The following is a 57,101-nucleotide window of genomic DNA, read 5'->3' as shown; positions in this document are numbered from 1 at the left end:
CTCCGACGGCGACGAGCGTGCCGAGCACGCCGGTGTAGACGACGCCCACGAGGAGGCTCGTGCCCAGCGCGATCCAGGCGCCCCTGCCGAGCGGGCGGTGGGAGGGGACGGAGCCCTGCGTCGGGCCCGGGGCGGGCGCGGGCGGCGGGCTCATCGGCATCTGGCTCATCGCACTCCTCCGGACTCCAACGGCAGCCTCGTCAGTCTGGCACCTCGGCGGGCGCTCGGAGGAGGGACCCCGGGGGCTTGCGCGCGCGTCGCCGACCTCCTGCGCCCGGGTGGCCGCCGCGTCGCCCCGGCCGGTGGACAATGGCCGGATGGACGACGTCGTGCCCGCCTCCCCGCTCCCCTCCCTCGGCGAGATCGACGCGGGACTCCGCGTCGTCGCTCTGCCGCTGCGCACCCGCTTCCGCGGTGTGGACCACCGCGAGATCGCGCTCGTGCGCGGCCCCGAGGGCTGGACCGAGTTCTCGCCCTTCCTCGAGTACGGCGCAGAGGAGTCGGCGGCGTGGCTCCGGGCGGCGATCGACTACGGCTGGAGCGAGCAGCCGGCACCGCTGCGCGACCGCATCCCGGTGAACGCGACCATCCCGGCCGTCGCACCGCACGAGGTCGCCGCCGTGCTCGCGAGCTACCACGGCTGCCGCACGGCGAAGGTGAAGGTCGCCGAGCGCGGCCAGACGCTGGCCGACGACGTGGCCCGGGTCGTCGAGGTCCGCCGCCTGCTCGGTCCGGAGGGCCGGATCCGCGTGGACGCTAACGGCGGCTGGAACCTCGACGAGGCCGAGCACGCCGTCCACGCCCTCGCGGAGTCCGACCTCGAGTACGTCGAGCAGCCGTGCGCGAGCGTCGACGAGCTGGCGGAGCTACGCTACCGGGTGAAGTACATGGGCATCCCGATCGCCGCCGACGAGAGCGTTCGCAAGGCCGCCGATCCGCTCGCCGTCGCCCGGGCCGGAGCCGCGGACCTGCTGGTCGTGAAGGCCCAGCCGCTCGGGGGGACGCGCCGGGCGCTGGCCCTCGTCGCCGAGGCGGGGCTGCCGGCGGTGGTCTCGAGCGCGATCGACAGCTCGGTCGGACTCGCCATGGGCGCCGCCCTGGCCGCGGCGCTCCCCGAGCTGCCCTTCGACTGCGGACTCGGCACCGCGTCCCTCCTCGCCGCGGACGTCACGGAGCGGCCGCTGCGGCCGGTCGACGGCAGCATCCCCGTCGGCCGCGTGGAGGTCTCGGAGGAGCTCCTCTCCCGTCACGCCGTGTCGCCGGAGCGGCTCGCCTGGTGGCGGGCGCGGCTCCGCGACTCCTACGCGCTGCTCTGATCGTCGGCGGCGGGCGCCGCGTCCGAGGAGCGGCAGAATGGGAGCGTCGGCCGTCGGTGCCCGACGCATCCCCCACCCTCGAGCATCGGAGCACCGTGAGCGCATCGACCGTCCCCGTCCCCGTCTTCCTCGACTGCGACACCGGCATCGACGACTCGCTCGCCCTGGCGTACCTCCTCCGCTCGCCCCGGGCCCGCCTCGTCGGGATCAGCACGGTCAGCGGCAACACCGACGCCCGCCGGGCCGCGGTCAACAGCCTCGGCCTGCTCGCGCTGGCCGGCCGCGACGATGTGCCGGTCGCCGTGGGGGCGCACCACTTCCTCGAGGAGGACTACGCCGGCGGATCTCCGCACGTGCACGGCGACGACGGCATCGGCGGGGTCGCGCTGCCCGACGGCGGCGAGCCGGTCGACGAGGATCCGGCCGACCTCCTCCTCCGTCTCGCCCGTGAGCACGAGGGCGAGCTGCGGCTGGTCGCGATCGGCCCGCTGACGAATCTCGCGATCGCCCTCCGTGCGCACCCGGAGATCGCGTCCCTCGTCCACTCGGTGACCGTGATGGGTGGAGCCGCGCTGGTCCCCGGCAACGTGACCGCCGTGGCGGAGGCCAACATCTGGCACGACCCTGCGGCCGCCGCCGAGGTCGTCGCGGCCGACTGGGATCTCACGCTCGTGCCCCTGGACGTGACCATGCGGCACCTGCTGACGGAGGAGGACCGCGCCGTCCTGCTCGCGTCGCCCGATCCCCTCGCGCAGGCCATCGGGCAGGCGCTCGACTTCTACTTCGACTTCTATGTCGGCCACTTCGGCGAGCGCACCGCTGCCATGCACGACCCGATGGCCGCCGCGATCGCCGTCGACGCCGTCGCCCTCACCTCCGCCCCGCGCGTCCACGTCACTGTCGACGCCACCCACGGCCCCGGCCGCGGCCAGACCGTCGCCGACCTCCGCGGCATCTACCGCGGCGTCCATCCCTCCGACGCCCGCACCCGCATCGTCCTCGCCCTCGACGCCCCTTTCGCCCCCCACCTCATCGACGTCGTCACCGCCGTCTGACCCGCGCGGGGCCACCCGAAGCCCGTCCGTGCCCCCGGCCCCGACACGCCCGTTCCTCGATCAGCACGCACCGACCCGGCGCTTCCGTACGCGGGAACTCGACAGGCTCGCTCCGAGCGTTCGTGTCAGGGGATCTCGATACTCGCGCTGCTCACTACTCGATCAGCATGTCCCGTCGACCGCCGTCCCCCCGCCCTCCCGCGAAGCGCAGCTCCCCAGAACCCGACCGCGCAGCGGAGCGCTCCCCCACGGCGATCGCGAAGCGGAGCCCACCCACCTCGGCGACCGCGAAGCGGAGCCCACCCAGACCCGACCGCGAAGCGGAGCCCATCCACCACCGCGACCGCGAAGCGGAGCACTCCCCCACGGCGACCGCGAAGCGGAGCCCACCCAGACCCGACCGCGAAGCGGAGGCCCTCCCGCGGCGAACGCGAAGCGGAGCCGTCCCCAGTGCGCGTCCTGGTGGGCGGTCGGCGGGGCCTGGTGGGGTCGATCGCAAGGCGGAGGCGTCGGGCGTAGCGGCGCTACGTTCGTCGCCGACAACGCCGCGAGGGACCCCGCCAGGCCCCGCCGATCACATGCCGGTGTCGAGGCCGGAGTAGGCGTGGAGTCCCTTGAAGAACACGTTGACGACGCCGAAGTTGAACATGACGGCGGCGAAGCCGACGATGGCGAGCCAGGCGGAGGGGGTGCCGCGCCAGCCGCGGGTGGCGCGGGCGTGGATGTAGCCGGCGTAGATGGTCCAGATGATGAAGGTCCAGACCTCCTTGGTGTCCCAGCCCCAGTAGCGGCCCCAGGCCTTCTCTGCCCAGACGGCGCCGGCGATGAGCGTGAAGGTCCAGAGGATGAAGCCGAGGATCGTGACGCGGTAGGCGAGGTTCTCGAGGGTGAGGGAGCTGGGCAGGGTGCGCAGGAAGCGGAGGACCGAGCGGGGGCTGTCGCCGGAGGATTCGCGGCGGGCCTGGAGGAGCTGGGTGACCGAGAGCGCGAAGCCGAGGGCGAAGAACGCGGTGCCGAGGATCGCGACGAGCACGTGGATGACCAGCCAGTAGGACTGGAGTGCCGGCGGGAGCGGGACGACGGCGACGTAGTAGTTGACGGTCGCGATGCCGAGGAGCACCAGGACGAGACCGGTGATGAACGCTCCGAGGAAGCGGAGGTCCCAGCGCAGCTGGACGGCGAGGAAGACGCCGATGATGATGAGCGTCCCGGTCATCGAGAACTCGTACATGTTCGCCCAGGGGACGCGGCCGGCGGCGACGCCGCGGAGGACGGTCGCGCCGAGGTGCAGCACGAAGCCGAGGAGCGTGAGCGAGAACCCGATGCGCATGGTCTTCGAGCGGGCGGGGGCGCGGTAGACCTCGTCCTCGACGCGGCTGCCGATGCGGGAGAGAGTCGCTGTGCGTCCGGAGCCTGCGGCGGCGACGGTGGCCTTGCCGCTGGCCGCGCGGTCGGCGGCGGCCGCGGAGGCGACGCGCTCCGCCTCCTGCACGACCTCGATCGACTCGCCGTCGGCCAGGGAGGCGCGGCGGGCGAGGTCGATCGCGAAGAAGACGAACGCCATGGCGTAGATGCCCATGGCGGAGGAGAGGCACAGCACCGAGTACTGCGAGAGGGTCGCGATCACCTCCTCAGGGTAATCGCTCGCCGCCCCGCCCGCCCCTTCGCGCTTGCACAGACTCGGCCCCTGCCCAGCCGGGCGACGGCTGTGGAGGGGCGTCCGGGAGGCGGGTCAGTCGAGCGGGGCGTGCCGGTCGGCGATCGTCCGCACGGCGCGCACCAGCTGGGGGTCCTCGCCGCGGGCGAGTCCCGCGTACTCGAGGAGGAGGCCGCCGTCGTCCTGGGCGGTCGCCTTCACCCACACGCGGCGCCGCGGGACGAACAGCGAGGTGAGGAGTCCGGCGAGCACGAGGATCGCGAAGAGCAGCACCCAGCCCTGGGTCGCGTCGTGGTGGATGTCGAACGAGGCGAAGCGCTTGACGCTGTCGGTGCCGATCCGCGTCGGGTCGGCGCCCGTGTTGTCGAAGGTCACGCTGCCGAGCCCGTTCGGGAGCTCGGCCGTGTCGCCGGGCTTGAGGGTGATCGGCGAGACGCCGGTGGTGCCGCCGGTGAGCCGGGTCAGCGAGTCGGTGTTGAGCACGTAGACGGATGTGGGCACTCCCCCGTCGAGGCCGAGGTCGCCCGCAAAGACGTTCAGCGAGAGCACGGGGTACTGCAGGTCGGGGAAGATCGAGGTCGACGCCCCGGAGGCCAGCGTGTCCTGCGTCGGGTAGAAGAAGCCGGTGAGGCCCAGCTGCTCGGAGAGCCCGTCCGGCACCTTCACGACGCCGACGGAGGTCAGGTTCGCGTCCTGCGGGAGGAACGGCACCGAGTCGGTGAAGATCGCCCGGCCGGAGGGATCCCGGACCGTGATCGTCGGGGCGTAGCCGTTGCCGAGGAGGTAGACGTTCGTGCCGCCGATCGCGAGCGGGTCGTTGACCTTGATCGTGCGGTCCTCGGTGCGCCCGCCGCGCTCGGAGGTCGTGACGTTCGCGGTGAAGTCGACGGGCTGGCCGAGCGCCGACTGGTTCTGCTCCTCGTACTTCACGTCGAGGCTGTCGAGGGTCAGCTGGTACGGGTCGAGCTGGCTGCTGTCGAAGAAGCGACCGGGGTTGAAGGAGTCGTAGGCCGCGAGGTTGTTCGCGAACCCCTGGGAGCCCTCGACCAGCACGCGCTGCCCGCTGTAGCCGAATCCGCCGCCCACTCCGACGGCGACGAGGATGCCGACCAGGGCGGAGTGGAAGACCAGGTTGCCGGTCTCGCGGAGGTAGCCGCGCTCGGCCGAGACGCTCGACCAGCGGCCGCGCGGGTCGTCGTAGCGCTCGACGCGGTAGCCCGCCCGGCGCAGGACGGAGTGGGCGGAGGCGACGGCCTCCTCCTCCGTCGCGCCCTCGACCTCGCGGACGGTGTAGCCGGCGAGGCGCTGCAGGCGCGCCGGGGTGCGCGGCGGCCGCGATCGCATCGCCTGGAAGTGGTGACGCGTGCGCGGGACGATGCAGCCGATCAGGGAGATGAACAGCAGCAGGTAGATGCTCGAGAACCAGGCGGAGGTGTAGGTGTCGAACGCCTGCACCCTGTCGAGCAGGGGCGCGAGGTCGGGGTTGTCGACGAAGTACTGGGTCACGCCGTTGGGGTCGGAGGAGCGCTGCGGCACGAGCGATCCGGGGACCGCCGCGATCGCCAGCATCAGCAGCAGGAACAGCGCCGTGCGCATGCTGGTGAGCTGGCGCCACATCCAGCGGAGCCAGCCGGTGAACCCGAGCGCCGGCTGCGTGACAGCGCCGTCGGAGTCGTAGTGGTCGGCGGGGCGGAAGGAGGCGTCCGTCCTCCGCTGCGCGGCCTCGTCGGGGCGGCGCGTGCTCTCCTCGGGCTCAGATCGCCGGCTGGAAGCCATCGATCACCGCCGAGAGGGATCCGTAGACGAGGGTGTTCCAGATGCCCGTGACCATCAGGACTCCGATCAGGACGAGGGCGGCGCCGCCGAGGATGTTGACCACGCGGATGTGGCGCTTCACGAAGGCGAGCGTGCTGGTCACCCAGCTGAAGCCGAAGGCGACGAGGAGGAAGGGGATGCCGAGTCCGAGGCAGTAGACCAGGGCGAGGAGGGCGCCGCGCCAGGGCGAGCCCACGCCGTAGCTGAGGGCGAGGATCGAGCTCAGCGTCGGGCCGAGGCAGGGCGTCCAGCCGACGCCGAAGACGATGCCGAGCAGCGGCGCTCCGATCAGCCCGGTGGCGGGACGGATCCCGGGTCGGAGCGTGCGCTGGAGGAACGAGAACTGCCCGATGAAGACGAGCCCCATCGCGATCACGACGAGCCCGAGGACGCGGGTGATCAGGTCGGTGTACTGGCGCAGCCAGAAGCCGACCGTGCCCGCCGCCGCCCCGTAGAGGACGAACACCAGCGAGAATCCGAGCACGAAGAGGAGCACCCCCAGCACGACCCGGCGGCGTCCGCGGGCCGCCCGCTCGTCGGCGTCGGTGAATCCGCCGACGTAGGCGAGGTAGCCGGGCACCAGCGGGAGCACGCAGGGCGACGCGAAGGACACGAGCCCGGCCAGGAGCGCGATCGGCACGGCCAGCAGGAGCTGACCGCTGACGACGATGTCGCCCACGCCGCTACTCCCCCTCGGCGAGCGTGTCGCCCACGAGGGTCGAGAGGATCGACGCCTCCTGGAGCTGGCCGAGGATGCGCGACGCGACGCGCCCCTCCCTGTCGAGGACGAGCGTCGTGGGCACGGCGTTCGGCGGGACGGTGCCGGTGAAAGCGAGCTGCACCGACGAGTCGGTGTCGACGATGGAGGGGTAGCCGAGCCCGAAGGTCTCGGCGAAGGCGGCCGCGGTGGGGGCCTGATCGCGCACGTTGACGCCGACGAACGACACGCCCTTGTCGGCGAACTCCGTGTTCACCGTCTCGAGGTCAGCGGCCTCGGCGCGGCACGGGGCGCAGCTGGCGTACCAGAAGTTGACGACGACGACCTGCCCGGCGAGGTCGGCGGAGTCGATGGTGGCGCCGGTCTCGTCGGTGCCGGAGAAGACGATGGGGTCGTCCCGGTCGGCGGCGGCGATCTCGGTGACGGTGCCGTCCCCCGAGATGTAGCCCTTGTTGCTGCCGTTGCGGTACTGGTCGGCGAGCGGATCCTCGGAGCAGCCCGTCAGCGCGAGCGCGGCGGCCAGCGCGAGGACGCCCGCGGCGCGGAGCCGCCCCGTCCGGCGCATCAGACCGCTCCCACGTCGGTGGCCAGGCCCTGCAGGCCGGCGGCCGGGTCGGAGTAGCCGACCTCGACGAAGCCGTCCCCGCGCCGCTCGAGGGTCGTGATGCTCGAGAGCGCGCAGCGGCGCTTGCGCGGATCGTGGAAGAGGCGCTCGCCGGCGAGGGCGCGGTGGACCGTCCAGATGGGGAGCTGGTGGCTGACGATCGCGGCGTCGCCCTCCTCCGTGCTCTCCCACGCCGACTCGACCGCCGCGTACATCCGCGCCGAGATGGAGAGGTACGGCTCGCCCCAGCTGGGCTCGAAGGGGTTGCGGAGCCAGGGCCAGTGCTTGGGGTTCCGCAGGGCGGAGCTGCGCGCGGCGAGGGACTTCCCCTCGAAGCGGTTGCTCGGCTCGATCACCCGCTCATCGGTGCGGATCTCGAGCTCGAACGCCTGCGAGATGGGCTGCGCGGACTCCTGCGTGCGCTGGAGCGGCGAGGCGATCAGCGCCGTGACGTGGCGCCGGCGCTCGAGCAGGTCGTCGGCGGCGGAGCGGGCCATGCGGTGGCCCAGATCCGAGAGCCGGAAGTTCGGGAGTCGCCCGTAGAGGACCCGGTCGGGGTTGAACACCTCGCCGTGCCGCACGAGATGGATCTGATCGGCAACCACGAGCGTCAAGTGTACGGAACGCGGCGTGGGGGAACGCCGGGAAAAGGGTCGCCTGAGCCGGACCTGAGCGGAGCCTCAGCGCCGCGCCGAGACCGCCGCCGACAGCCGCCGCACGAGCGGTCCGGGCAGGTGCCGCACCACGGCCATCGGGACTCCGAAGCGCACCGACGGCACCGAGACGACGGAGCCGCGCGCGACGTCGCGGAGGAACTCCTCCACCACCGCGTCCGCATCGAGCCAGAGGAAGGAGGGGATGGAGGAGGTGTCCATCGCCGCCCGCTCGTGGAACTCGGTGCGCACCCAGCCCGGGCAGAGCGCGGCCGAGCGGACGCCGGTGCCGCGCAGCTCGACGGCCAGCGACTGCGCGAAGGCGGTCGCCCACGCCTTCACCGCGGAGTAGGGGCCGAGGTGCACGAAGCCCGCGACGCTCGACACCGTGAGGATCGCGCCGCGGCCGCGGGTGGTCATCGCCTCGGCCGCCGCGCCCGAGAGCACGGCGACCGAACGCACCATCACCTCGAAGGCGTGGTCCTGGGCGGCGACGTCCGGCTCGGCGAAGGTCCCGTCGATCCCGAAGCCGGCGTTGTTGACGAGGACGCGGACCGGTCGGGCCGGATCGACGAGCCGCGCGCGCACGCGCTCGACCTGCTCGCGGTCGCCGAGGTCCGCGGGCAGGACCTCGACCGCCGCGGCGCCGAGGCCGCGCAGTCCGGCCGCCGCCTCCTGGAGGCGCTGCTCGCTGCGGGCGACGAGGACGAGGCTCCAGCCGCGGCGCGCGAACGCCCGGGCGAAGGCGAGGCCGATGCCGGAGGACGCGCCGGTGATCAGTGCGGTGCTCATGCGCGCAGGAGGGCGGCGAGGCCGTCCTCGCTCACGACGGGGATCCCGTAGTCGCGGGCCTTCCTCGCCTTGCCGGACAGGGAGTCGGGATCGGCGGCGACGACCAGCTTGACCTTCTTCGTCACTCCGGGGTGGGCGATCAGCCCGCAGTCCTCGAGGACGGTCGTCCACTCCTGGCGGGTCCGGCGCATCTCCCCGGTCAGGACGACGAGGTCGCCCGGCTCGAGCGAGAAGCGGTCGACGACGGGCGCGGGCTGTTCGACGGCGTCCCGCGGCTCCGTGGCCGCGACGAGCCGCTCGTGATCGATGCCGAGCAGATCGGCGACAGTCGCGAGGTCCATCAGCTCGTCGTCGGCGAGGACGCCGTCCGACCAGGCGACCGCGGTCAGGTCGTCGAAGTAGCGGTCGTGGAGGACGCGCACGACCGCACGACCGATTCCGAGGTCGTCGGCCGCGGTGACCAGTTCGCGCTCCTCGTGCGCCGAGATGACGCGGTCCAGGAGGCAGCGGTCCAGGAGGGCGAGGTACTCGCCGTGCTCCACGGGTCCGGAGTGGTCGGGCATCCGCTGGACGACGCGCTCCAGGAAGGAGGCGGGAGCCACGGCGGTCGCGGGTCGGGGCGTCCACAGTGTGCGCCTCCGCGGAACAGGAGGCCAGCCGTAGGCGAGTGCCTCTCTCAGGTGATCGTCCCAGCGGTCGCGACCACCGGAGACGGCGATGTACTCCGCGAGCAGGCGGCCCGTGGCGGTCGCATCGACGACCGCTCGGTGAGCGTTCTCCAGCGGGATGTCGAACGCGGCGCAGCAGGCGGCGAGCGAGCGCCCCGCACCCGGCAGGAACTCGCGTGCGAGCTGCATCGTGCACAGCAGCATCTCGCTCGAGAGTGTCGTCTCGACGCCGAGTCGGGCCAGTTCCGCTGTCAGGAACCGCCGCTCGAAGCTCGCATTGTGGGCGACGACCACCCGGCCGTCGAGATGTACCAGCAGATCGGAGGCGATCGCGGCGAAGGACGGTGCGTCCAGTATCTCGCGCGCCGAGATGCCGTGGATCCTCTGCGCGCCGAGATCGCGGTCCGGGTTCACGAGCGTCTCGAACGCCGCCTCGAAGCGCCCCTCCGCATCGAGATGGACGACAGCGACCTCGATGACGCGGTCGCCCCGCTCGGGACGGACCCCCGTCGTCTCGAAGTCGATGACCGCGAATCCCGGTCCCGCCATGGCACATCCCCCTCGGATCCTCTCGAGCCCGCGCGCTCGCTCCGCGATGCTAGCCCGACGCCGGAGCACGCAGGGGGACCGACTGCACCCCCTTTCGTGCCGCGCCGGAGGCCGCGGGCCGGCGCGTGCTCCTGCTCCGCGCCCGCCCGGCGGCCCCCGAGTAGACTCCCCTACCGTGACCGACGAGACCCGCCTCCCCCGAACCACTGTCAAGAAGCTCGCCGCGCTCGAGGACGGACCCGTCCGCGTGTCCGGCTGGGTCGAGACCGTGCGCGACCAGAAGAAGGTGCAGTTCGTCGTCCTGCGCGACGAGTCCGGTGCCGTGCAGCTGGTGAACCCGGCCGTGCGCGAAGCCGTCGAGGGCGACGACGCGTCGGCTGCGCGCCTCGCGATCACCGAGGAGATCTCCGGCCTCGCCCAGGGCTCCTTCATCACCGTCACCGGCGCGCTCAAGCACGACGAGCGCGTGAAGCTCGGCGGCATCGAGGTCAAGCTCGAGACGCTCCAGGTCGTCGCCGCGTCGATCCCGGAGGCGCCGATCGCGCCCGACTCCGGCATCGACAAGCGCATGGACTGGCGCTTCCTCGACCTGCGCCGTCCCGAGCAGAACCTCATCGCCCGTGTGCAGACCACGTTCGAGCACGCGCTGCGCACGTACTGGATCGAGCACGACTTCATCGAGATCCACACCCCGAAGCTCATGGCGAGCGCCTCGGAGTCGCGGGCCGAGCTCTTCGAGGTCGAGTACTTCGAGACGAAGGCCTACCTGGCGCAGAGCCCCCAGTTCTTCAAGCAGATGGCGCAGCCCGCCGGCTTCGGCAAGGTCTTCGAGGTCGGCCCCGCCTTCCGCGCCGACCCCAGCTTCACCTCGCGTCACGCGACCGAGTTCACGAGCGTCGACGCCGAGGTCTCCTGGATCGACTCGCACGAGGACGTCATGGAGCTGCACGAGCAGCTGATGGTCGCCGGCCTCACCGCCGTCGTCGAGAAGCACGGCGCCGAGGTCAAGGCGCTCTTCGACATCGACCTGACCGTCCCGACCACGCCGTTCCCGCGCATCCCGCTCGCCGAGGCCAAGCGCATCGTCGCCGAGCGCGGCTACGAGGTGCCCCGCGCCGACGACGACATGGACCCCGAGGGCGAGCGCCGCATCGCGGCCTACGTGCAGGAGGAGTTCGGGCACGACTTCGTGTTCCTCACCGACTACGCGTCGAGCATCCGGCCGTTCTACCACATGCGCCGCGAGGGCGACGGGACGATCACCAACAGCTACGACCTCATCTACAACGGCGTCGAGATCTCGACCGGAGCGCAGCGCGAGCACCGCGTCGACGTCCTCGTCGAGCAGGCCCGCGAGAAGGGCCTCGACCCGGAGGAGCTCGAGTTTTACCTCGACTTCTTCCGCTACGGCGTCCCGCCGCACGGCGGCTTCGGCATGGGCCTCTCGCGCGTGATCATGCTGATGCTGAACCAGGCGAACCTCCGCGAGGTCACCTACCTGTTCCGCGGCCCGACCCGCCTGCTGCCCTAGGCGCGCACCACGGTCGCGGGAACCCCGAGCCGTCGAGACCGCCGCGGACGGCGGGTCCCCTCGACGGGCCGGGGTTCCCTCGCGCCAGCGGCTAGGGAGCCGGCAGCACCACGAGGTCGAGGTAGTCGGCCAGGCACGCCACCATGTCCACCGCGTCGCGCTCGAGCAGCCACTGCAGCTGCACACCGTCCCAGAGCGCGATGATCGACGCCGCCACCCGCTCCGGATCGGACCCCTCGCGCAGGCGGCCGGCTGCCTGGAGCTCGCGCAGCTCGGCCGCGTACTCGCTGCGGAGGCGGCGGAACCGCGCGGCGAAGAAGTCGCGCCCCGGGTGCTCCTGCGTCGTCGACTCGCCGCAGAGCACGGCGTACAGCTCGATCACTCCGGGCGCCGTCTCGTTGTAGCGGGTCTGCCGCAGGATGCCGGCGACCAGCCCCTCCTCCGGGTCCGGCGGCGAGGAACCGTCGCCCGTGATCAGGTCGCGGTGCTCGAGGACCGCGAAGAGCAGGTCGGTCTTCGACGGGAAGTAGTGCAGGAGGCTCGTCTGGCTGAGCCCGACGCGGTCGGCGACCTCCTGGAGGGAGCCGCGGGCGTAGCCCCGCGCGGCGAAGACCTGGTGGGCGGCCTCGATGATGGCTCGCCGGCGCTCGGCCGACTTCGCGTACGGGCCGCGTCGCCTCGTCGCCTCCGCCATCGACCCCTCCTCCGCACTGGAGGCACCTCGCCGTGCCCCTCGAACGGCCAGCGTAGCGGCGGCGGAGGAGCAGTGCCGCCAATTTCGAGTACCTACTCGAATTCGTGGTAGCGTCCCGATCATCGCCGGGTGAGACTCCCCGGCTCTCCACCACGACGAAGTGAGGGAAGATGCATCCGTTCACCCGGAGACAGCTCATCGCCGCCGGTCTCGGCACCGCGGCACTCGGGAGCCTGACGGCCTGCGCGACACCGGGCACCGTCTCGGTCAACACGGCGCCGACGATCGCCCCGGCCACCGGCCCGGTCCGCCTGCAGTACTGGGGCTGGCTGAAGGACCTGCAGAAGGTCTGCGACGTCTGGAACGCCTCGCACCCCGAGATCCAGGTCGAGGCCGTCTGGATCCCCGGCGGCAACGCGGGCGGGTACCAGAAGCTCTACTCGGCCCTCGCCGCGGGCGGCGGGCCCGACCTCGGCCAGGTCGAGATCCGCTCCGTCCCCGAGTTCATGCTCGTCAACGGCCTCGTCGACCTCACCCGGTACGGCGTCGAGCAGTATCGCGACCTGTACGACCCCACGCTCTGGGGCCAGGTCAGCTACACCGGCGGCGTCTACGGCATCCCGCAGGACAGCGGCCCGATGGCGCTCTTCTACCAGCCCGAGGTGTTCGGGAAGGTGGGTGCGGAGCCGCCGACGACCTGGGACGACTGGGCCGCGGTGGCGACGGAGCTGCGCGGAGCCGGCTCCTACATCGACTGCTTCCCCCTCGCCGACGCCTCGGTCTTCGCCGCGTTCGCGACGCAGGCCGGCGCGCAGTGGCTGCGCCCGGAGGAGGACGGCTGGGTCATCGACATGACCGACGACGCCACGACGCGCGTCGCCTCCTTCTTCGACACGGCCATCGACCAGGACCTGGTGCAGACCGGCTACGGCGCCTACTCCCCCGCGTGGTTCGCGGCCGCGGCGAAGGGCGGCATCGCCTCCTGCGCCACCGGCAGCTGGGGCGACGCCCTGATCGAGGGGGTCAGCGGAGGCGCGGGCAAGTGGCGCGCGGCTCCCATGCCCGTCTGGGGCGACACCGGCTTCGGCTCGAGCTTCCTCGGCGGATCGACCGCGGCGGTGTTCTCGAGCAGCAAGCACCCGGAGGAGGCGATCGAGTTCGCCGTCTGGATGACCACCACGCAGGAGGGCATCGACGCGATGATCGCCAACAGCGGCATCGGCTGGTCTCCCGCGGTCGGCGAGATCGGCACGGCCCGCAAGGGTCCGAGCGACTTCTTCAGCGGGCAGAACTACAACGAGGACGTCCTCGTGCCCGCATCGAAGGAGCAGAACCCCGACTGGTCCTGGTGGCCCGTCACGCAGCAGTCCTTCAACATCCTCAGCGACGGCTTCCGGAAGAAGGCGTCCGGGCTCTCGCTCGTGGACGCGGTCGCCGAGGCGGAGCAGCAGATCATCACGGTCTTCGAGAACAAGGGCCTGAGCATCAGGAGGGCCTCCGCATGACCACCACGACCTCCCCCGCCGCCGCCGCGGTCGCGGCCACCACGCGGACGCCGGGCGCGCCCCGGCGCAGCCGCGCGGTCGCCCGCGCCCCGTGGATCCTCCTCGGACCCTTCCTGGCCCTGTTCGTCCTCACGTTCATCGTCCCGATCGTCGTCGCCGTCGGCTCCAGCTTCACGAAGGTGACGCGCTCCGGCCTCTTCGGCGAGGCCGGGGTCACCAGCGGGTTCGCGGGCTTCGACAACTACGCGCAGGCCCTCGCCGACGGCAACTTCATCGCCTCCATCGGGCGGATGTTCCTCTTCGGCGTCGTCCAGGTGCCGGTGATGATCGCCCTCTGCACCGTCCTCGCGCTGATGCTCGAGTCGGCGTCGGCGAAGTTCCCCGGCTTCTTCCGGGCGGCCTACTTCCTCCCCTACGGAGTGCCCGGAGTGATCGCGACGATCCTGTGGTCGTTCCTCTACGTGCCCGGCCTCAGCCCGCTCATCGACGCGGCGAACGTGGTCGGGCTCCAGCCCGACTTCCTCGGTGCGGACACGGTGCTCTGGTCGATCGCGAACATCTCGCTCTGGAGCTACACCGGCTACAACATGCTGATCATCGTCGCCCAGCTCAAGGCGATCCCGGTCGAGCTCTACGAGGCGGCGAAGGTCGACGGCGCCTCCACCTGGCGCGTCGCCCGCAGCATCCAGCTGCCGCTCATCCGCCCCGCGCTGGTGCTGACGACGATCTTCTCGATCATCGGAACGCTCCAGCTGTTCGCCGAGGCGCAGGTGCTGAAGACGGTCGCTCCGGCGATCGACAGCCAGTACACGCCGAACCTCAGCGCGTACACCACGGCCTTCGCCTACAACGACTACAACGTCGCCGCCGCCCAGGCCGTCCTGATCGCGCTGGTCGCGTTCCTGCTCTCCTTCACGTTCCTCTCGATCTCGAACAGGAGGTCGTCATGAGCCGCACCGAGACCCCGCCGACCACGACCACCGGAGTCGTCACCGCCGACCGCCCCGTGAAGGCCGGGCGCGGGCCCGACCGCTCGGCCGGCCGCAACCGCGCCTCGACCATCATCGTCACCGCGATCCTCGTCGTCGTGGCGGTCTACTTCCTCATTCCCGTCTACTGGGTCGTCGTCGCGGCGACCAAGACGACCGAGGACCTCTTCGCCACCTACGGCTTCTGGTTCGCCCCGACGTTCGCGCTCTGGGACAACCTGACGCAGGTGCTGACCTACGGCGACGGCATCTTCGTCCGCTGGTTCCTCAACTCGGTCCTCTACGCCGGAGTGGGCGCCCTGCTCGCGACCTACCTCGCCGCGGCGGGCGGCTACGCGCTGGCCAAGTACGAGTTCCGCGGCAGCAGGCTCGTGTTCGGGACGATCCTCGCGGGCGTCCTGGTGCCGGGCACCGCGACCGCTCTGCCGCTGTTCCTGCTCTTCAGCCAGATGGGCATCGCGAACACCTACTGGAGCGTGCTGATCCCCTCGCTCGTCTCGCCGTTCGGGCTGTTCCTCTGCCGGATCTACGCTCAGGCGACCGTGGACACCGCGATCATCGAGGCGGCGCGCATCGACGGCGCCGGGGAGCTGCGGATCTTCCACACGCTCGGGCTGCGCATCCTGACTCCCGCGCTGGTCACCGTGTTCCTCTTCCAGCTGGTCGGGATCTGGAACAACTACTTCCTGCCCCTGGTGATGCTCTCGGACACGAACCTGTTCCCGATCACACTGGGACTGAACAACTGGCTCGGACAGGTCGACCGCCTGCCCGAGTTCTACGAGCTGACGACCGGCGGCGTCCTGCTGTCGATCATCCCGCTCGCCATCGCCATGATCGTGCTGCAGCGCTTCTGGCGCGGCGGCCTGACGGAAGGCTCCGTGAAGTGACGACTCCCCCGACGACCTCCCACTACCTGACGGACACCGGACCGGGCTCCGGCCGCCGCCGGGCCCCCCGCTCGTGGCTGCACACCGACGCCCCGGCGCTCCCGCTGGACGGGGAGTGGCGCTTCCGCCTGCTCCCCGCCGCTCCGGGGACCCCGGGCGGCGCCGGCGTGCTGCCGGAGGGCGAGGGCGTGGACGCCGTCGGGGACGAGTCGTTCGACGACTCCGGCTGGGACCTGATGCCGGTGCCCTCGCACTGGGTGCTGCAGGGCGACGGGCGCTACGGACTGCCGGCTTACACGAACGTGCAGTTCCCGTTCCCGACCGAGCCGCCGTTCGTTCCGGACGCGAACCCGACGGGCGACTACCGCCGCACCGTCGTGGTCCCGGAGGAGTGGGACTCCGCCGAGGCGGTCGTCCTGCGCTTCGACGGGGTCGAGTCGCGCTACCGCGTCTGGGTCAACGGCGTCGAGATCGGCATCGGGTCCGGCAGCCGGCTCGCGCAGGAGTTCGACGTCACCGGCGTCGTCCGCCCGGGCGAGAACCTCGTCGTGGTCCGCGTGCACCAGTGGTCGGCCTCGAGCTACGTGGAGGACCAGGACCAGTGGTGGCTGCCGGGGATCTTCCGCTCGGTGCACCTGCTCGCGCGCCCCGTCGGCGGGATCGAGGACGTGTGGCTGCGCTCCTCCTTCGCCGGCGGCGCGGGCCGGATCGAGGCGGAGGTGACCGCCGCGGCCGACGCGTTCCCGCTGACGCTGCGCGTGCCCGGGCTCGGGCTCGGGATCGAGACGGTCTGGGCCTCGGCGGAGGAGATCGCCGCGATCGAGGTCCCCGAGGTCGAGCCGTGGTCGGCGGAGGCTCCGCGCCTCTACGACGCGACGCTCGCCTCCGCCGGTGAGACGGTCTCGCTGCGGCTCGGCTTCCGCACGGTCGAGATCCGCGGCGACCGCTTCCTGGTCAACGGCGAGCGCGTCGTCTTCCACGGAGTCAACCGCCACGAGACGCACCCCGACCGCGGTCGAGCGTTCGACGAGGACTCCGCCCGCGAGGACCTCGCGATGATGAAGCGCTTCAACGTGAACGCCATCCGCACCAGCCACTACCCGCCGCATCCCCGTCTGCTCGACCTCGCCGACGAGCTCGGCTTCTGGGTGGTCCTCGAGTGCGATCTCGAGACCCACGGCTTCGAGCGGGTCGGCTGGGCGGGCAACCCCAGCGACGACCCCGCCTGGCGCGAGGCGTACCTCGACCGCATCGAGCGGACCGTCGAGCGCGACAAGAACCACCCGAGCATCGTGCTCTGGTCCCTCGGCAACGAGGCGGGCACCGGCGCGAACCTCGCCGCGATGTCCGCCTGGGTGCACGGGCGCGACCCGGAGCGCCCCGTCCACTACGAGGGCGACTACACCGGCGTGTACACCGACGTGTACTCGCGGATGTACTCCTCGATCCCCGAGACCGAGCGGATCGGCACCGACGGCTCGCTCACTCCGCTCCTCGGCTGCTCCCCCGGCGAGTCCGCTCGGCAGCGCTCCAAGCCCTTCCTGCTCTGCGAGTACGTGCACGCGATGGGCAACGGCCCGGGAGCGATCGACCAGTACGAGGACCTCGTCGACCGCTTCCCGCGGCTGCACGGCGGCTTCGTCTGGGAGTGGCGCGACCACGGCCTGCGGGCGCGCACGCCGGAGGGCGTCGAGTACTACGCGTACGGCGGCGACTTCGGCGAGGTGGTGCACGACGGCAACTTCGTGATGGACGGCATGGTGCTCTCCGACGGCACGCCCAGCCCGGGCCTGTTCGAGTGGAAGCAGATCGTCGCTCCGGTGCGCCTCACGGTCCGCGGCGACGGCGTCGTCATCGAGAACCGCCGGCACGACGCCTCCACCGCCGATCTGCGCTTCGCGTGGCGGGTCGAGCGGGACGGGCGGGTCACCGCGGAGGGAGTGCTCGACGCCCCGGTCATCGCGGCCGGCGACGCCGTGCACGTGGAGCTCACCCCGCTCGAGGTGCGCCCCGGCGGCGAGACCTGGCTCACCGTCGACGCGGTCCTCGACGCCCCGACCGCCTGGGCGGAGGAGGGCCACGTGCTCTCCACCGGTCAGCACCTCCTCGCCGCGCCGTCGGCGGTGCCCGCGTGGACCCGCGCCGTCCGCGCCGCTCCGCCCCTCGAGGGCGGCGCGCTCGGAGTCGCGCGGTTCCGCGACGGCCGGCTCGCCTCCCTCGCCGGCCTGCCCGTCGGCGGACCGCGCGCCGAGCTCTGGCGCGCCCCGACCGACAACGACGAGGGCGTGGGCTTCCCCGGCTACGTCACCGGCGACCCGTACGACGGCGACGGCCGCGGGACCCCTGCCCCGTCCTCCGCCGCCCGCTGGCGCGAGGCCGGACTCGACCGCCTGGTCGGCCGCGTGCAGGAGGTGGACGCCTCCGCCGGGCTCCGCCGCGTGACCCGCTTCTCGGCCGCGGACCTCGATGCGGGACTCCTGATGGAGGAGCGCTGGAGCGTCGACGGGGAGAGCACGGTCCTCCGCGTCGACCTCGTGCCGACCCGGGGCTGGGACTCCGTCTGGCCGCGGCTGGGCATCCGGATCGACCTGCCCGCGTCGATCGACGGCGCGGAGTGGTTCGGCACCGGCCCGCTCGAGTCCTACCCCGACAGCCTCCGGGCCGCGCGGGTGGGGCGCTTCACGGCGGAGATGGACCGGCTGACGACTCCGTACGCCCGCCCGCAGGAGAGCGGTCACCGCAGCAGCGTGCGCGAGCTGACGCTGACGGAGGCGGGCTCGCCCCGCCTCCGCATCGAAGCCGCGCGCGACCTGCACGGGCGCCTCCCCGGCTTCACCCTGGCGCGGCACACGCCGCAGGAGATCACGGCCGCCGCGCACCCGCACGAGCTGCCGGAGTCGGAGCGCGCGGTCCTCGTGATCGACGCCGCCCAGCACGGCCTGGGCTCCCGCGCGTGCGGTCCGGACGTGTGGCCCGACTTCCAGCTGCGGCCGGAGGCGCGGACGATCCTCCTCCGCTTCACCGCGGCCGGCTGAGCGCCGGGAGAGGACGAGGGAAGGCCCGCGGGATCGCGTCCCGCGGGCCTTCCCTCGTCCTCGGGACGCGTCAGTCGCTCTGCGTGCGCGGCAGCGGTCCGCCGATGAAGAGGTCCGTGTTCATCCGCCGGCGGCGCATCACGACCAGGACGGCCGCGCAGGCGACGAGCGACGCGGCGACCGCGCCGCCGCCGATCATCAGCGCGGTGGTCGGCGTGATGCCGGCCGGTCCCGCCGAGGCGGCCGTGCTGAGGAAGGCGGTGCGCGCGGCGCTGATCGCGGTGCCGCAGACCTGCTGCGCCTCCCACGGTGCGGCCGTGGTGTCGCTGTCACGGTAGGAGACGGTCACGGCTGCCGTGCGGTGCGACTCGCGACCGAAGGCGACGACGCAGTAGACGGAGGGGTCGGGGTCGGCGACGACCGCGTCGCCCAGCGCCAGCTCGGCCCAGCCGATGGAGTCGGACTGCACGGCGACGTCGCCGGCGGCCAGGTCGGCGCGGGCCCCGGAGGTCTCGAAGGCGCCCACGGCGACCTCCTCGTCGGCGTCGAAGCCCCAGACGGCGCCGCGGGGCGCCTCGGTGCTGCCGTCGCCGAGCTCGCGCGGCTCGAGCAGGAGGCCGTTGCCGGTGGAGGGCGCGAGCCGGAAGACGACCTTGGCGGCGGAGCCCTGGTCGCCCGTGAGGTCGACCGTGAAGGCGCCCGACTTGGTGATCAGCGCGGTCGGCACGGTCGCGGTGCCGCTCCCCGCCTCGAGGGTCAGCGGGGTCTTGGTGCCGTTCGGGTCGCGGAGGACCGCCGAGACGGCCTCGCCGCTCGCGAAGCCGGTGTACGAGAAGCCGACGCCGTAGAAGCGGGCGAGCTCGACGGTGAGCGCCTCCGGCTGGACGGCGAGCTCGCGGGTGAGGAAGACGTCCGCGGTCGCGGCACCGGCCGCCGGCTTCGCGCCCTCGGTCGAGGTGCCGAGCTCGGTGCGTCCGGGGGCCGACGCCGCCGGAGTGACGGCGCCCGCACCGGAGGAGCCGGCGGTGCCGGACGTGGTGGTGCCGGTTGTGGTGCCGCCGCCGGAGGTGCCGCCGGACGTCGCTCCGCCGGTGGTGCCGCCGCCGGAGCCGGAGCCGCCGGAGGACGATCCGCCGCCGGTGGAGGGCTGACCGCCGCCGGAGCCGCCCTGCTGGCCGCCGCCGGTCGAGCCGCCGCCGGTCGAGCCGCCGCCGGTCGATCCACCGCCGGTGGATCCGCCGCCGGTGGATCCGCCGCCGGTGGAGGGCTGGCTCGGCTGCTGGGGCGCGGGGTCGACCGGTGCCGGATCGACCGGCGCGGGGTCCACGGGCGCGGGGTCGACGGGAGCGGGCTGCTCGGGTTCTGCCGGCTCCTCGGGCACTCCGGGAACGGACGGCTCCTCGGGGACGCCGGGAACGGGGTCGGAGCCGCCGTCGCCCGGCTGCTCGGGATCCTCCGGCACGCCGGGGATGGTCGTCGCGGCCGGCTGCTCGACCGTGGTCGAGACCGTCGAGGCTGAGGGGGCCGCGACGGCCGCTCCGGGGAGGGCCAGGCCGAGCACGAGCGCCGCGAGAGCGGCGGCGGGCAGGGCGAGTCGGCGGGATGACGGCATGGCGGTTCCTTCCTCCACGGGCGACGATCTGCGTCCGCGCACGGAGGAGCGCACTCCCCCCTCACGAGGGTAAGGGCGAGAGGCGAGCTATCGCGAGCCGTCCTGTCCCCCGTCAGAGGGACGTCGCGGTCGTGCTTCCGTCCGGACGGCCCGGTCGAGGCTCACCCGCGATCGAGGAGTGCCCGCCGGAGCCGCACGGGATCGACTCGCCAGAAGGTGTGCACGCGCCCGTCGATCAGCACCACCGGGATCTCCTCGACGAAGCGCTCGTGCAGCTCGGGATCGTCGAGGATCGACACCTCCGAGACGGCGACCGACGCCTCGGAGCCCAGGTCGGCGACCACCTGCTCGACCACGGTCCGCGCGTCGTCGCAGAGATGACAGCCCGGCTTGCCCACGAGCGTCAGCTCCACGTCCACCATGCGGTCAGTGTACGGCGGCCCCGGCGACGGGCGCCGAGACGGCGAGCGCCGCCGGGATCATCCGTGAACGCAGACGAGCGCCCGACCCCGGAAGGGCGGACGCTCGAGTGGGAAGAGGCGCGAGCCTACTTCTTGTTGCGACGCTGGTGGCGAGTCTTGCGAAGCAGCTTGCGGTGCTTCTTCTTCGCCATACGCTTGCGACGCTTCTTGATGACAGAACCCACGAAGACCTCACAACGTTCAGGGGGTCGACCGCCCGACGGGCGGCCGCTTACGAAAAACTGGCTCCCGCGAGCTTACACGACCCGGGGCTCCACCGGTTCCGGCTCCTCGGCGCCCCTCACTTGCGGATGCGCAGCGCCTCCGCCACCTTCGTCGCTCCCTCGCTGACGCCCCGCTGGATGTCCTGCACCACGGTGCTGACCTGGTGGGTCCGCTCGGCGAGCGCCCGGCCCAGCGACTCCGCCCGGGCCGCGGTCGGAGCGTCGAGCAGGGCGCCGGCCGCCTCGTCCTCGGCGAGGAAGGGCAGCAGCCAGTCCTCGACCTCCGCCAGCGGCGCGTACTCGAGCGCGTAGAAGCGGTGCTGTCCGCCCTCGCGCACCGTGACGAGGCCGGTCTCGCGCAGCACCTTGAGATGCTTGGAGACGGTCGGCTGGCTCAGCTCGAGGCGCGCCACGATCCGCGACACGCTCATGCCCTCGGCCGAGCCGTCCCGCCGCTGCTCGAGCAGCAGGGCGAGGATGTCCCGGCGGGTCCCGTCCGCGATCACCCCGAAGATGTCAGCCATGCGCCCAGGCTAGTCAGCGCCCCGGGGGCCCGGCACCGAGCGGGTAGCATGGCCGCGATCGAGTGGAGGATCCGCCGTGGTGGTTCGGCAGCAGTTCCGCAGCCCCGTGGGCGTCTCGCCCGTCTCCCCCTGGTCGGGGTTCGAGCGGGCCCGCGACCTCATCGACGACTTCGCCGGACGCTCGCCGTCCCGCTTCGCGATCCTCATCTTCTCGGCGCTCGTGCTCGTCTTCACCCTGCTGTTCTCGCTGCCGGTGTCGAGCACCACGGGCACCGTCACTCCGCTGCACGACGCCTTCTTCACCGCGATGTCGGTGATCTGCGTGACCGGCCTCGCGACGGTCGACATGGCGACGCACTGGTCGGCGTTCGGCCACTCGATCATCTTCGTCGGCGTGAACATCGGCGCTCTGGGAGTGCTGACGCTCGCCTCGATCATGGGCCTGGCGATCTCGCGCCGCCTCGGCCTCCGGGCGAAGCTCATGGTCGCCAGCGACTCGAATCCGCTGCGGATCCACTCCGGCCCCGTCGCCGAGGGCCAGGCCGTGCGCCTGGGCGAGATCGGCGGACTGCTCGCCACCGTCGCGATCAGCGCCGCCGCGATCGAGATCATCGTCGCGCTCCTGCTGTTCCCGCGGATGCTGATCGACGGGATCCCGATCGGCGAGGCCGTCTGGCACTCCTTCTACTACTCCGCGATGGCGTTCACGAACACCGGCTTCGCCCCGAACGCCGCGGGACTCACCCCGTTCGAGGACGACTACTGGTTCCTCGGCATCTTGATGCTCGGCGTCTTCCTCGGCTCGATCGGCTTCCCCGTCATCTACGCCTTCTCCCGCGGCTGGCGGCGCCCGCGCAAGTGGTCGGTGCACGTGAAGCTGACGCTGGTCACCTCCGTGATCCTGCTCGTCGCCGGGGCCGTCCTCTACATCGTGCTCGAGTTCGACAATCCGAGGACCTTCGGCAGCCTCGATGCGGGAGACACCGTCTTCCAGTCCTTCTTCCTCTCGACGATGACGCGGTCGGGCGGCTTCTCGACGATCTCGGTCCCCGACCTCAACGGCTCGAGCCTGCTCGTGACGGACATGCTGATGTTCATCGGCGGAGGATCGGCCTCCACGGCCGGCGGGATCAAGGTCACGACCCTCGCGATCCTGTTCCTGGCCGCCTTCGCCGAGGCCCGCGGCAACAACGACATGGAGGCCTTCGGCCGCCGGATCCCGAACGACGTCCTGCGCCTGGCCGTCTCGGTCGTGCTGTGGGGCGCGACGACGGTCGCCGTGTCGTCCGTCCTGATCCTGCACATCACCAAGGCCTCGCTCGACCACGTGCTCTTCGACGTGATCTCGGCCTTCGCGACCTCCGGGCTCTCGACGGGGCTCACCGCGGAGCTGCCGCCGTCCGGGGTCTACATCCTCGCGCTGACGATGTTCATGGGCCGCGTTGGTACCGTGACTCTCGCCGCCGCGCTCGCCGCGAGCCAGCGGAGGCAGTTGTTCAGACGACCGGAAGAGAGGCCCATCGTTGGTTGACCGCATCAGGTACGACGCCCCGGTGCTGGTGATCGGCCTCGGGCGCTTCGGAGCCGCCACGGCCGGCCAGCTCGACCGCCTCGACCGCGAGGTCCTCGCCATCGACGCCGACGCCGGTCTCGTGCAGAAGTGGTCGGAGCGGGTCACCCACGCGGTGCAGGCCGACGCCCGCTCGCTCGACGCCCTCGCGCAGATCGGCGCACAGGACTTCCAGGTCGCCGTCGTCGCGGTCGGCTCCTCCATCGAGGCGTCCGTGCTGATCACTGCGAACCTCGTCGACCTCAAGATCCCGCAGATCTGGGCGAAGGCGATCTCGCGCTCGCACGGCAAGATCCTCGAGCGGATCGGCGCGAACCACGTGATCTACCCCGAGGCGGAGGCGGGCGAGCGCGTCGCGCACCTGGTCTCGGGCCGCATGCTCGACTTCATCGAGTTCGACGACGACTTCGTGCTCGCGAAGATGTACCCGCCCAAGCCGATCCGGGGGCTGACGCTCACGGAGTCGGGCGTGCGCCGCAAGCACCGCGTGACCGTCGTCGGCGTCAAGAGCCCGGGCAAGCCCTTCACCTACGCGACCGAGCAGACCGTCGTCTCGAACCACGACCTCATCGTGGTCAGCGGCACCCCCAGCGACATCGAGCGCTTCGCGGCCCTCGGCTCCTGACCCGCGCCCCCTCCCTCCTCCTCTGCGGGATGCCGCTCCGGTACGCCCGCTCCGGGGTGTCGCGTACCCGAGCGGCATCTCGCGGAGAGGAGGGCGGAGTCAGGAGGCGGCGAGCTCGCGGGCGCGGGCCAGCGCGGCGTCGGTCGCCCGCGTGAAGAGAGCGGCGAGGTCGGCCTCCTGCAGGACCGCGACGGCCCGCTCGGTGGTGCCCTTCGGGCTCGTGACCCGCCGGCGCAGCTCCGCCGGCTCCTCGCCGGAGTCCGCGAGCAGCTCGGCCGCGCCGCGGAACGTGCCGACCACCATCGTCGACGCCTGCTCCGGGGTGAAGCCCTTCGCGACAGCGGCCGCGATGAGCTCCTCGATCAGCAGGAACACGTAGGCGGGCCCCGAGCCGGAGATCGTCGAGAGCGCGTCGAGCTGCGACTCCGGCACCTCGACCACCTCGCCGACCGTCTCGAACAGGCGGCGCACGAGCGCCAGGTCCTCGTCGCCGGACCGCGTGCCCGCGCTGAGGCCGGTGACGGCGCGGCCCACGACCGCGGGAGTGTTCGGCATCGAGCGGAGCACGGCGACGGACGCGGGCAGGTGCCGCTCGAACGTGGCCGCGGTCACGCCGGCGGCGACGGAGACGACGACCGCGCCCGGCGCGAGCGCGTCGGCGATCTCGTCGAGCAGGTCCGGCACCATGTGCGGCTTGATGGCCACGAGCACGATCTCCGCGCCCTCGACCGCGCGCCGGTTGGCCTCCGGGTCGTCCGCGGTGGCGAAGGCGGTGACCACCGGGTGGCCGTCCCACGCGGCGGCCTTCGCGGAGTCGCGGTTGGTCACCCGCACGCCCCCCTCGACGCGGACGCCGGGAGCCAGCAGGCCCTGGAGGATCGCGCCCCCCATCGAGCCGAGGCCGAGGACGGCGATGGACGGGAGCAGGACGGGCGCATCGGTCACGCCGCTCATCCTACGAAGAGCCCGCGGCAAGGGGGTCCAGGGGCGGTCCGGCGCCTCGTAGGATGGCCCGACCATCCAGCGGCGAGCCCGAGGAGACCACGTGAGCGCATCCGGAGGCGGCACCGCGATCATCGCGGCGCTCGCGGCCAACCTCGGCATCGCCCTGACGAAGTTCGTCGCCTGGTTCTTCTCCGGATCCGCCTCCATGCTCGCCGAGGGCGTGCACTCGCTCGCCGACTCCGGCAATCAGCTGCTCCTGCTGCTCGGCGGCCGCAAGTCGCGGAAGGCCGCCGACGAGGAGCACCCGTTCGGCTACGGACGGGAGCGCTACGTCTACGCCTTCGTGGTGTCGATCATCCTGTTCTCCGTCGGCGGCGTCTTCTCGCTCTACGAGGGCATCGAGAAGATCGCCGAGCCGCACGAGCTCGAGAACGCCTGGCTGCCGATCCTGGTCCTCGTGATCTCGATCTGCCTCGAGGGCTACTCGCTGCGCACCGGAGTGAAGGAGTCGAACCGGGTCCGCGGCTCGCAGTCCTGGTTGCAGTTCATCCGCCGGGCGAAGGCGCCGGAGCTGCCGGTCGTGCTCCTCGAGGACGTCGCCGCGCTCACCGGTCTGACGTTCGCGCTGCTCGGAGTCGGGCTGACCGTGATCACCGGCGACTCGGTCTACGACGCGATCGGAACGATCATGATCGGCACCCTGCTGATCGTGGTGGCGATCGTGCTGGGCGTCGAGACGAAGAGCCTGCTGGTCGGAGAGGGGGCGACTCCCGCCGACGCCGCCTCGATCCGCGCCGCGCTCGAGGCCGGGCGCGACGTCGAGCGCGTCATCCACATGCGCACGCTCTACCTCGGACCGGACGAGATCCTCGTGGCCGCGAAGCTCGCCTTCCCGGCCGCCGAGACCCTCGAGCATGTGGCCGCCGGGATCGACGCCGCGGAGAAGCGGATCCGCGAGGCCGTTCCCGCCGCCACCACGATCTACCTCGAGCCCGACGTCGACCGCGGACGCGCGGGATCGGCGGCGGCCCGTCCGGCCGTGACGGAGGCAGCCGCTGCCGCCGCTCCGCCCGCCGCCTCCCCGCCGGCCGCGCCGCACGGGAGCGCCTGAGATGCGCCGGGCCCTGGCGATCGTCAACGAGCGCGGTGCCGGGCTCGGCGCGCTCGAGCCGATGCTGACCGAGCGGGGGTTCGCCGTCGACGCCGTCGCAGGGACGGACCTCGACGCGATCGACATCCTCGCCCCCGACCTCGTCGTCACGCTCGGCTCCAGCGCCGGCGTCTACGAGACCTCGCGGCACCCCTTCATCAGCCCCGAGATCGCGCTCCTGCAGGACCGGATGCACCACCGCCGTCCCACGCTCGGCGTCTGCTTCGGAGCGCAGCTGATCGCGACCGCCCTGGGCGAGTCCGTCCATCCCGGATCGGCCCGCGAGGTCGGCTTCCGCCCGGTCGTGCTCACGGAGGAGGGCGCCGGCTCCCCGCTCCGGCACCTCGCCGGCGTCCACGTGATGCAGTGGCACGGCGACACCTTCGCGCTGCCCAGCGGAGCGGCGCTGCTGGCGTCGTCGCCGGCGGGCGAGGTGCAGGCGTTCGCCGTGGAGGACTGGCTCCTCGGCGTGCAGTTCCACCCCGAGCTGACCGGCACGATGGCCGCGCAGTGGCTCGAGGGCGACGGGGAGTGGGCAGGAGCGGCGGGCTACGACGCCGCCGTGCTCGCCGACGACGTCGCAGCGGAGCGCTTCGAGCGGATGCACGCGGCGACGCGGCTCGCGCTGACGGAGTGGCTGGGCGCTCCGAGCTGAGGGGTTCGTCGGCGCTCGGCGTCAGCGGCGGTCGGCGAAGAAGTCGAGCAGGAGCCGCGAGCACTCCGCGGTGCGGACCCCGGGGTACACCTCGACCACGTGGTTGTGCCGGCGGTCGCGGAGGAGGTCGTGCACGGATCCGGAGGCGCCCGCCTTCTCGTCCCACGCACCGAAGACGACGCGGTCGATCCGCGCCGCCAGGATCGCTCCGGCGCAGAGCACGCACGGCTCGAGCGTGACCACCAGCGTGCAGCCCTCGAGATGCCAGTCGCCGCGGGCCTCGGCCGCCGCGCGGATCGCGACCACCTCGGCGTGCGCCGTCGGATCCCGCCGCAGCTCGCGCTCGTTGCGCCCGAGCCCGAGCACCGCACCCTCCGAGTCGAGGACCACCGCGCCCACGGGGACGTCGCCCCAGCCCGCGGCCCGCCGCGCCTCGTCGAGCGCCAGGCCCATCCACTCCTCGGAGCGGCGGGGGACGCGGAGATCGCTGTCGCGCATCGCTCCCCCTCCTGCGGCGGCCAGCTGCGACCGGTGGGGCGCCGCTCCGGCCAGTAGATTGAGCTTATGCGCGTCCACGTAGCCGACCACCCGCTGATCACCCACAAGCTCACCGTGCTGCGTGACAAGCGCACCCCCTCCCCCACCTTCCGGCAGCTCGCCGAGGAGCTGATGACGCTCCTCGCCTACGAGGCCACCCGCGGCGTCCGCACCCGCACCGTCACCATCGAGACCCCCGTGACGCAGACCACCGGCCTCGCGCTCAGCGACCCGCAGCCGCTGGTCGTCCCGATCCTCCGGGCCGGCCTCGGGATGCTCGAGGGCATGGTCAAGCTCATCCCGACCGCCGAGGTCGGCTTCCTGGGCATGGCGCGCAACGAGGAGACGCTCGAGCCGACCACGTACGCGGAGCGCCTGCCCGACGACCTGTCGAACCGCCAGTGCTTCGTCCTCGACCCGATGCTCGCGACCGGCGGCTCACTCGTCGCGGCCATCCAGTTCCTCTTCGACCGGGGAGCGGTCGACGTCACCGCCGTCTGCCTGCTCGCCGCCCCCGAGGGCCTGGCCGCCGTCGAGAAGGCCTTCGGCGACCGCGACGTGACCATCGTCCTCGGCTCCCTCGACGAGAAGCTCAACGAGCTCGGCTACATCGTCCCCGGCCTCGGCGACGCGGGCGACCGCCTCTACGGCCTCGCGGGCTGAGCCCGCCGGCCCCCGGACGAGCGGGCCTCGCGTCGCACCCCGGAACAGGGAGCCCCGCTGAGCCGTGCCGGTCGGTCGGCGCAGCGAGGGTCTCGACAGCCCCCACCGCGACCGTCCGGCAAAGCCCGTCCTGCGGATCGAGCAGCCCGCGCAGCGGGCGCATCGAGGTCCCCAATCACGGCGCGCGCCTCCTCCCGAGCACCGGAACCACCCCCGACGCGCCGTCCATCCCCACGGAAGTGTTGACGCACCGCACCGGCCTCCGCTTTACTGACGGACATGACTGACACCCTGCACGCCCTGACCTCCCTCGAGGCCACCGGGAATGTCGGCATGATGATGGCCGGTGGCCCCGTCATGTGCTGTCGAATGTGTGCATGAGGAACTGACCTCGCCGGATCCCCGCACCGCCTCCGCCCGCTGATCGTCACGATCGGCTGAGCGTCCGAGGCGCGGACGATCCCCTGGATGCCCCGCATCCGTCTCTGCCGCCACCGCGCACCGCGGGCCGGCTCGATCGCGCACACCCGGATCCGCTCCCTCGGACACTCGTCCCGGATCCGACCAGCCAAGGACTCGTCATGACCCTCCTCCACACCCGCACCGTCCCCGCCGCCACCTCCACCGAGGCGCCCCGCCTCCAGCCGGTCGCCGACGCCGCGCCCGCAGCACCCCGCCTCCGCGCCGTCCCCCAGGGCACCGAGGCCCGCGGCTTCGCCCTGTACGTCGGCATCGACGAGGCCAAGGCCCGCGCCGCCGGAGTCGACCTCGGCCGCCTGGTCGAGGAGCTCAAGCGCGTCACGGCGCAGCTCGCCCCCGACGCCGAGACCTACGCCTCCGTCGCCCTCGCCCCGCAGGGCGCCGGCGGCCGCGACGTGGACGTGGTCCGCCTCGCGCTGCAGGACCCGGCCGCCGTCGCCAAGCGCCGCTCCGACGCCGAGCCCGACCCCGACCGTGCACCCGGCGGCGTCGTCATCGACATCTCCCGCAAGCGCGTCATCCTCGACGAGGAGACCACCCCCCTCACCTACAAGGAGTTCGAGCTCCTCCAGTACCTCGTGCTCCGCGAGGGCCGCACCATCGAGCGCGCCGAGCTCATCGCCTCGCTCTGGGGCGCCGCGGACGTCGACGCGCCGAACGAGCGCACCATCGACGTCCACGTCCGCCGCCTCCGCGCCAAGCTCGGCCGCTACGAGGAGATCGTGCGCACCGTCCGCGGAGTCGGCTACCGCTTCGACCGCCACGCCGACGTCGCCATCCGCTACGCGTCGACGCCGTCGCCGGATCTGTTCTGAATTGTGAGGAGAGCGCTTGCGCTCTCCTCACCGCGGTCGGCTTCACCGGTGGTCGCGATTCGGAGAGCGGGTCGCGACCGGCTAGCGGGAAACGCTGACACGCGTTTCCCGCGTTCGCCTCGAGGGCGGAACGTCCTCCCGACCTCCGGGGATGTGCGCGTACCGCCCCTACCCTGGAAAGGGCTGCTCGGCGGCCTGCTGTGTGGCCGAGGGCGTGGGGGGCGGGCGCGCCTCGCGGGGCAGGACGACGGGGCCGGGCCGCGTCGGCGGGGGACGCGGGCAGAGGGTGCTCGTCGTGTCCGCGGACGGTCAGGGATGGGCTGCGGTTCGGTGCGAACGTCGGAAGGCAGCAGACGGGGCGTCCTGGGTCAGGAGAGAGTCGTGCGGAGCGCGGGCGGGGCGGGGCGGCTCAGGGAGGATTCAGGAAAGAGAGGGTTGCGTCGTTACCGGGTCGTTATATAGTTCAAGTGCGTCGACCGTTTGCTGTGGCGGGAAGCGCGAGAAGTGATTGCAGGACACTCTTGGTGCAAGGGAATGAAGGCCGGCCGCTCGCCTCAGCGGCCGGCCTTCTGTCGTTCCCCCGGCCACCCTCCTCCGGCTCCCCTCCTCCCAGCACCCCGGCGTAGGCTGTACGGCGTCTGGATGTCAGGGAACCGCTTCCTGAGCGCCGAGAAGGAGGACCAGTGGGGTCGAGAGAGGCCGTCGCCGCCTGGGAGTCGCTCTTCCGCGCCCAGGTCCAGGTGATGCGCACCCTGAGCACCGAGTTCCCCTCGCGGGAGATCTCGATGAACGAGTACGACGTGCTCTTCAACCTCACCCGGCAGCCCGGTCGGCGCGCACGGCTGCGCGACCTGAACCGGCACGTCCTCCTGACGCAGCCCAGCGTCAGCAGGCTGATCGACCGGCTCGCCGCCCGCGGCTGCGTCGAGAAGAGCGAGGATCCGGCGGACGCCCGCGGCACGATCATCGCGATCACCGACGAGGGCTACGCGCTCTTCCGCCGCGTCGCGCTCACCCACATGAGGACCATCTCGGAGCAGGTCGGCGGCGTCCTCGACGAGGACGAGCTGAAGCAGCTGACCGCGCTCTGCGACAAGCTCCGCGACGGCATCGCCTCCTCCTGATCCGTCCCCGCTAGCACGGGCCGCAGCGACCGGCCAGGTCTTCGCCGCGGCGCGGGACTCGCGGATCATGGGGGTCACCATGAGTGACACCTCCCCCACCCTCGTCTGGCTCCGCGACGACCTGCGCCTGGCCGACAACCCCGCTCTGCGCGCTGCGATCGGCCGTGGCGGCCCCGTCGCGGTCTGCTACGTGCTCGACGAGGAGTCGGCGGGCATCCGTCCGCTCGGGGGCGCCTCCCGCTGGTGGCTGCACGGCAGCCTCGCAGCCCTCGCCGCCGACCTGCGCGAGCACGGCGCCCCGCTGATCCTGCGCCGCGGGCCGGCCGAGGCCGTCGTCCTCCAGCTCGCCGAGGAGATCGGCGCCGGAGCCGTGCACTGGAACCGCCGCTACGGGAGGGCCGAGCGCACCGTCGACGCGGCGGTGAAGGAATCGCTCCGCAACGGCGGCCTCGAGGCCGAGAGCCACCAGGGCTCGCTGATGTTCGAGCCGTGGACCGTGCAGACCGGCGCGGGCGGCCCCTACTCCGTCTACACGCCCTTCGCCCGCGCCTGCCGCGCCAAGCCGACGCCGCGCGCGCCGCTCCCCCGCCCCCGCTCGCTCGACGGCGTCACGGGAGAGATCGCCTCCGACTCCCTCGACGACTGGGAGCTGCTGCCCACGCGTCCCGACTGGGCGGGAGGGCTGCGCGAGCGCTGGGTCCCCGGCGAGAAGGCGGCGGCCGACCGGCTGCGCGCGTTCCTCGCGGAGCAGCTCGACGACTACGCCGACGGTCGCGACCGGCCGGCGGAGGACGCCACCTCGAACCTCTCCCCGCACCTGAGGTGGGGCGAGATCAGCCCCTTCCAGGTGTGGCACGCCCTGGAGGAGGCGCACGCGAAGGGCCTGCACCGCGGCGACGGCAGCGACCGGTTCCTCTCCGAGGTGCTCTGGCGCGAGTTCTGCTACCACCTGCTGTTCCACTGGCCGGATCTGGCGACCGCGAACTTCGACACCCGGTTCGACTCCTTCCCGTGGGGACGCCCCGGCCAGGAGGCGATCGACGCCTGGCACCAGGGGCGCACCGGCTACCCCCTGGTGGACGCCGGCATGCGCGAGCTCTGGAGCACCGGCTACATGCACAACCGGGTCCGGATGGTGACCGCGTCGTTCCTGATCAAGAACCTGCTGGTCGACTGGCGGGTGGGCGAGGAGTGGTTCTGGGACACCCTGGTGGACGCGGACCCGGCGAGCAACGCCGCGAACTGGCAGTGGGTCGCGGGCTCGGGAGCCGATGCGTCGCCGTTCTTCCGGGTCTTCAACCCGGTCACGCAGTCGAGGAAGTTCGACCCGGCCGGCGAGTACATCCGCCACAACGTGCCGGAGCTGGACGGAGTCGAGGGCGCCGCCGTGCACGAGCCGTGGACGCTCGAGGACACGCTGACCGGAGGCGCGGACGGCTACCCGGCGCCCCTCGTCGACCTCAAGGAGACGCGGGCGCACGCACTGGACGCCTTCGCGCAGATCAAGAGCGCCCCGCGCGACATCTCGCCGCGGGGCGACGACTGAGCGTCGCCGGCTAGACGCGTCCCGCCGGGCCGGTGGAGCGGCCGGACCCGGCGAGCGGGTCCTCCTCCCCGCCCTGATCGCGCAGATCGCGGGCCGGGATGCCGACGAGCACCGCCCCGTCGGGCGCGTCCTTCACCACGACGGCGTTCGCGCCCACGCTGACGTCCGATCCGAGCACGAGCGGGCCCAGGACGACCGCGCCGGCGCCGACGACCACCCGGTTGCCGAGCGTGGGGTGCCGACGCTCGCGCCGGGCCGACCTCCCGCCCAGCGTGACGGAGTGGTAGAGCATGCAGTCGTCGCCGATCCGCGCGGTCTCGCCGATGACGACGCCCATGCCGTGGTCGATGAACAGGCGTCGGCCGATGGTCGCACCGGGGTGGATCTCCACCCCGGTCGCCGCGCGCGCCGCCTGGCTGAGCAGCCGGGCGGGCAGGCGGAGGCCCCGCCGCCACCAGGCGTGCGCGACGCGGTGCACCCAGACCGCGTGCACTCCCGGGTAGGAGAGGACGACCTCCACCGCGCTCCGGGCGGCGGGGTCGCGCTCCCGGGCGGTGCGGACGTCCTCGCGGAGCAGGGCGAGGAGCCCGGGACGCTCCGGTCCGGACGGGACGCGGCGCTCCGGCCGACCGTCGCGTCCGGAGCGGGGCGTCCCGGCTCGTCTCGAGGGGCTCAGCTGCGGAGGTCCTCGTACAGGACGGTCGAGATGTACCGCTCGCCGAAGTCGCAGACGATGGCGACGATGGTCTTCCCCGCGTTCTCGGGGCGCTTCGCGACCTCGAGCGCGGCCCACATGATCGAGCCGGAGGAGATGCCGCCGAGGATCCCCTCCTGCGCGGCCATCTCGCGGGCCACCCGCACGGAGTCGTCGAGCGTCACGTCGATGATCTCGTCGTAGACCTCGCGGTCGAGGATCGCGGGGACGAAGTTGGCGCCGATGCCCTGGATCTTGTGCGGACCGGCGGTGCCCTGGGTGAGGAGCGGGGAGTCGATCGGCTCCACTCCGATGATCTGCACGCCGGGCTTGCGCTCCTTGAGCACCTGGCCGACTCCGGTGATGGTGCCGCCGGTTCCGATGCCGGCCACGAAGACGTCGACCTCGCCGTCGGTGTCCTCCCAGACCTCCTCCGCGGTGGTGCGGCGGTGCACCTCGGGGTTGGCTGCGTTCTCGAACTGGCGGGCGAGGATCGCGCCGGGGGTCTCGTCGACGATCGCGCGGGCGCGCTCGACCGCTCCGCGCATGCCCTCGCTGCCGGGGGTGAGCACGATCTCGGCTCCGTAGGCGCGGAGGAGGACCCGGCGCTCGACGGACATCGTCTCGGGCATCGTGAGGACGACCTTGTAGCCGCGGGCGGCGCCCACCATCGCGAGCGCGATGCCGGTGTTGCCGCTCGTGCCCTCGACGATCGTCCCGCCGGGGTGCAGCTCGCCGGAGGCCTCGGCCGCGTCGATGATGGCGACGCCGATGCGGTCCTTCACGCTGTTCGCAGGGTTGTAGAACTCGAGCTTGGCGAGGACCGTCGCCTGGTCGGCGCCCTCCAGCCGGTTGATGCGGACGAGGGGGGTCCTGCCGACGAGCTGGGTCACGTCGTCGTGGATGCGTGCCATGGTGTGCGCTTTCTGCCGGGGCCGGCCGCCCGGGGCCCCGGAGCGGTGGGTGGAACGGGTGCTGCAGCGCCCCTCGGAGCGGCGCTCCCTCCACGATACGGATGCATCGACCCGAGGTCAGCACCCCGGACGCGCCCGCTCCTGCGCATCACCCGCCAGCTCCTCATCTCCACCGGGAGGAGGACGCCCCGCGGGCGCACCCGTCACGTACCATGAAGCCGGGGGATCGCGCGACTGCTCGCGAGGCTTCTCGCCACCCTCCCTCAGATCTCCGCGGCCCGGCGCCGCGTCGAAAGGACGACCGCTCCATGGCACTTCCCACTGCATCCCGCCGCTCCGTCCGGCCGCTCGGGATGTCGCTGCGGGCGGTCATGGGGTTCATCGGGATGAGCGCCGTGGCGGGCGTCCTGATCACCGTCGGCGTCACGCCGGCCCTCGCGCTGACGGGCCTGGCGACGAGCAACACGATCGGCATGTTCCAGAACCTGCCGGGCTACCTCGACGTGGGCCAGCTGATGCAGCGCACCAACGTCTACGCGAGCGACGGGACGACCCTCCTCGCCTCCGTCTACGACCAGAACCGCGTCGAGGTCGGCTGGGACGACGTCGCGCAGTCCGCGAAGGACGCCGCCGTCGCCGGCGAGGACCCGCGCTTCTACGAGCACGGCGGCATCGACCTCCAGGGCACGCTCCGGGCGATCGCCGTCACGCTCACGGGCGACGACCTGCAGGGCGGGTCGTCGATCACGCAGCAGTACGTCAAGAACGTCCTGGTGCAGAAGGCGGAGTCGATCACCGACGAGGCTGCGCGCGACAAGGCCTACCAGGAGGCGACGGACCCGACCCCCGAGCGCAAGCTCAAGGAGATGCGCCTCGCGATCGGACTCGAGAAGGAGGCGTCGAAGGACGACATCCTGCTCGGCTACCTCAACATCGCCCTCTTCGGGGGCACCGTCTACGGCATCGAGGCCGCGGCGAACTACTACTACGGCATCCCCGCGAGCCAGCTCTCGACCTCGCAGGCGGCCGCGCTGCTGGCGATCGTGAACAACCCGGCGAAGTTCCGCTTCGACAACCCGGGCGACGAGGCGAACGGCGCCGCCAACGGCTACGCCGCCACCAAGGAGCGCCGCGACTACATCCTGTCGGAGGAGCTCAAGCACGGCCGGATCGACCAGGCCGCGCACGACGCCGCCGTCGCCGAGCCGATCACCCCGAACATCACGGAGCCCTCGACCGGCTGCACCACCGCCGGCAACGCCGCGTACTTCTGCGACTACGTGCTGAACGTCCTCCGCAACGACTCCGTCTTCGGGGCGACCGACGACGAGCGCTACCAGCGCATCCGCCAGGGCGGCTTCGACGTCGTGACGACCCTCGACCTCGACATCCAGCAGGTCTCCCAGGCGGCGCTCAACGCCTACATCCCCTCCGTCGACCCGCGCTTCCAGGTCGGCGCGACGGCCGCCTCCGTCGAGGCGAAGACGGGCCGCGTGCTCTCCATGGTGCAGAACACGCAGTACAGCCAGGACGAGCAGTTCCTCGCCGCGAACCCCGGCTACAGCGCGATCAACCTCAACGTCGACCTCAGCATGGGCGGCGGCTCCGGCGTGCAGACCGGATCGACCTACAAGGTGTTCACGCTGGCGCAGTGGCTGAAGGCGGGGCACACCGTCAACGAGTCGTTCGCCTCCCCCACCTCCGGCTTCAGCTCCTACCCTCAGAAGTGCAACGTCGAGGGCGACGGCGGCTACTACGGCAAGTTCTCGCCTCGCAACGACGACCCGTCGGAGGACGCGAGCTCGATGAGCGCGCTCGGCGCGACCACGAACTCGATCAACACCGGCTTCATGGGAATGGCGCAGCAGCTCGACCTCTGCGACATCCGCACCACCGCCGAGTCGTTCGGGATGCACCGCGCCGACGGCCGCGAGCTCGCCAACGGGCCGGCCTCGGTCCTCGGTACGAACGAGATCGCGCCGCTGACGGTGGCCAACGCCTACGCGGGGATCGCGAACGACGGCACGACCTGCTCGGCGATCGTCATCGACCGGATCACCGACAGCGAGGGCAACGCCGTCGCCGCCCCGGCATCGGCGTGCACGCCCTCCGTGTCGCCCGAGGTCGCCCGAGGGATGCAGTACGCGATGCAGCGGGTGATGACCTCCGGAACGGCCTACGCCTCGAACCCCTTCGACGGGATCGAGCACATCGGCAAGACGGGCACCACCGACGAGGCCGCCGACGTGTGGACGGCGGGCGCCAGCAAGGCCGCCTCCCTGGCGGTCTGGGTCGGCAGCATCAACGGCTTCGCCGACAACACCAAGCAGAACCTGCGCTTCATCAGCCTGACGGGCGAGAAGGGGACCATCCGCGCCTCCAACGCCCGGCACGCCATCTGGAAGCCGATCATGACGGCGCTCGACGAGAAGTACGGCGGCGACGACTTCACGGCACCGCCGGCCTCGATGCTCGCGTACTCGCCGCGATCGGCGGCGAACTCCGAGGTCCCCGACGTCACGGGCGAGACGGTCGAGAGCGCCACGGCGATCCTCACCGCCGCCGGTTTCGTCGTCGGGATGCACGAGTCGGTCGACTCCGCGACGATCCCGGAGGGCTCCGTCGTGTCGACGACGCCGAGCGCGGAGGAGACGGCGGTCGCCGGCGGGGTGATCCCCCTCCAGGTGAGCACGGGCAAGGCTCCGGCCAATCCGAACGACATCTCGGACCTGAACGGCGACCTGATCGAGTAGAGACGTCGCCCGTCCCGTGAAGGGGCCGATCCCTCCGGGGTCGGCCCCTTCTGCTGTCGCAGGCGCCGGGCCTGCGCGGGCGCCGTCGCGCCGACTCCGGGCGGACGGGCGTCCGGCGCGGCCGTGGCGCGCCTCGTCGGGGATGTCGCAGGCCTCGCCTAGGGTGCTGGTGCAGCGAGAGGATCCATCCTGAAGCGACCGAACGTCCCCGTCTTCCAGCCCCGTCGAACCGTCCACGGGGCTCTCGGCGCGCTGTTCGGATTCGTGATCGTCAGCGTCCTGGCGGGTCTGCTCGCCTCGCTCGTGGTCGCCCCCGCCGCCGCGCTCACCGGCGCGGCGACCTCCGGCACCATCTCGGCTTTCCAGTCACTCCCGAGCTACCTCGAGGTCGGGCGCCTGATGCAGAAGAGCGACGTCTACGCGGGCGACCCGGACGATCCGACGCTGCTGGCCTCCTTCTACGACCAGAACCGGATCGAGGTGCCGGCCGACCGGATCGCCGACTCCGTGAAGGACGCGCTCGTCGCGAGCGAGGACCCGCGCTTCTACGACCACGGCGGGATCGACCTGCAGGGCACCCTCCGCGCCATCGCCAGCACCTACCTCCTCGACGGCGACACCCAGGGCGGCTCGTCGATCACGCAGCAGTACGTGAAGAACGTGCTGGTGCAGAAGGCCGAGTCGATCCCGGACGAGGCGGACCGCGACCGCGCGTACGCGGAGGCGACGGCGACCACGGCCGAGCGCAAGCTCAAGGAGATGCGGCTCGCGATCGGGCTCGAGAAGGTGTCCTCGAAGGACGACATCCTGCTCGGCTATCTCAACATCGCCCTGTTCGGAGGCACCGTCTACGGCATCGAGGCGGCGGCGGAGTACTACTACGGCATCCCGGCGGCCGACCTCTCCCTTGCGCAGTCCGCCTCGCTCCTGGCGATCGTGAACAACCCCGAGAAGTTCCGCTTCGACCGGCCGGACGACACGGCCAACGGCGAAGCGACCGGCTACGCGCAGACCCGGGAGCGGCGCGACTACATCCTCGACCGGATGCTAGAGACGGGGAGCATCGACCAGGCCGCGCACGACGCCGCGGCCGCCGAGGCGATCACCCCCGACATCACCCCGCCGTCCACCGGCTGCCAGACGGCCGGCAGCGCGGCCTACTTCTGCGACTACGTGACCCACGTCCTCCGAGACGACCCGGCGCTCGGAGCGACCGACGACGAGCGCTACGCGGCGATCAAGCAGGGCGGGATCAAGGTCTACACGACGATCGATCTCGATCTGCAGAGGACCGCGCAGGAGCTGATGGACGAGCAGGTCCCCTCCTCCGATCCGCGCTTCGACGTCGGGGCGACGGCGGTCGCCGTCCAGAACGGCACCGGGCGCATCCTCACGATGGTGCAGAACAAGCGCTACAGCCAGGACCCGGACGTGATCGCGAGCGGGCCGGAGTTCTCGGCGATCAACCTCAACGTCGACGCGTCCGCGGGCGGCGGCAACGGCTTCCAGACCGGCTCCGCCTACAAGGTGTTCACGCTCGCCGAGTGGCTCGACCGCGGGCACACCCTGCTCGAGCAGTTCGACTCGAAGCAGAAGAACTGGACCGGCTTCGCCGACAGCTGCGAGGGCACCTGGGACTACGACTCCTACAACCCCAAGAACGCCGGCGACGGCGGCTACACCGACACCCAGACGGCGCTGTACTCGACGATCTACTCGCTGAACACGGGCTTCACCGGGATGTCGCACCTGCTCGACCAGTGCGAGATCCGCAAGCAGGCCGAGGCCTTCGGAGTGCACCGCGCGGACGGGACCGCGCTCGTGCAGTCGCCGGGAGCGGTCCTCGGCACCAACGAGATCGCACCGCTCACCATGGCGACCGCCTACTCCGGCATCGCCGAGAACGGCACGACCTGCACCCCCGTCGCGATCACGGCGATCGTCGGAGCCGACGGCCGCGAGATCGAGCCGGTGGAGACGACCTGCAGCCGGGCGGTGTCGTCGAGGGTCGCGTCGGCGATGCAGTACACGATGCTCAAGGTGACCGCCGAGGGCACGGGCGTCGAGGACGATCCGAAGAACGGCATCCAGCACATCACCAAGACGGGCACCACCGACAACTCCGCCGACACCTGGGCCATCGGGGCCTCGACCGAGACCTCCCTCGCGGTCTGGGTCGGCAGCATCTCGGCACGCGCGGACGGGTCGAGGGTGAACCTCGACTCGATCGACTTCGACAGCGGCTGGGCGCCCTCGGCACGCCACCGGATCTGGAAGCCGTTGATGACGGCGATCGACTCCCGCTACGGCGGCTCCGACTTCCCGCAGGCCGATCAGTCGCTCATCGCGGCGCCGCAGGTCACCGTGCCGGACCTGTCCGGCCGGACCAGCGACTCCGCCGCGCAGGCGCTGACCGCAGCAGGGCTCACACCCGGAGCGACGTCGCAGGTCGACTCGACGCAGCCGATGAACACCGTGGCGGGCACCGGTCCGGCCGCGGGCACCCGCGTGGACAAGGGATCGGTGGTGGGCGTGCAGCTGAGCACGGGGAAGGCGCCGCCCGCTCCTGCTCCGGGCGGCTGACACCGCTGGACCGGGATGTCGCCGGTCGGGGAGGATCTGCGACGGGAACGGGTCAGGGGGAACGGGTCAGGGAAGCCGGCTCAGGGCCCGACGGCTCCGGCGGGGAGGAGCCCGAACTCGACGAGCTCGTCGTCGGTGAGCAGCCGGCTGCGGATCATGAAGCGCTTGCCCTCGGGTGCTTCGACGCTGAATCCGCTGCCCCGCCCGTCGACGAGGTCGACGGTGAGGTGGGTGTGCTTCCAGTACTCGAACTGGGAGCGGGACATCCAGAAGTCGATCGGGTCCAGGCCGTCGAGCCGGAGCGATTCGACGAGCACGTCCGAGGCGCCGGTGCGGAACATCCCGGCGGGGAAGCACATCGGGGAGCTGCCGTCGCAGCATCCGCCCGACTGGTGGAACATGAGCGGCCCGTGCAGCGCCGTCATCCGGTGGAGCATGCTTGCCGCCTCCGCAGTGACGTCGACCCTCGTGGAGGTCATGGGTGGTGCTCCTTCGCTCGTGGTGCGGAATGTCTGTGTGCGCCCGACCGCTGACGGCGGACGCTCCTCCGGGCGGCATCTCGATACGCCGCTGCGCGGACTACTCGATCAACATGAGGGGGCGCCCCCTCGTCCGATGCCTCGCCCGAAGGGCCGAGCACCGTTCTCCCGCGCGCCGCCAGGTGCCTCGCCCGAAGGGCCGAGCACCGTTCTCCCGCGCGCCGCCAGGTGCCTCGCCCGCAGGGCCGAGCACCGTCCTTCCACGCGACGTCAGGTGCCTCGCCCGCAGGGCCGAGCACCGAACGGCGGATCCGCGTGCCAGCGGATCCGTCTCGGTGCGAACGCTCCCCGCGCCTCCCCACCCGGCCACATCGGCGAGCCGACCGCGGCACGGGCGACGAGGAACGAGGAGCCCGTGCGAACCAGCTCAGAAGAAGCCCATCGGTCCTTCCGCGTAGGAGACGAGGAGGTTCTTCGTCTGCTGGTAGTGGTCGAGCATCACCTTGTGGTTCTCGCGTCCGATGCCCGACTGCTTGTAGCCGCCGAACGCCGCGTGCGCGGGGTACTGGTGGTAGGTGTTCGACCAGACGCGGCCGGCTTCGATGGCCCGGCCGGCGCGGTAGAGCTGGGCGCCGTTGCGGCTCCACACTCCGGCGCCGAGGCCGTAGAGGGTGTCGTTGGCGATGCCGATCGCGTCGTCGAAGTCGTCGAAGGAGGTGAGGGCGAGGACGGGTCCGAAGATCTCCTCCTGGAAGATGCGCATCGAGTTGCGGCCCTCGAACACGGTCGGGTTGACGTAGTAGCCGCCGCTGAGCTCGCCACCCAGGTCGGCGCGGTCGCCGCCGATGAGCAGCTTCGCTCCCTCCTGCTTGCCGATGTCCATGTAGGAGAGGATCTTCTCGAGCTGGTCGTTCGAGGCCTGGGCGCCGATCATCGTGGCGGTGTCGAGCGGGTTGCCCTGCTTGATCCGCTTGACCCGCTCGAGGCCGTCTCCGACGAAGTCGTCGTAGATCGAGCGCTGCACGAGCGCCCGCGACGGGCAGGTGCAGACCTCGCCCTGGTTGAGGGCGAAGAACGAGAAGCCCTCGAGCGCCTTGTCGTAGAAGGAGTCGCGTTCCGCGGCGACGTCGGCGAAGAACACGTTCGGGCTCTTGCCGCCCAGCTCCAGCGTCACCGGGATGAGGTTCTCGCTGGCGTACTGCATGATCAGGCGGCCGGTGGTCGTCTCGCCGGTGAAGGCGATCTTGCGGATGCGCGGGTGGGAGGCGAGCGGGGCGCCCGCTTCGAACCCGAATCCGTTGACGACGTTGAGCACGCCGGCGGGGATGAGGTCGCCGATCAGGTCGAGCAGCACGTGGATGGACGCCGGCGTCTGCTCGGCCGGCTTCAGCACCACGCAGTTGCCCGCGGCGAGCGCCGGTGCGAGCTTCCACACGGCCATCAGGATCGGGAAGTTCCAGGGGATGATCTGCCCGACCACGCCCAGCGGCTCGTGGAAGTGGTACGCGATCGTGTCGTGGTCGATCTCGGAGACGCCTCCCTCCTGCGCGCGGATCGCTCCGGCGAAGTAGCGGAAGTGGTCGATGGCGAGGGGGATGTCGGCGGCGAGGGTCTCGCGCACGGGCTTGCCGTTCTCCCACGTCTCGGCGACGGCGAGCAGCTCGAGGTTCGCCTCCATGCGGTCGGCGATCTTCAGGAGCATGTTCGAGCGCTCGGCGGGGCTGGTCTTCCCCCAGCTCGCGAACGCTTTCCAGCCCGCCTCGACGGCGCGGTCGACGTCGGCGGCGGTGCCGCGGGCGATCTCGCAGAAGGGCTTCCCGGTGATCGGGGTGATGTTCTCGAAGTACTGGCCGCTCGCGGGGGCGACGTACTCGCCTCCGATGTAGTGGTCGTAGCGCGAGCGGAAGGAGGCGACGGATCCCTCCGTGCCTGGATTCGCGTAGACCGTGGAACCGGGCTCCTGCGGTGCCTGCTCGGCGACCTGGTCGGCGTACAGCGTCATGTGGACCTCCATCGACGTCGTTGTCGTGGGCGCGGGGTGGGCGCCCGGTCCTGACGCTACGTCGCGGGGGGTTGCACGACGTTGCACGGGTCGACGCACCGGCGGGAGCGGCGAGGACGGAGGCCGGACCGGCCGGGCGGAGACGCGGCCGCCCGAGGAGGAGGGCCCCGCGGCCCGGACCTCAGACGCTCGCGAGCAGGCGCTGGGCGATCCGGCTCATGTAGACGCCGTAGGTCACCGTGGCCGCTGCGGCCCCCGCGCCGACCCAGGACCACACCTGCGGCCAGGCGGAGCCGTCGACGAGGACCACGACGACTCCGATCGCTCCGACCAGCGTCGTCCAGGTGGCGAGCCAGAGGTCGAGGGTCCGGCCGAAGATCCTCGCCATCGGGTAGAAGTGCAGGCCCACGATCACGGCGATGGCCGGCACGAGGAACCGCTCGAGCCCGGTGCCGGTGAGGACACCCACCGCGACACCGATCAGCACGCCCTCCGCGGCGAAGACCGCTCCGAACAGCACGCCGTTCGGCTTCGCCGCGTGGTCGGCGTCGGTGAGCTCCACCGCCATCCTCCGCCGGGCGACGAGGAGGCGGACGGCCTGCACGGCGAAGACCACGGCCGCGAGCGCGCAGAGGGTCACGGCGGTCGTCGCCGCAGGTGCAGGCCAGCCGACCGTGGTGTCGCTCGCCCACCACATCGTGAAGACCGCCATCAGGAGCAGGCCCCCCGCGACTCCGCTCGCGAGGGCCCGGGGAGGTGGCGCGAGGGTGCTCATGCGTCGAGGCTAGCGAGGCGGCTCCGCGGCCGGACGGCTCCGGCGGCACTCCCGGGAGCGACCGGAACGGCTCAGCACTGCTCCGCCTCGATCGTCTCGAGGTGCGCGGCGACACCGGCACGCCGGGGCGAGCGGGGCGGGAGGACGCGCAGGAGCTCCCGCCACACCTCCGCGTCGTCGCGGCCGTCAGGGCCCTCCGCCCAGGCGAGGAGGGTCGCGGGCGCCGCATCGGCGAGGACGCTCGCCCGCACCCGCAGGCGCAGCTCGCCGGCGATCGCCCGGATCCCCGGCGCCTCGGACGAGGGCAGCGGCGCGCCCCGGTAGGCGTCCAGGGCGAGGCGGTGGGAGCCGCGGTCGAGCAGGCCCAGCACCTGGCGGGCGTCGAGGTCGACCGGGCTCGCCAGGCGGTAGGGGCGCGAGAGGGGCACCAGGCGCGGGAGGGTCGGCTCGAGCGCGCGGCGCAGCCGCACCATCTCGGCGCGGACGGTGACCACCGCGTCGTCCCGGCCGTGGAGCAGGAGGGCGAGCTGCTCGGCCGAGAGCCCGGCCCGGTGCCAGGCGAGCAGGGTCAGGATCTCGGCGTGCCGGCTGCTGAGCTCGAGCGTCGCTCCGGCGGCCGTCACCAGGCCCGTCTCGCGCCCGAGGACCCGCAGGCTCGGCGCCCGGGCCGCCGCCGTGCTCCGTGCAGCGGGCCGCCGCGGGCGGAGGAGCCGCTGCACCATCAGCTCGCTCTCGGCGGCGGCGGCGGTCGCCTCCATCAGCGGGAGGGTCTGCGGGGCGACGACGTCGGCGCCGCCGGTGATGTCGATCACGCCGAGGATCTCGTGCGTCTCGGGGTCGTGCACGGGGACGGCGGTGCAGCTCCACGGGTGCACGAGTGAGGCGAAGTGCTCGGCGCCGTGGATCTGCACGCCGTGATCGAGCACGAGGGCCGTCCCCGGCGCGGACGTCCCGACGTCGGGCTCGGCCCACGCCGCGCCCTCGACGAACGACATCCCCTCGGCGAGGCTCTTGAGGTGCTGGTCCCCGTCGATCCAGAGCAGCCGCCCGAGCGCGTCGCCCACCGCGACCAGCACGCCGCTGTCCTCGTCGGCGTCCCGCACCAGCAGGCGGCGGATCACCGGGAGGACCGAGGCGAGCGGATGCCCGGTGCGGTACTCGCGGAGGTTGTCGCCCGAGAACGAGAGCGGTGCCGTCAGCCGGTCCGGATCGAGGCGCCGCCGCCGTGCGCGCTCCCACGACTCCTCGACCAGCGCGCGCCGCCGACCGCTGCCAGGGCGGGCCAGCCACGGGTTGGTCATGCGCTCCGCCTCGTCGTCGGGTCGGTGGGACTCGACGCTACTCCGCGGAGCGCGCCGGCGCCTCTCTCCGCGCACCGGAACGGCCGCGCCCCCGCACCGCCAGCAGCAGCACCGCCGCCACCAGCACGGCGACGCCCAGGACGGCTCCCGCGGTCAGGCGCTCCCCCAGCACCGCCACGCCGAGGAGGGTCGCGGTCGCCGGCTCGAGGAGGGTGAGCGTCGAGACGGTCGCCGCGGGAAGCACTCGCAGGCCGCGCGCGAAGAAGGTGTAGGCCACGGCGACCGTCACCACTCCGAGCCAGAGCGCGGCCGGGATCGAGCCGGAGAGCCGCGACGGATCGCCCAGCAGCAGGAACGGGAGCGCGAGCAGCGCCGCGGCTCCGAACTGGGCTCCCATGGCGGCGACGGGGCTGAGCCCGCGCTCGAGCAGCAGCTTGCCGCAGACGGCGTAGAGCGCGTAGGAGGCGCCGGCGCCGGCCGAGGCGGCGAGGCCGGGGAGCGTCACGCCGCCGGATCCGCCGCCGCTGAGGAGCACCACGCCGACCGCGGCGAGCGCGGTCGAGGCGAACCAGCGCGGGCTCGGGGTCGTCCGCAGGACGAGCCACTCCAGCAGGCCGGTGAAGGCGGGAGCGGAGCCGAGGGCGACGATCGTGCCGACCGCGACTCCGTTCTGCGCGGTGCCGGTGAAGAAGGCGGGCTGGTACGCGGCGACGCCGACCGCTCCGAGCACGACGAGCAGCACGACGGCGCGGGTCGGGAGGGAGCGGCTCCGCCGGCGCAGAGCCTCCACGCCGAGGAGAGCGGCCAGCAGGGCGCCGCCGAGGACGATGCGCGCCGCCCCGAGGAGGAGCGGATCCACGCCCGCCGCTCCGAGGGCCTGGGCGGTCCCCGTCGTGCCGAAGCAGACGGCGGCGAGGAGGACGGCGCCGATCGCCGAGGTCCGGGCCCCGCTCATCCCGCCCCGCTCCCCCGGCCGCCTGACGACCGGCTCCCAGTGTCCCAGGGATGGGCGCGTGCTCTTCCGCCTCTCGCACCGGGGGCCCAGGATGGAGGGACCGGACTAGCGGAGGAGCACGACGTGGGCATCGCGGAACCGTTCGACCTCGAGGACCACCACCGCAGCGCGCACGGCGCCCTGCGCGAGCACTTCTCGGTGCGCGAGTTCGAGGAGGTGCCGCTGGACCGCGAGGCCATCGTCGCCACCGCGTACCTGCGGGCGATCGAGCACGCCACCGTGGCCCGGGTGCTCCCCCTCGCGCGCGCCCACCCCGACGAGCAGGTCCGCGCGTTCGCGTCCGTCTGGGCCGCCGAGCGGCACCGGATCGCCGACGCCCTGAGCGACGTGCTCGCGGCCTCGCCGCAGATCCGCGGCATCGACATCCGCCCGCCGGAGCCGACGGTGAGGTCGCGCCCGCTCCTCGACCGCGCCGCGGCCTCCCTCGCCGGCCCCGTCGCGCTGGCCCTCGCGGTGGACGCCCGGGTCGCGGTGCACGGCTACCGCCGGCTCGCCCGGCTCTCGCTGCACCCCGAGATGGAGCGCCTCGCCGAGACGGTCACGGGCATCCTCGAGCGGCAGGCCGACTTCTTCACGGTGCACGCGGCGGGACGCCTCGGACGCCCGCTGCCGCGCCGGGTGCAGGCGGCCGGCCTGCTCGCCGTGCTGCGCCTCCCGATCGGCGAGGCCGACCTGCCGGAGGCTCTCGCCCGCGAGGGTCGGGAGCTCGTCTTCGGCCGGGACGACGGCGGACTCGACGGGATCGACGCGGGCGTCGTCGCGGCGTTCGCGCTGCCCTGCACGGCGGCCCGGCGGCTCGTGCACCCGTACCGGCCGGTGTCGATCCGTGCCGCGCACCGCCTCGGACGGCTCGCCGCCGACACCCGCGCCGCCGTCACGACCCTGCTGGAGCAGGTGCGCGAGTAGCGGCGGCGCTCAGCCCAGCAGCTCGCGCACGTCCTCGGCGGTGATCCCGCCGGTGGCCGCCGCGCCGTCGTCCGACATGACCGCGGCGAAGAGCGCGGCCTTCGCCTCCTTGAGGGCCATCACCTTCTCCTCGATCGTGTCCTTCGCGACCAGGCGGTAGACCATGACCGAGCGGGTCTGGCCGATGCGGTGCGCGCGGTCGACCGCCTGCGACTCGGTGGCGGGGTTCCACCACGGGTCGAGCAGGATGCAGTAGTCGGCCTCGGTGAGGTTGAGCCCGAAGCCGCCGGCCTTGAGCGAGATCAGGAACACGCCCGCCGCGCCCGAGCGGAACCGCTCGATGACCTCGTCGCGCTTCTTCGTCGCTCCGTCGAGGTAGGCGTACTCGATGCCCGCCGCGTCCAGCCGGCCGCGGACCCGGCCGAGGAACCGCGTGAACTGGCTGAACACCAGCACGCGGTGCCCCTCGCCGAGGGCGTCGCCCAGCAGCTCGTCGAGCAGGTCGAGCTTGGTCGAGGGCACGCTCTCGTGCGCCTCGTCGACCAGTGCCGCGTCGAGCGCGACCTGGCGCAGCACGGTCAGCGCGCGGAAGATCGCGAAGCGGTTCTTCTCGAAGTCGCCGATCAGGCCCAGCACGCGCTGCCGCTCCCGCGCCAGGTACGTGTCGTAGACCTTCCGCTGCTTCGGGCCGAGCTCGACCTCGAGGGTCTGCTCCTGCTTGGGCGGCAGCTCCTTGGCGACGAGCTCCTTGGTGCGCCGCAGCATCAGCGGGCGGATGCGCCGCCGCAGCTGCGAGAGCTTCTCGCTGTCGGCCTCGCGCTCGATCGGCTTCTGGTAGAACTCGACGAACCCGGCGGGCGAGGGGAACAGGCCCGGAGCGACGATCGACAGCAGCGACCAGAGCTCCATCACGTTGTTCTCCATCGGCGTTCCCGTGATGGCGAGCTTGAAGGGCACGTCGAGCCGGCGCGCGAGCTGGTGCGTCGCCGACTGGCGGTTCTTGACGAACTGCGCCTCGTCGAGGAGGAGCCCCGACCACTGGATTCCCGAGTACGACTCGTAGTCGAGCCGGAACAGGGCGTAGGAGGTGACGACCAGCTCGGCCTCGCCGATGACGCTGGAGAGCGCCTTCCGCTTCTTCTTCGACGTCTCGTCGATCCCGACGACGCGGAGGTCCGGAGCGAAGCGCTTGGCCTCGCCGACCCAGTTGGGCACCACGCTGGTGGGCGCGACGACGAGGAACGGGCGCGGCGAGGTGCCCGCCTCCGCGGCCGCGGCGCGCTGCTCCTGCATCACCCGGGTGACCAGGGCGAGGGACTGCACGGTCTTGCCCAGGCCCATGTCGTCGGCGAGCACGCCGCCGAGCTGGTTGTCGTAGAGGAACGAGAGCCAGTCGTAGCCGAGCTGCTGGTAGGGCCGCAGCTCCACGGCGAAGCCCTCGGGCAGGACCCGCGACTCCAGCGCACCGGTCGCGGTGAAGCCGGAGAGCCCCTCCACGGAGCGGCGCCACGCGGCGGCCTGGGCCTCCACGACGCCCAGCTCGACCAGCTCGTCCCAGAGGGAGGACTGGAACCGGCTGATCCGCAGGGTCTCGCCGGGGTCGTCCGAGAGCTCGCGGGCCTCGGCGATCAGCTCGCGGAGGCGGCCGAACCGCTCGTCGTCGAGGGCGAAGTAGACGCCGCTGGGCAGCACCATGTACTCGTCGCCGCGGGCGAGCGCGAGGAAGATCTCGGCCAGCGGGACCGCCTCGTCGTTGACGGTGACGGAGATCTCGAGGTTGAACCAGTCGCGGCTGTCAGGCTGGGCGACGGTCTGCACGGCGACCACGGGCGCGGTCTGCGCCTCGCGGTACTCGACGCGCTCGCCGATCTCCTCGATCTCGACGGTGCCGAGCTCGCGGAGCCGCTCGACCTCGCCGGTGAGGAAGCCGACGGTCTGCATGCCGCGCAGGTCGAAGGTGGGGCGCAGGCGCCTGCTCGACGGGGACACCAGGGCAGGCGTCGACTCCGGGTCGAGACCCGCTCCCACGAGGGAGTCGAGGATCCGCTGCTCGGCCTCGGGGTCGCGGTAGCCCGCGTCCTCGCCGACCCGCAGCGGGAGCCGCTCGGCGTCCACGCCGCCGCGCGCTCCCTCCACTCCGTAGCGCCACCACCACGAGCCGCGCAGGCCCGCGCCGTCGGTGTGCTCGAGGGTGAGGCCGAGGCGCGGCTCGGGCACCGCGGGCGCCTCGAAGGAGCCGTCGCGGGAGACGATGTCGAACAGCCGGTGCAGCCGCTGGTAGTGCTCGGTGAGGAACGCCGACTCCTCGGCCACCGGGATGCGGATGGCCTCGCGGCTCCAGAGGAACGTGCGCGCGGAGGACAGCAGCGGCGCGGCGAACGGGATGAGCGTGACCGGGCGGGCGCGCATCTCGTCGCCGCCCTCCCACGTGTAGAGGCCGACGGCCGGGTCGCCGATGAAGCCGAACTCCTCGGGCGCCGGGTGGTCGCCGATCGCGACGAGCGAGCGCAGCTCGAGGCCGGCGGCGGTGCGCGTGACGTCGATGGAGGCGGTGGCCGTCGTGTCGAGGATCTTCAGCGGCGTCTGGTCGCGGTCGCCCATCACCAGGCCGATGCCCGCGCGGACGGCGCCGTGAAGTGCCGCCCAGATCGCCTCGCTCCGGCACTGGTCGAGGTAGAGCCAGGTGTCGGGCGAGTAGTAGCTGGAGGCGCTGTGCCCGGAGAGCAGGCCCTGCATCTCGCGGATCACGTCGATCTGGCGCTCGTCGTAGTCGTGGCTGTAGTGCAGGTAGCCGAGGTCGCGCCAGCTGGTGCCGGTGCGGACCCAACGATCGCGGTCGCCCATCCGCACCGGGCGCACGCCCAGGCGCGGGCGCGGCTCGGGCGGCGGCCGGTAGGAGTTGTAGCGGCCGGGCGGGCGACGCACGGGCTCGCCGGGCAGCAGCTCGAACTGCAGGCCGAGCGGGATGCCGGTGTGCGAGCGCTCCGCGCCGGCGAGGAGTGGGGCGAGCGCGCTGCGCCACTCCGGGACGGCGTCGACAGCGGCCTCGCCCGGGAAGGGACCGGCCACTCCGCCCTCGCGCTCGCGGCGCAGGGCCTCGATCAGGACGGCGGCGACGTGCTTGCACTCGTGCTTGACCGGGCAGCTGCAGGCGCCGCCGAGGAGGGTCCAGTGCTCGCCCTCGTCGCGGAGCTGCACGCTCACGGCGTACGGCGAGCGCCCGGATCCGCGGACCTGGCCGAAGAGGCGGGTGCGGCCGCCGAACCACTGCAGCTCGCGCACGCGGCCCTCGTCCGCGTACGCGGTGCCCTTCTCAACGGCGGCGGTTCCGACGAGGGCGCGGATGTCCTGCTCGGAGAAGGGCTCGTGGCCGGCGGTCACCGGCCCGGGTGCGGCCGACGGCAGCACCTCACCGGGGGGACTCTGGCGGGCCATGGACCTCACGCTCTCCGCGCTCGAACGAGCGCATCCGTCTATTCAACCCGATTCCGGAGGCGCTGCGAGCCGCGGGCCGGGATCCGTGGAGGACGCACGGCCGTCCCTACGATGGAGGGATGCCCCGTCTGGCCGTCGTCTCGGCGCACACCTCCCCGCTCGAGCAGCCGTCGACGGGCGACGCGGGCGGGATGAACGTGTACCTCGCGGCGGTGCTCCCGGAGCTGGCGGCGCTCGGCTGGGAGATCGAGGTGCTGACCCGCGGCGAGGGCGTCCGCGCGCTCGCGCCGGGTGTGCGGGTGGTAGGCGTGCCGGTGCCGGCAGGCGACAAGTACGCGCTGGCGGCCGCGGCGCCGGAGTTCGCGCGCGCCGCGGAGGGGGCCGACGTCGTGCACTCCCACTACTGGGTGTCGGGCCTCGCGGGGGCGCTCACCGGCAGGCCGCACGTGCACTCGATGCACTCGGGCTCGCTCGCGAAGAACGCCCGGCTCGCCCCGGGCGACGTCGCGGAGCCGCAGCAGCGGATCGACGCGGAGCGCTCCGTGCTCGCCTCCGCCGACGCGATCGTGGTGGCGGGCGCCTCGGAGCGGGAGGACGTCGTCAGCGGGTACGGCGCGGATCCGGACCGGGTCGTCGTGGTGCCGCCCGGAGTCGACGCGCGGTTCCGTCCCGGCGGCGGCGAGCGCTCCGGAGTCGTCCTGATCGGCCGGGTGCAGCCGCTCAAGGGGCAGCTGCTGGCGGTCGAGGCGCTCGCGGCGATGGCGCCGGCGGAGCGGCCGGTGCTGCGGCTGGTGGGCGGGGCGGCACCGGGCCGGGAGTCGTACCTCGACGCGGTGCGCGCCGTGGCGGCTCCGCTGGGAGACCGCGTGCTGATCGAGGGGGCCGCCGACCGCGACCGGGTGGCGGAGCGGCTCCGGAGCGCGCAGCTGGCGCTCGTGCCCTCGGCGGCCGAGACCTTCGGGCTGATCGCGCTCGAGGCGGCCGGCAGCGGCACTCCCGTGCTCGCGCGCAGGACGACCGGCCTGGTGGACGCGGTGCGCGACGGCGGGAGCGGCTTGCTGCTCGACTCCGACTCCCCCGCGGCGTGGGCCGAGGCGATCCTGACCCTGCTGGGCTCGCCCGGTGAGCTGGCGCGTCTCGGCCGCGGCGGCGTCGACTGGGCGGCCGCCCACTCCTGGCCGGCCGCCGCCGCCCGGCTGGACGCCGTCTACCGCGGCCTGTCGGCCCGCTGAGGGAACCCCGGACCGTCGAGGGACCCCGCTCCGCCGGATTACCTCGACGGGTCAGGGCTCCCTCGGTGCAGGGAGGGGGTCAGTCGGCGATGGCGGGGGCCCCGGGGTCGAGGCGGGCGCCGCGGGTGGAGCGGTACCAGGGAGCGAGGCGGTCGGGCGAGACGGCGACCATCGCGGCGCCCGTGAATCCGGCGTCGTTGCCGAAGCGGGCGGGGACGATCTCGGTGCCGATGTCGAGGAAGCGGGCGAACTCGTCGAAGACGTGCGCCGCCGCGCCGCCGATCACGAACAGCTGCGGCGAGAGCAGCATCTCGAGGTGCCGGTAGTAGACGCTGAGGCGACCCGCCCACTCCTCGAGGGTGATGCCCTCGCGGCGGACGGCGGAGAAGCCGACCTGCGGCTCGAAGTCGGGACCGTCGATGTGCAGGTGACCGAGCTCGGAGTTGGGGATCACCACGCCCTCGTGGACGAGCGCCGTCCCGATGCCGGTGCCGAGGGTGGTCAGCAGGAGGAGGCCCTCGCGTCCGCGCATCGCGCCGAACTCGCGCTCGGCGACCCCTGCCGCGTCCGCGTCGTTGACGACGACGACGTCGACCCCGGTCGCCTCCGAGAGGAGGACCTGCGCGTCGAGCCCGACCCAGCGCTGCGAGACGTGGGTGGTCTGGCGGACGACGCCGCCGCGGACGATCCCGGGGAAGCCGACGCCCACGGGCGTGCCCGCGATCGGCGAGACGTCCCGGACGATTCCGGCGATCGCCTCGGCGAAGTCCTCGGGCTCCTTGCCCAGCGGGTTCGCGACCGCGAAGCGCCGAGCCGCCCGCTCGCCGGTGGTGACGTCGACGAGGGACGCCTTGATCGACGTCCCCCCGATGTCGACGCCGACGGCGAAGCGCGGGAGGAGGCCGTCGTGGGGCTGGGTCACGGATGCTCCGTCTGCAGTGGTGGGCGAGTGCGGGGACTCGCGAAAACGGTCGGCCCGTCGGATCCGGGATCGCGACGAGCCGAAGGCGATTCTACGAGCCGTCAGGTGCGCGCGGGCTCCGAGAGGGCGCGGAGGACGAAGTCGATCACCGGCTCGTAGAGGTGGACGGCCAGCCCGTCGTCGATCGGGACGACCACCTCGATCGAGCCCTGCGCCTCGGCGACGAACACCGCCGGGTCGTTGCAGTCGGCGATCGCGATGACCGGCAGCCCCCGCCGGCCGGCCGCGCCCGCGAAGCCGTGGTCGGCGACGACCAGGTCGGGGCGGACGCCGAGCTCGTCGAGGCGGTCGAGCAGCGCGTCCATCGGCTCCGGCGAGTGCGTGTGCTGCAGCCCTCCCCCGCGGTAGACGCAGGTGACCCCGCCGGTGCACCACAGGGCCTGGTGCTCGTCCGCGAGAGGCACGCGGATCCCGTCGGGGGCGGCGAACGGGAGCGCATTCACGTCGATCACGCGGGCGCCCCGTTCCGTCGCGGCAGCAGCGAAGCGGCGGTAGACGTCCATCAGGGTCGCGGGGTGCGCGGTGGCGAACAGGAGGAGCGCCCCCTCGCGGACAGCGGCGGCGAACCGCTCGCGGTAGCGGGCGAGCCCCGCGACCGTCAGGCGGGCGTCGATCCGGTCCTGCCCGCTCTCGAAGGAGGGGTCGGTGCTGATCCCCACGCGCTCCCCCATCAGCGCGAGCAGTCTCTCGAACGTCCAGTCCTCCGCCACGTCCACCCCGTAGAGGTGCGCGGGCTCGCGGGCGGCGAGGCCGCGCAGGTTGCCGAGGTTGCTCGCGCGGCCGGTGAGGACGTCCCCGGCGAGGAGGGAGGAGTCGAGGTACGCCTCGAGCTCGGAGTCGGGAAGCGGCATGCGGGACCTCTCGATCGACGGGGAGCTCCCAGGCTACGGGCAGTTCAGGTGTTGACATCCGATCCGTCGCCGATATATCGTTACTGCATCGCCGACAGATCGGAAGCAGCCGCTCCCGACGGGCGACCGGATCCGATCGAAAGGGATCCCCTCACGACAGAGAGCAGCACACCCATGAACCCCAGGACCTTCTTCTCCGACGACCGCCGCGACTCCTGCGACGGCGACCACTCCTCCCGCCACGAGCACCCCGGCCGCGGACAGCGCCGCGGACCCGGCGGTCACGGCCGCGGCTTCGGGCCCGGCTTCGGCTTCGGCCCGGGCTTCGGCCCCGGCTTCGGCGGCCCCTTCGGCCGCGGCGGAGGACGCGCCCGACGCGGTGACGTCCGCGCGGCCCTCCTCTCCCTCCTCTCCGAGAAGTCCTCGAACGGCTACGGCCTGATCAAGGCCATCGCCGAGAAGACGAACGGATCGTGGCGTCCCAGCCCCGGCTCCGTCTACCCCACCCTCCAGCAGCTCGTCGACGAGGGCCTCATCACGGCCGTCGGCGAGGGCCGCGGCACCGAGTACCAGCTCACGGACGCGGGCGGCACCTACGTGCGCGAGCACGCCGACGAGCTCGACGCGGCCTGGGAGGCCACTCCCGGCGCGAGCGACGCCGATCGCGCCTTCATGGAGAACGTCGGCAAGCTGATGGGCGTCGTGCAGCAGTTCCGCGGAGCGACCGAGGCGCAGCGCGCCGCCGCCTCCGCCAAGCTCGACGAGACCCGTCGCGCGCTGTACCTCATCCTCGCCGACTGACCTCGACTCCCCTCCCGCGATCCGTCGCGGGAGCCCCGGACGGACGGGACCCCCTCGCCTCGGCGACGGGGTCCCGTCCGTTCCGTCGTCTCCGGAGCCGGCGCCTCAGCGGGCGGCGGACAGGCGCGCCAGGCCCTCGTCGAGGGTGACCGACGGGCTCCACTGCAGATCGGCGCGCGTGCGGCGCTGGTCGAACCAGTGCGCGGTCGAGAGCTGCTCGGCGAGGAAGCGGGTCATCGGCGGCTCATCGGCGCCGGGCCGCACGGCCCACACGCGCTCGACGAGCGAGCCCGCAGCGCGGGCGACGGAGGCGGGGACGGACCAGCGCGGCGGCTCGACGCCCGAGGCGCGGCAGATCCCGGCGAGCAGCTCGGCGACCGGGCGCGGCTCGCCGTTGGTGACGACGTAGGAGCGGCCGTGCACCTCCTCCGCCCGCCCGAGAGCGGCGACGATCGCCGAGGCGGCGTTGTCGATGTAGGTGGAGTCGATCAGCGCCTGGCCGTGCCCGAGGAGCGGCAGCCGGCCGGCGCGCGCCCGCTCGACGATGCGGGCGACGAGCTGGGTGTCGCCCGGACCCCAGATCAGGTGCGGGCGCACGGCGACCACCGCGAAGCCGGGGGCGTCGGCCGCCAGCGCCAGCAGCTCGGCGCGGGCCTTGGTGCGCGCGTAGTCGCCGCGGGCCCGGTCCGGATCGGCGGGCTCGGCGTCGTCGCCGGTGATCGAGGAGCCGGAGTGGGCGACGGAGGGCGACGAGATCTGGACGAAGCGGCTCACGCCGGCGCGGGCGGCGGCGGCGAGCAGACGCCGGGTGCCGTCGACGTTCACGCGGTCGAAGTCGCCAGGATCGCCGGCGAGCGAGACCTTCGCGGCGAGGTGCACGACGCCCTCGGCCGCGTCGACGGCCTCCTCGACCGCGCGCGGATCGGTCAGGGAGCCCCGCGCCTCCTCGACGCCCGCGACCCCGGAGGGCCGACGCTGGAAGGTGCGGACCTCGTGCCCCTGGGCGACGAGGCCCGCGGCCACCGCACCGCCGAGCAGGCCGCTCGCGCCGGTGACCAGGACCCTCACGGAGCCACCATCGGGCCGCCGGCGAGCACGCCCTCGGCCCAGCGCGAGAGCGCGGCCCGGTCGATCTTGGAGTTGTGGCGGATGTCGGTGGGCAGCGCCGGGACGACGAGCACCGCGGCGACGGGCCGGCCGACGGCCGCGCGCACCTCGGCGGCGAGGGCCTCCTCGGCCAGCACCACGCGGCGCGCGCCCGAGCGCAGCTCGACCACGGCGACCAGCTGCGCGACTCCGCGCGGGCCGGCTCCGACGATCGCGGCGCGGGCGACCGAGGTGACGCGCGCCTCGATCCGCTGCTCCGGTCCGACCGGCGTGACGACGCCGTCCGGCGTGACGACGACGTGCGGCATCCTGCCCTCGACCCAGAGGCGGCCGGCGGAGTCGATCCGCCCGACGTCCCCGGTGCGGTGCCAGCGCTCGCCCGGGACGGCGCCGACGCGGGCGGCGCGGTCGGTGAGCCAGAGGCGCTCGTAGTGGTCCTCGACGTGACCGGCCGAGACGACGATCTCGCCGGTCGTGCCGGTGATCTCCTCCGGCTCGTCCGCGGCGCGGCCGCCGGCGTCGAGCGGGGCGATCCGCAGCCGGACGCCCGCGGCGGGCACGCCCACGCAGACGCCTCCGCGCGGATCGTCGTCGGAGGCGGCCTCGCGGATGCCCTCCAGCGACGCGTCGGTGAGCAGCAGCCCCTCGGTCATGCCGTAGGGAGTGCGGGCGGAGGCGTTCGGCATGAGCGCCTGCGCCTCGCCGAGCAGTCCCGCCGAGACGGGGGCGCCGGCCGAGAGGAAGGTGCGCACGCCGGCGAGGGCCCGGTGGTCGTCGACGTCGAGCGCGCCGGCGGTGGCCACGACGTTGGCCAGTGCGGCCGGCGAGAGGAACAGCACGGTCGCGTCGACCCGTGCGGCGGCCGCGGCGACGGCGGCCGCGGTGAGCGTCCGGGGCGCGGTGACGTCCATGTCCGGAGTGGCGGAGCGCGTGCCCAGCGCGGGACCGAGCAGGGCGAACGGCGCGAAGCCCGCGACGAGGCCGGTGCCCGGTCCGATCCCGTACTGGCGGGCGAGCGCGTCGCGGACGCCGGCGAGCTGCCGGTGCGTGTAGACGACGCCCTTGGCGGGGCCGGTCGAGCCGGAGGTGAACAGGATCGCGGCCACGGCGTCGGCGGCGGGCGCCTCGCCCAGCGCCTCCGGGTCGGCGGCCAGCTCGGCGCGGCCGAGCTCGATCAGCTGCCCGAGCGACGTGTCGACCCCGAGGGCCGAGGCGGAGGCGCGGGGCAGGGTCTGCGTCGAGACCCGGCCGCCGGGCCAGCGGAGGGCCCGCGCGACGGCGAGGCCGGGCAGGGCGCCGACCACCAGATCCGGCCAGGCGCCGCGGACCGCGCGGGTGAGACCGCGCAGGCCCAGGCCCGCGTCGGCGACGACCACGACGGCTCCGATGCGCAGGCACGCGTAGAGCAGCGCCGTCAGGTCGGCGCCGGGCGGCACGAGGAGCGAGACGCGGTCGCCCGGGGAGACGCCGGAGGCGCGGAGCCCGGCGGCGAGCTCGCGGACCCGCTGCGAGAGCAGGCGCCACGAGACCGAGCGGGGCCCGCCGCCTCCGGGAGGCGCCATCTCGACCAGGGCGAGCGAGTCGTCCTGCGCGTTGCGGTCGAGGTGCGCCCAGAGCGGCTCGACCGGCGCGGTCGGGCGTCGGACGTCGGGGGCGGGGTCGCCGCCGAACGGCTCCTCGCCGTCGGAGAGGTCGCCCAGCCAGGTGAGGACGGCGGACGCGTAGTCGACGTCCTCGGCCACCAGGTGGCCCGCTCCCTCGTAGCGGTGGACCTGCGCGTGCGGGAGGCGGTCGACGAGGTCGTCGAGGTAGCGGTCGGAGAAGATCGGGTCCAGCGGGCCCCAGAGCATCAGGGCCGGCGTCGTCAGGGCGCTGACGCCCTCGGCGATGCGCTGCAGCTCCGGGTCGCTCGGGTGCGCGGAGTCGACCGGGATGTCGGCGACGAAGCCGCCCACTCCGCCGCGGCGCGAGGCGGACCGGTAGGGCGCGCGGTACCCCTCCTTCACCGCGGAGGGCAGCGCCGGGTGCCCCAGCGCGAGGGTCGTCTCGAGGAAGGCCGGCGTGCCGACCGTCGAGGCGCCGAGCACGCCCGACGCGAGCGCGAGCCGGAGCGGGGCCGGGATCGGCTCGTCGGCGCTCTGGTGGATCGCGGTGTTCAGGAGCATCGTGGCGCGCAGCTGCTCCGGGTGGTCGACCGCCCAGCCCAGCGAGACGACTCCGCCCCAGTCGTGGCCGAGGGTGACCACGTCGTCGAGGCCGAGCACGTCGGTGAGGTTCGAGAGCTCGCGCACGCGGTCGGCGAGCGTGTGCAGGGCGCCGGTCCGCTCGGAGAAGCCCATCTCGAGCTGGTCGACAGCGACCACCCGCCAGGCGGGGCCTCCGCGGCGGGCCGACTCGAGCGTGGCGGCCGCGAGGCGGCGCCAGAGGTAGGACCAGGTGGGGTTGCCGTGCACGCAGAGGACGGTGCCGACGGGCTCCGTGCCGAGGGCCTCACCCGTGTCGAGCAGGTGCCAGCGGCGCGGAACGCCCTGGGCGTCCGGAGCGTCGACGAGGCGCGACCACGCGGGATCGAGCCCGTCGAGCCCGGCCGGGGGCCGCTGCGCCGCGGCCGTGGAGCCGAGCGCTCCGCGGATCCGCTCGGCCGGGTGGGGCGCGGTCACCAGGCGATCTCGAGCATCGCGGTGTTGATGCCCGAGCCCACTCCGATGAGCAGCACCCGGTTGCCCGGCTGCAGGGTCTCGGCCTCCTGGGCCAGGGTGATCGGGATCGACGCCGGGCCGACGTTGCCGAGGGTGGGGTAGGTCGTGGGGACGCGGCTGCGGTCGATGCCGACCGCCTTCACCAGGGCGTCGGTGTGCACGTCCGACACCTGGTGCGTGATGTAGCGGTCCATCCCGCTCCAGTTCCAGTCGCGGGTGGCCTCCTTCCACGCCGAGAGGACGAGCTCCATGCCGCCCTTGAGCAGCGCCTTCGCGTCCGTGAACATGCCGTCGACGCTGCCGACGCAGAGCTCGTTGAACTGCGTGGCCGCGCGGGTGATGCCGCCGAGGATGCGGTGGCCCTTGGGGTGCTCGTCGGCCGGGCCGAGGACGGCCGCGGCGGCGCCGGAGCCGAGGGTCAGGCTCGCGAACTCGCTCATGAAGTCCTTGCGCTTGACGCCCTCGCGGCTCAGGCGCTCGATGGTGTTGACCTGGATCTCGTCGGCGTCCTCGCCGTCGATGATGAGCGCGTAGCGGATCTGGCCGGAGTCGATCAGCTGCGCGGCGAGGGTCATGCCGTTGACGAAGCCGAGGCACGCGTTCGCGATGTCGAAGTTGATGGCCGACGAGGGCAGGCCGAGCCCGTGGTGCAGGCGCACGGCGACCGAGGGCTCGAGGTGCTTGCGGGTCACCGACGTGTTGATGATCAGGCCGATCTGGTCGGCGCGGACGCCGGCCTCGGCCAGAGCGCGCTTGCCCGCGTCGATCGCCGCTCCGTCGAAGCCCTGCTCGGTGCCCCAGTTGCGGCGCTCGTGCACTCCGGCGACGCGCTGGAGGAGCCCGGTGGGGAGCCGCAGGCGCTTGAGCGCCGGAGCGAGCCGCGCCTCGATCTCGGCCGAGGTGGTCACGCGCGGAGCCAGCGTGGTCGCGACGGACAGCAATGCGACGTTGCGGTGCGTGGTCGTTGCGTTTCCGTCCAACGGAACTCCCTGTCGAGTTGTCGATCCTGGCATGTGCCTCCGTGATTTTACGCTGTCGTTCAGGCTGCGCTTCCTGGACGCCCGCTGGGCGGTCGCGGAACGCGTCCTCGGCGGCCGGGCGGGGGCTCCTCCCCCGGAACGACGGGCGAGGAGCCGCCGAGGCCACACGCGACGCGCGGTGTCAACCCAC

At 72.8% G+C, this 57,101-nt stretch carries 48 protein-coding genes (1 of these 48 running past the window's edge); 20 read left to right on the top strand and 28 right to left on the bottom strand.

The features are described from left to right. Positions 1-169, bottom strand: partial view of a hypothetical protein gene (locus C5C53_RS02530; RefSeq protein ID WP_104233420.1) — the start only. It extends 740 nt beyond the left edge of the window; only the first 169 of its 909 coding nucleotides appear in the window; the start codon lies at positions 167-169; its stop codon lies beyond the left edge, outside the window. Positions 170-317: 148 nt separating this feature from the next. On the opposite strand from C5C53_RS02530, the gene C5C53_RS02525 reads away from it, so the two are divergent. Together C5C53_RS02525 and C5C53_RS02520 are read left to right on the top strand one after the other, a co-directional pair. Then, positions 318-1,316 carry an o-succinylbenzoate synthase gene (locus C5C53_RS02525; protein WP_104254851.1) on the top strand — a complete coding sequence of 333 codons (999 nt, stop codon included), beginning with the start codon at positions 318-320 and terminating at the stop codon, positions 1,314-1,316. 95 nt (positions 1,317-1,411) lie between these two features. Further along, a complete protein-coding gene (locus C5C53_RS02520) occupies positions 1,412-2,371 on the top strand; it encodes a nucleoside hydrolase (protein WP_104266782.1) in 960 nt (319 codons plus the stop codon). 574 nt (positions 2,372-2,945) lie between these two features. Here the strand turns inward: C5C53_RS02520 and ccsB are convergent. The 7 genes from ccsB to C5C53_RS02485 form a co-directional block, all read right to left on the bottom strand. Next, complete coding sequence (ccsB, locus tag C5C53_RS02515; RefSeq protein WP_104224871.1) at positions 2,946-3,950, bottom strand: c-type cytochrome biogenesis protein CcsB; 1,005 nt, start codon at positions 3,948-3,950, stop codon at positions 2,946-2,948. Positions 3,951-4,103: 153 nt separating this feature from the next. Continuing rightward, the gene (locus C5C53_RS02510; RefSeq protein WP_104266732.1) at positions 4,104-5,804 is read right to left on the bottom strand and encodes a cytochrome c biogenesis protein ResB; all 1,701 of its coding nucleotides are present in this window, start codon (positions 5,802-5,804) and stop codon (positions 4,104-4,106) included. Further along, the gene (locus C5C53_RS02505; protein ID WP_244230512.1) at positions 5,782-6,522 is read right to left on the bottom strand and encodes a cytochrome c biogenesis CcdA family protein; all 741 of its coding nucleotides are present in this window, start codon (positions 6,520-6,522) and stop codon (positions 5,782-5,784) included. Before C5C53_RS02505 ends, C5C53_RS02510 begins: the two co-directional genes overlap by 23 nt. A gap of 4 nt (positions 6,523-6,526) precedes the next feature. Then, positions 6,527-7,126, bottom strand: coding sequence for a TlpA disulfide reductase family protein (locus C5C53_RS02500; protein WP_104249773.1), 600 nt, complete (start codon positions 7,124-7,126; stop codon positions 6,527-6,529). After that, positions 7,126-7,770, bottom strand: coding sequence for a histidine phosphatase family protein (locus C5C53_RS02495; RefSeq protein ID WP_104266731.1), 645 nt, complete (start codon positions 7,768-7,770; stop codon positions 7,126-7,128). The genes C5C53_RS02500 and C5C53_RS02495 overlap by 1 nt, the downstream gene beginning before the upstream one ends. Positions 7,771-7,845: 75 nt before the next feature. Continuing rightward, positions 7,846-8,610, bottom strand: a complete 765-nt coding sequence (locus tag C5C53_RS02490) for an SDR family oxidoreductase (protein WP_104224863.1) — start codon at positions 8,608-8,610, stop codon at positions 7,846-7,848. Further along, positions 8,607-9,827, bottom strand: a complete 1,221-nt coding sequence (locus tag C5C53_RS02485) for an exonuclease domain-containing protein (RefSeq protein ID WP_104266730.1) — start codon at positions 9,825-9,827, stop codon at positions 8,607-8,609. The genes C5C53_RS02490 and C5C53_RS02485 overlap by 4 nt, the downstream gene beginning before the upstream one ends. 175 nt (positions 9,828-10,002) lie before the next feature. Between C5C53_RS02485 and aspS the strand changes: the two genes are divergently transcribed. Beyond that, a complete protein-coding gene (aspS, locus tag C5C53_RS02480) occupies positions 10,003-11,358 on the top strand; it encodes an aspartate--tRNA(Asn) ligase (RefSeq protein ID WP_258075361.1) in 1,356 nt (451 codons plus the stop codon). Between the two features lie 91 nt (positions 11,359-11,449). Here the strand turns inward: aspS and C5C53_RS02475 are convergent, their stop codons facing one another. Continuing rightward, positions 11,450-12,052 (bottom strand): TetR/AcrR family transcriptional regulator, encoded by a 603-nt coding sequence (locus tag C5C53_RS02475; protein ID WP_258059745.1) that lies wholly within the window; start codon positions 12,050-12,052, stop codon positions 11,450-11,452. Between the two features lie 170 nt (positions 12,053-12,222). Here C5C53_RS02475 and C5C53_RS02470 point away from each other — a divergent pair, with 170 nt between their 5' ends. Genes C5C53_RS02470 through C5C53_RS02455 form a run of 4 tightly spaced genes read left to right on the top strand, consistent with a single transcriptional unit; the run spans position 12,223 to position 18,471 of the window. Further along, positions 12,223-13,557, top strand: a complete 1,335-nt coding sequence (locus C5C53_RS02470) for an ABC transporter substrate-binding protein (protein ID WP_104224859.1) — start codon at positions 12,223-12,225, stop codon at positions 13,555-13,557. Beyond that, complete coding sequence (locus C5C53_RS02465) at positions 13,554-14,507, top strand: carbohydrate ABC transporter permease (RefSeq protein ID WP_104266728.1); 954 nt, start codon at positions 13,554-13,556, stop codon at positions 14,505-14,507. Before C5C53_RS02470 ends, C5C53_RS02465 begins: the two co-directional genes overlap by 4 nt. Continuing rightward, positions 14,504-15,436 (top strand): carbohydrate ABC transporter permease, encoded by a 933-nt coding sequence (locus tag C5C53_RS02460; protein WP_104225919.1) that lies wholly within the window; start codon positions 14,504-14,506, stop codon positions 15,434-15,436. The genes C5C53_RS02465 and C5C53_RS02460 overlap by 4 nt, the downstream gene beginning before the upstream one ends. Beyond that, positions 15,433-18,471, top strand: coding sequence for a glycoside hydrolase family 2 TIM barrel-domain containing protein (locus C5C53_RS02455; protein ID WP_219813954.1), 3,039 nt, complete (start codon positions 15,433-15,435; stop codon positions 18,469-18,471). The genes C5C53_RS02460 and C5C53_RS02455 overlap by 4 nt, the downstream gene beginning before the upstream one ends. A gap of 70 nt (positions 18,472-18,541) precedes the next feature. Here C5C53_RS02455 and C5C53_RS17010 read toward each other — a convergent pair whose 3' ends face one another. From C5C53_RS17010 to C5C53_RS02430, 4 genes are all read right to left on the bottom strand, one after another. After that, a complete protein-coding gene (locus tag C5C53_RS17010; protein ID WP_181127700.1) occupies positions 18,542-20,083 on the bottom strand; it encodes a hypothetical protein in 1,542 nt (513 codons plus the stop codon). A 161-nt stretch (positions 20,084-20,244) separates the two neighbouring features. Beyond that, a complete protein-coding gene (locus tag C5C53_RS02440) occupies positions 20,245-20,505 on the bottom strand; it encodes a glutaredoxin family protein (RefSeq protein WP_104266726.1) in 261 nt (86 codons plus the stop codon). A gap of 125 nt (positions 20,506-20,630) precedes the next feature. Beyond that, entirely contained in the window at positions 20,631-20,729 is a 99-nt protein-coding gene (locus tag C5C53_RS02435) for a 30S ribosomal protein bS22 (RefSeq protein ID WP_003792170.1), read from the bottom strand. A 116-nt stretch (positions 20,730-20,845) separates the two neighbouring features. Continuing rightward, positions 20,846-21,292, bottom strand: a complete 447-nt coding sequence (locus C5C53_RS02430) for a helix-turn-helix transcriptional regulator (RefSeq protein WP_104266725.1) — start codon at positions 21,290-21,292, stop codon at positions 20,846-20,848. A gap of 160 nt (positions 21,293-21,452) precedes the next feature. Between C5C53_RS02430 and C5C53_RS02425 the strand changes: the two genes are divergently transcribed. Both C5C53_RS02425 and C5C53_RS02420 read left to right on the top strand, forming a co-directional pair. Beyond that, complete coding sequence (locus tag C5C53_RS02425; protein ID WP_244229642.1) at positions 21,453-22,823, top strand: TrkH family potassium uptake protein; 1,371 nt, start codon at positions 21,453-21,455, stop codon at positions 22,821-22,823. Then, complete coding sequence (locus tag C5C53_RS02420; protein WP_068255410.1) at positions 22,816-23,487, top strand: TrkA family potassium uptake protein; 672 nt, start codon at positions 22,816-22,818, stop codon at positions 23,485-23,487. The genes C5C53_RS02425 and C5C53_RS02420 overlap by 8 nt, the downstream gene beginning before the upstream one ends. Before the next feature lie 99 nt (positions 23,488-23,586). Here the strand turns inward: C5C53_RS02420 and proC are convergent, their stop codons facing one another. Next, entirely contained in the window at positions 23,587-24,441 is an 855-nt protein-coding gene (gene proC, locus C5C53_RS02415; protein WP_104266724.1) for a pyrroline-5-carboxylate reductase, read from the bottom strand. 91 nt (positions 24,442-24,532) lie between these two features. Here proC and C5C53_RS02410 point away from each other — a divergent pair, with 91 nt between their 5' ends. Next, positions 24,533-25,543 (top strand): cation diffusion facilitator family transporter, encoded by a 1,011-nt coding sequence (locus tag C5C53_RS02410; protein WP_104266723.1) that lies wholly within the window; start codon positions 24,533-24,535, stop codon positions 25,541-25,543. A gap of 1 nt (position 25,544) precedes the next feature. After that, positions 25,545-26,237 carry a gamma-glutamyl-gamma-aminobutyrate hydrolase family protein gene (locus C5C53_RS02405; protein WP_104266722.1) on the top strand — a complete coding sequence of 231 codons (693 nt, stop codon included), beginning with the start codon at positions 25,545-25,547 and terminating at the stop codon, positions 26,235-26,237. Positions 26,238-26,258: 21 nt separating this feature from the next. Here the strand turns inward: C5C53_RS02405 and C5C53_RS02400 are convergent, their stop codons facing one another. After that, positions 26,259-26,735, bottom strand: coding sequence for a nucleoside deaminase (locus C5C53_RS02400; protein ID WP_219813803.1), 477 nt, complete (start codon positions 26,733-26,735; stop codon positions 26,259-26,261). A 66-nt stretch (positions 26,736-26,801) separates the two neighbouring features. On the opposite strand from C5C53_RS02400, the gene upp reads away from it, so the two are divergent. The 4 genes from upp (at position 26,802) to C5C53_RS02380 (ending at position 31,402) form a co-directional block, all read left to right on the top strand. Then, positions 26,802-27,437 (top strand): uracil phosphoribosyltransferase, encoded by a 636-nt coding sequence (gene upp / locus C5C53_RS02395; RefSeq protein ID WP_104224850.1) that lies wholly within the window; start codon positions 26,802-26,804, stop codon positions 27,435-27,437. 581 nt (positions 27,438-28,018) lie between these two features. Then, complete coding sequence (locus C5C53_RS02390; protein WP_104266721.1) at positions 28,019-28,732, top strand: winged helix-turn-helix domain-containing protein; 714 nt, start codon at positions 28,019-28,021, stop codon at positions 28,730-28,732. Positions 28,733-29,475: 743 nt separating this feature from the next. Beyond that, complete coding sequence (locus C5C53_RS02385; protein WP_104247054.1) at positions 29,476-29,856, top strand: MarR family winged helix-turn-helix transcriptional regulator; 381 nt, start codon at positions 29,476-29,478, stop codon at positions 29,854-29,856. A gap of 79 nt (positions 29,857-29,935) precedes the next feature. Continuing rightward, the gene (locus C5C53_RS02380) at positions 29,936-31,402 is read left to right on the top strand and encodes a deoxyribodipyrimidine photo-lyase (protein WP_104266779.1); all 1,467 of its coding nucleotides are present in this window, start codon (positions 29,936-29,938) and stop codon (positions 31,400-31,402) included. 10 nt (positions 31,403-31,412) lie between these two features. Here the strand turns inward: C5C53_RS02380 and epsC are convergent, their stop codons facing one another. Together epsC and cysK are read right to left on the bottom strand one after the other, a co-directional pair. Further along, positions 31,413-31,979: a serine O-acetyltransferase EpsC gene (gene epsC / locus C5C53_RS02375; protein ID WP_104266778.1), complete on the bottom strand. Its 567-nt coding sequence runs from the start codon at positions 31,977-31,979 to the stop codon at positions 31,413-31,415. Positions 31,980-32,074: 95 nt separating this feature from the next. Continuing rightward, positions 32,075-33,010: a cysteine synthase A gene (gene cysK / locus C5C53_RS02370; RefSeq protein ID WP_104237779.1), complete on the bottom strand. Its 936-nt coding sequence runs from the start codon at positions 33,008-33,010 to the stop codon at positions 32,075-32,077. Between the two features lie 308 nt (positions 33,011-33,318). Here cysK and C5C53_RS02365 point away from each other — a divergent pair, with 308 nt between their 5' ends. Both C5C53_RS02365 and C5C53_RS02360 read left to right on the top strand, forming a co-directional pair. Beyond that, complete coding sequence (locus C5C53_RS02365) at positions 33,319-35,763, top strand: penicillin-binding protein (protein WP_159939720.1); 2,445 nt, start codon at positions 33,319-33,321, stop codon at positions 35,761-35,763. A 264-nt stretch (positions 35,764-36,027) separates the two neighbouring features. After that, positions 36,028-38,346: a transglycosylase domain-containing protein gene (locus C5C53_RS02360; protein WP_104266719.1), complete on the top strand. Its 2,319-nt coding sequence runs from the start codon at positions 36,028-36,030 to the stop codon at positions 38,344-38,346. 80 nt (positions 38,347-38,426) lie between these two features. On the opposite strand, the gene C5C53_RS02355 is transcribed toward C5C53_RS02360, so the two are convergent. From C5C53_RS02355 to C5C53_RS02335, 5 genes are all read right to left on the bottom strand, one after another. Next, on the bottom strand, positions 38,427-38,825 hold the full coding sequence (locus tag C5C53_RS02355) for a DUF779 domain-containing protein (protein WP_104224194.1): 399 nt from the start codon (positions 38,823-38,825) through the stop codon (positions 38,427-38,429). A 427-nt stretch (positions 38,826-39,252) separates the two neighbouring features. Beyond that, positions 39,253-40,827, bottom strand: a complete 1,575-nt coding sequence (locus C5C53_RS02350) for an aldehyde dehydrogenase family protein (protein ID WP_104233506.1) — start codon at positions 40,825-40,827, stop codon at positions 39,253-39,255. 181 nt (positions 40,828-41,008) lie between these two features. Further along, the gene (locus tag C5C53_RS02345) at positions 41,009-41,602 is read right to left on the bottom strand and encodes a hypothetical protein (protein ID WP_104266718.1); all 594 of its coding nucleotides are present in this window, start codon (positions 41,600-41,602) and stop codon (positions 41,009-41,011) included. Between the two features lie 71 nt (positions 41,603-41,673). After that, positions 41,674-42,903 carry a GAF domain-containing protein gene (locus C5C53_RS02340; protein ID WP_104266717.1) on the bottom strand — a complete coding sequence of 410 codons (1,230 nt, stop codon included), beginning with the start codon at positions 42,901-42,903 and terminating at the stop codon, positions 41,674-41,676. A gap of 37 nt (positions 42,904-42,940) precedes the next feature. After that, positions 42,941-43,858, bottom strand: coding sequence for a DMT family transporter (locus C5C53_RS02335; RefSeq protein WP_104266716.1), 918 nt, complete (start codon positions 43,856-43,858; stop codon positions 42,941-42,943). Between the two features lie 123 nt (positions 43,859-43,981). Here C5C53_RS02335 and C5C53_RS02330 point away from each other — a divergent pair, with 123 nt between their 5' ends. Continuing rightward, positions 43,982-44,824 carry a hypothetical protein gene (locus C5C53_RS02330; RefSeq protein ID WP_104266715.1) on the top strand — a complete coding sequence of 281 codons (843 nt, stop codon included), beginning with the start codon at positions 43,982-43,984 and terminating at the stop codon, positions 44,822-44,824. 9 nt (positions 44,825-44,833) lie between these two features. On the opposite strand, the gene C5C53_RS02325 is transcribed toward C5C53_RS02330, so the two are convergent. Continuing rightward, entirely contained in the window at positions 44,834-48,259 is a 3,426-nt protein-coding gene (locus C5C53_RS02325; protein ID WP_104224188.1) for a DEAD/DEAH box helicase, read from the bottom strand. A gap of 119 nt (positions 48,260-48,378) precedes the next feature. Between C5C53_RS02325 and C5C53_RS02320 the strand changes: the two genes are divergently transcribed. After that, complete coding sequence (locus C5C53_RS02320) at positions 48,379-49,491, top strand: glycosyltransferase (RefSeq protein ID WP_104266714.1); 1,113 nt, start codon at positions 48,379-48,381, stop codon at positions 49,489-49,491. Positions 49,492-49,570: 79 nt separating this feature from the next. Here the strand turns inward: C5C53_RS02320 and C5C53_RS02315 are convergent, their stop codons facing one another. Then, positions 49,571-50,413 carry an ROK family protein gene (locus C5C53_RS02315; protein WP_258068106.1) on the bottom strand — a complete coding sequence of 281 codons (843 nt, stop codon included), beginning with the start codon at positions 50,411-50,413 and terminating at the stop codon, positions 49,571-49,573. Positions 50,414-50,514: 101 nt separating this feature from the next. After that, positions 50,515-51,324 (bottom strand): phosphatase, encoded by an 810-nt coding sequence (locus C5C53_RS02310; RefSeq protein ID WP_104261467.1) that lies wholly within the window; start codon positions 51,322-51,324, stop codon positions 50,515-50,517. A gap of 174 nt (positions 51,325-51,498) precedes the next feature. Here C5C53_RS02310 and C5C53_RS02305 point away from each other — a divergent pair, with 174 nt between their 5' ends. After that, entirely contained in the window at positions 51,499-52,125 is a 627-nt protein-coding gene (locus tag C5C53_RS02305; RefSeq protein WP_104266713.1) for a PadR family transcriptional regulator, read from the top strand. Positions 52,126-52,230: 105 nt separating this feature from the next. Here C5C53_RS02305 and C5C53_RS02300 read toward each other — a convergent pair whose 3' ends face one another. Genes C5C53_RS02300 through C5C53_RS02290 form a run of 3 tightly spaced genes read right to left on the bottom strand, consistent with a single transcriptional unit; the run spans position 52,231 to position 56,944 of the window. Next, positions 52,231-53,193 (bottom strand): NAD(P)-dependent oxidoreductase, encoded by a 963-nt coding sequence (locus C5C53_RS02300; RefSeq protein ID WP_104266712.1) that lies wholly within the window; start codon positions 53,191-53,193, stop codon positions 52,231-52,233. Continuing rightward, complete coding sequence (locus C5C53_RS02295) at positions 53,190-55,892, bottom strand: alpha/beta fold hydrolase (RefSeq protein ID WP_258075359.1); 2,703 nt, start codon at positions 55,890-55,892, stop codon at positions 53,190-53,192. Before C5C53_RS02295 ends, C5C53_RS02300 begins: the two co-directional genes overlap by 4 nt. After that, complete coding sequence (locus C5C53_RS02290) at positions 55,889-56,944, bottom strand: 3-oxoacyl-ACP synthase III (RefSeq protein ID WP_104225938.1); 1,056 nt, start codon at positions 56,942-56,944, stop codon at positions 55,889-55,891. Before C5C53_RS02290 ends, C5C53_RS02295 begins: the two co-directional genes overlap by 4 nt. Between the last annotated feature and the right edge of the window lie 157 nt (positions 56,945-57,101).

The organism is Rathayibacter sp. AY1E3, assembly GCF_002932235.1.
Lineage (GTDB): Bacteria > Actinomycetota > Actinomycetes > Actinomycetales > Microbacteriaceae > Rathayibacter.
The sequence above is the reverse complement of the archived record's forward strand: the minus strand, read 5'-3'. Positions and strand labels throughout refer to the sequence as shown.

Excerpts from the sequence above, each read along its gene's own strand:
- C5C53_RS02510 (WP_104266732.1), bottom strand. The coding sequence starts at position 5,804 with ATGGCTTCCAGCCGGCGATCTGAGCCCGAGGAGAGCACGCGCCGCCCC.
- C5C53_RS02430 (WP_104266725.1), bottom strand. The coding sequence starts at position 21,292 with ATGGCTGACATCTTCGGGGTGATCGCGGACGGGACCCGCCGGGACATC.
- C5C53_RS02355 (WP_104224194.1), bottom strand. The coding sequence starts at position 38,825 with ATGACCTCCACGAGGGTCGACGTCACTGCGGAGGCGGCAAGCATGCTC.
- C5C53_RS02405 (WP_104266722.1), top strand. The coding sequence starts at position 25,545 with ATGCGCCGGGCCCTGGCGATCGTCAACGAGCGCGGTGCCGGGCTCGGC.
- C5C53_RS02475 (WP_258059745.1), bottom strand. The coding sequence starts at position 12,052 with ATGGCGGAGGCGACGAGGCGACGCGGCCCGTACGCGAAGTCGGCCGAG.
- C5C53_RS02350 (WP_104233506.1), bottom strand. The coding sequence starts at position 40,827 with ATGACGCTGTACGCCGACCAGGTCGCCGAGCAGGCACCGCAGGAGCCC.
- C5C53_RS02490 (WP_104224863.1), bottom strand. The coding sequence starts at position 8,610 with ATGAGCACCGCACTGATCACCGGCGCGTCCTCCGGCATCGGCCTCGCC.
- C5C53_RS02380 (WP_104266779.1), top strand. The coding sequence starts at position 29,936 with ATGAGTGACACCTCCCCCACCCTCGTCTGGCTCCGCGACGACCTGCGC.
- C5C53_RS02500 (WP_104249773.1), bottom strand. The coding sequence starts at position 7,126 with ATGCGCCGGACGGGGCGGCTCCGCGCCGCGGGCGTCCTCGCGCTGGCC.
- C5C53_RS02390 (WP_104266721.1), top strand. The coding sequence starts at position 28,019 with ATGACCCTCCTCCACACCCGCACCGTCCCCGCCGCCACCTCCACCGAG.
- C5C53_RS02525 (WP_104254851.1), top strand. The coding sequence starts at position 318 with ATGGACGACGTCGTGCCCGCCTCCCCGCTCCCCTCCCTCGGCGAGATC.
- C5C53_RS02400 (WP_219813803.1), bottom strand. The coding sequence starts at position 26,735 with ATGCGCGACAGCGATCTCCGCGTCCCCCGCCGCTCCGAGGAGTGGATG.
- ccsB (WP_104224871.1), bottom strand. The coding sequence starts at position 3,950 with ATGGGCATCTACGCCATGGCGTTCGTCTTCTTCGCGATCGACCTCGCC.
- C5C53_RS02440 (WP_104266726.1), bottom strand. The coding sequence starts at position 20,505 with ATGGTGGACGTGGAGCTGACGCTCGTGGGCAAGCCGGGCTGTCATCTC.
- C5C53_RS02365 (WP_159939720.1), top strand. The coding sequence starts at position 33,319 with ATGGCACTTCCCACTGCATCCCGCCGCTCCGTCCGGCCGCTCGGGATG.
- C5C53_RS02345 (WP_104266718.1), bottom strand. The coding sequence starts at position 41,602 with ATGAGCACCCTCGCGCCACCTCCCCGGGCCCTCGCGAGCGGAGTCGCG.
- cysK (WP_104237779.1), bottom strand. The coding sequence starts at position 33,010 with ATGGCACGCATCCACGACGACGTGACCCAGCTCGTCGGCAGGACCCCC.
- C5C53_RS02340 (WP_104266717.1), bottom strand. The coding sequence starts at position 42,903 with ATGACCAACCCGTGGCTGGCCCGCCCTGGCAGCGGTCGGCGGCGCGCG.
- C5C53_RS02465 (WP_104266728.1), top strand. The coding sequence starts at position 13,554 with ATGACCACCACGACCTCCCCCGCCGCCGCCGCGGTCGCGGCCACCACG.
- C5C53_RS02325 (WP_104224188.1), bottom strand. The coding sequence starts at position 48,259 with ATGGCCCGCCAGAGTCCCCCCGGTGAGGTGCTGCCGTCGGCCGCACCC.
- C5C53_RS17010 (WP_181127700.1), bottom strand. The coding sequence starts at position 20,083 with ATGCCGTCATCCCGCCGACTCGCCCTGCCCGCCGCCGCTCTCGCGGCG.
- C5C53_RS02335 (WP_104266716.1), bottom strand. The coding sequence starts at position 43,858 with ATGAGCGGGGCCCGGACCTCGGCGATCGGCGCCGTCCTCCTCGCCGCC.
- proC (WP_104266724.1), bottom strand. The coding sequence starts at position 24,441 with ATGAGCGGCGTGACCGATGCGCCCGTCCTGCTCCCGTCCATCGCCGTC.
- C5C53_RS02385 (WP_104247054.1), top strand. The coding sequence starts at position 29,476 with ATGCGCACCCTGAGCACCGAGTTCCCCTCGCGGGAGATCTCGATGAAC.
- C5C53_RS02290 (WP_104225938.1), bottom strand. The coding sequence starts at position 56,944 with ATGCCAGGATCGACAACTCGACAGGGAGTTCCGTTGGACGGAAACGCA.
- C5C53_RS02320 (WP_104266714.1), top strand. The coding sequence starts at position 48,379 with ATGCCCCGTCTGGCCGTCGTCTCGGCGCACACCTCCCCGCTCGAGCAG.
- C5C53_RS02470 (WP_104224859.1), top strand. The coding sequence starts at position 12,223 with ATGCATCCGTTCACCCGGAGACAGCTCATCGCCGCCGGTCTCGGCACC.
- C5C53_RS02460 (WP_104225919.1), top strand. The coding sequence starts at position 14,504 with ATGAGCCGCACCGAGACCCCGCCGACCACGACCACCGGAGTCGTCACC.
- upp (WP_104224850.1), top strand. The coding sequence starts at position 26,802 with ATGCGCGTCCACGTAGCCGACCACCCGCTGATCACCCACAAGCTCACC.
- C5C53_RS02485 (WP_104266730.1), bottom strand. The coding sequence starts at position 9,827 with ATGGCGGGACCGGGATTCGCGGTCATCGACTTCGAGACGACGGGGGTC.
- C5C53_RS02305 (WP_104266713.1), top strand. The coding sequence starts at position 51,499 with ATGAACCCCAGGACCTTCTTCTCCGACGACCGCCGCGACTCCTGCGAC.
- C5C53_RS02310 (WP_104261467.1), bottom strand. The coding sequence starts at position 51,324 with ATGCCGCTTCCCGACTCCGAGCTCGAGGCGTACCTCGACTCCTCCCTC.